The sequence below is a fragment of the Halochromatium roseum genome (assembly GCF_016653315.1).
Taxonomy (GTDB): domain Bacteria; phylum Pseudomonadota; class Gammaproteobacteria; order Chromatiales; family Chromatiaceae; genus Lamprobacter; species Lamprobacter roseus.
The window spans coordinates 113,159-168,458 of sequence record NZ_NHSH01000061.1 but is presented as its reverse complement, the minus strand read 5'-3'; the positions used below and the strand labels follow the sequence as shown (position 1 = coordinate 168,458).

The 55,300-nt window shown below is 54.4% G+C and carries 59 protein-coding genes (2 of these 59 cut by a window edge); 33 read left to right on the top strand and 26 right to left on the bottom strand.

The annotated features are described in order from the left end of the window. On the top strand, positions 1-420 hold the 3' portion of the coding sequence (locus CCR96_RS14350; protein WP_201220795.1) for a polysaccharide deacetylase family protein. Its footprint begins 468 nt before the window's first position; 420 of the gene's 888 nt are visible here — the last part of the coding sequence; its start codon lies beyond the left edge, outside the window; it ends in the stop codon at positions 418-420. 4 nt (positions 421-424) lie between these two features. Here the strand turns inward: CCR96_RS14350 and CCR96_RS14345 are convergent, their stop codons facing one another. Then, a complete protein-coding gene (locus CCR96_RS14345) occupies positions 425-1,012 on the bottom strand; it encodes an acyltransferase (RefSeq protein WP_201220794.1) in 588 nt (195 codons plus the stop codon). Between CCR96_RS14345 and CCR96_RS14340 the strand changes: the two genes are divergently transcribed. The 7 genes from CCR96_RS14340 to CCR96_RS14310 all read left to right on the top strand — a co-directional run bounded on the left by CCR96_RS14340 (position 1,011) and on the right by CCR96_RS14310 (position 7,500). Continuing rightward, on the top strand, positions 1,011-2,318 hold the full coding sequence (locus CCR96_RS14340) for a right-handed parallel beta-helix repeat-containing protein (RefSeq protein WP_201220793.1): 1,308 nt from the start codon (positions 1,011-1,013) through the stop codon (positions 2,316-2,318). The two genes, CCR96_RS14345 and CCR96_RS14340, sit on opposite strands and share 2 nt — an antisense overlap. 107 nt (positions 2,319-2,425) lie before the next feature. Beyond that, positions 2,426-2,719 carry a hypothetical protein gene (locus tag CCR96_RS14335; RefSeq protein WP_201220792.1) on the top strand — a complete coding sequence of 98 codons (294 nt, stop codon included), beginning with the start codon at positions 2,426-2,428 and terminating at the stop codon, positions 2,717-2,719. Next, positions 2,719-3,423, top strand: a complete 705-nt coding sequence (locus tag CCR96_RS14330; RefSeq protein ID WP_201220791.1) for an SDR family NAD(P)-dependent oxidoreductase — start codon at positions 2,719-2,721, stop codon at positions 3,421-3,423. Before CCR96_RS14335 ends, CCR96_RS14330 begins: the two co-directional genes overlap by 1 nt. Beyond that, positions 3,423-4,769, top strand: a complete 1,347-nt coding sequence (locus CCR96_RS14325; RefSeq protein WP_201220790.1) for an ANL family adenylate-forming protein — start codon at positions 3,423-3,425, stop codon at positions 4,767-4,769. The genes CCR96_RS14330 and CCR96_RS14325 overlap by 1 nt, the downstream gene beginning before the upstream one ends. 96 nt (positions 4,770-4,865) lie before the next feature. Next, positions 4,866-5,933 (top strand): acyltransferase family protein, encoded by a 1,068-nt coding sequence (locus tag CCR96_RS14320; protein ID WP_201220789.1) that lies wholly within the window; start codon positions 4,866-4,868, stop codon positions 5,931-5,933. A gap of 10 nt (positions 5,934-5,943) precedes the next feature. Further along, positions 5,944-6,684: a sialate O-acetylesterase gene (locus tag CCR96_RS14315; RefSeq protein WP_201220788.1), complete on the top strand. Its 741-nt coding sequence runs from the start codon at positions 5,944-5,946 to the stop codon at positions 6,682-6,684. A 27-nt stretch (positions 6,685-6,711) separates the two neighbouring features. After that, complete coding sequence (locus tag CCR96_RS14310) at positions 6,712-7,500, top strand: alpha/beta hydrolase (protein ID WP_201220787.1); 789 nt, start codon at positions 6,712-6,714, stop codon at positions 7,498-7,500. A 38-nt stretch (positions 7,501-7,538) separates the two neighbouring features. On the opposite strand, the gene CCR96_RS14305 is transcribed toward CCR96_RS14310, so the two are convergent. The 5 genes from CCR96_RS14305 to CCR96_RS14285 all read right to left on the bottom strand — a co-directional run bounded on the left by CCR96_RS14305 (position 7,539) and on the right by CCR96_RS14285 (position 13,616). Beyond that, entirely contained in the window at positions 7,539-8,516 is a 978-nt protein-coding gene (locus tag CCR96_RS14305) for a KpsF/GutQ family sugar-phosphate isomerase (RefSeq protein ID WP_201220786.1), read from the bottom strand. After that, complete coding sequence (locus CCR96_RS14300) at positions 8,513-9,919, bottom strand: O-antigen ligase family protein (RefSeq protein WP_201220785.1); 1,407 nt, start codon at positions 9,917-9,919, stop codon at positions 8,513-8,515. Before CCR96_RS14300 ends, CCR96_RS14305 begins: the two co-directional genes overlap by 4 nt. 27 nt (positions 9,920-9,946) lie before the next feature. Further along, positions 9,947-10,804 carry a sulfotransferase family 2 domain-containing protein gene (locus tag CCR96_RS14295; RefSeq protein WP_201220784.1) on the bottom strand — a complete coding sequence of 286 codons (858 nt, stop codon included), beginning with the start codon at positions 10,802-10,804 and terminating at the stop codon, positions 9,947-9,949. Positions 10,805-10,867: 63 nt separating this feature from the next. After that, positions 10,868-12,490 (bottom strand): capsular polysaccharide export protein, LipB/KpsS family, encoded by a 1,623-nt coding sequence (locus CCR96_RS14290; protein ID WP_201220783.1) that lies wholly within the window; start codon positions 12,488-12,490, stop codon positions 10,868-10,870. Positions 12,491-12,494: 4 nt separating this feature from the next. After that, positions 12,495-13,616 carry a sulfotransferase gene (locus CCR96_RS14285; protein WP_201220782.1) on the bottom strand — a complete coding sequence of 374 codons (1,122 nt, stop codon included), beginning with the start codon at positions 13,614-13,616 and terminating at the stop codon, positions 12,495-12,497. Between the two features lie 133 nt (positions 13,617-13,749). Here CCR96_RS14285 and CCR96_RS14280 point away from each other — a divergent pair, with 133 nt between their 5' ends. The 6 genes from CCR96_RS14280 (at position 13,750) to CCR96_RS25585 (ending at position 19,320) form a co-directional block, all read left to right on the top strand. Further along, positions 13,750-14,565, top strand: coding sequence for a 3-deoxy-manno-octulosonate cytidylyltransferase (locus CCR96_RS14280; RefSeq protein WP_201220781.1), 816 nt, complete (start codon positions 13,750-13,752; stop codon positions 14,563-14,565). After that, positions 14,562-15,242, top strand: a complete 681-nt coding sequence (locus tag CCR96_RS14275; RefSeq protein WP_201220780.1) for a histidine phosphatase family protein — start codon at positions 14,562-14,564, stop codon at positions 15,240-15,242. Before CCR96_RS14280 ends, CCR96_RS14275 begins: the two co-directional genes overlap by 4 nt. Next, positions 15,239-16,075, top strand: a complete 837-nt coding sequence (kdsA, locus tag CCR96_RS14270; RefSeq protein WP_201220779.1) for a 3-deoxy-8-phosphooctulonate synthase — start codon at positions 15,239-15,241, stop codon at positions 16,073-16,075. Before CCR96_RS14275 ends, kdsA begins: the two co-directional genes overlap by 4 nt. A gap of 150 nt (positions 16,076-16,225) precedes the next feature. Beyond that, complete coding sequence (locus CCR96_RS14265) at positions 16,226-18,022, top strand: ABC transporter ATP-binding protein (protein ID WP_201220778.1); 1,797 nt, start codon at positions 16,226-16,228, stop codon at positions 18,020-18,022. A 124-nt stretch (positions 18,023-18,146) separates the two neighbouring features. Then, positions 18,147-18,998: a polysaccharide pyruvyl transferase family protein gene (locus CCR96_RS14260; protein WP_201220777.1), complete on the top strand. Its 852-nt coding sequence runs from the start codon at positions 18,147-18,149 to the stop codon at positions 18,996-18,998. Positions 18,999-19,143: 145 nt separating this feature from the next. Beyond that, positions 19,144-19,320 carry a hypothetical protein gene (locus CCR96_RS25585; protein ID WP_420827273.1) on the top strand — a complete coding sequence of 59 codons (177 nt, stop codon included), beginning with the start codon at positions 19,144-19,146 and terminating at the stop codon, positions 19,318-19,320. Positions 19,321-19,328: 8 nt separating this feature from the next. Here CCR96_RS25585 and CCR96_RS14255 read toward each other — a convergent pair whose 3' ends face one another. The 6 genes from CCR96_RS14255 to CCR96_RS14230 all read right to left on the bottom strand — a co-directional run bounded on the left by CCR96_RS14255 (position 19,329) and on the right by CCR96_RS14230 (position 25,893). Then, complete coding sequence (locus CCR96_RS14255) at positions 19,329-19,934, bottom strand: sulfotransferase family protein (RefSeq protein WP_201220776.1); 606 nt, start codon at positions 19,932-19,934, stop codon at positions 19,329-19,331. A 41-nt stretch (positions 19,935-19,975) separates the two neighbouring features. After that, a complete protein-coding gene (locus CCR96_RS14250) occupies positions 19,976-20,779 on the bottom strand; it encodes a hypothetical protein (RefSeq protein ID WP_201220775.1) in 804 nt (267 codons plus the stop codon). Positions 20,780-20,786: 7 nt separating this feature from the next. Then, positions 20,787-21,806, bottom strand: coding sequence for a polysaccharide pyruvyl transferase family protein (locus CCR96_RS14245; protein ID WP_201220774.1), 1,020 nt, complete (start codon positions 21,804-21,806; stop codon positions 20,787-20,789). Positions 21,807-22,082: 276 nt separating this feature from the next. Further along, positions 22,083-22,697 carry a sulfotransferase family protein gene (locus CCR96_RS14240; RefSeq protein ID WP_207191972.1) on the bottom strand — a complete coding sequence of 205 codons (615 nt, stop codon included), beginning with the start codon at positions 22,695-22,697 and terminating at the stop codon, positions 22,083-22,085. Positions 22,698-22,944: 247 nt separating this feature from the next. Further along, the gene (locus CCR96_RS14235) at positions 22,945-24,018 is read right to left on the bottom strand and encodes an acyltransferase family protein (protein WP_201220772.1); all 1,074 of its coding nucleotides are present in this window, start codon (positions 24,016-24,018) and stop codon (positions 22,945-22,947) included. Between the two features lie 402 nt (positions 24,019-24,420). Beyond that, positions 24,421-25,893, bottom strand: coding sequence for an MBL fold metallo-hydrolase RNA specificity domain-containing protein (locus tag CCR96_RS14230; protein WP_201220771.1), 1,473 nt, complete (start codon positions 25,891-25,893; stop codon positions 24,421-24,423). A 442-nt stretch (positions 25,894-26,335) separates the two neighbouring features. Here CCR96_RS14230 and CCR96_RS14225 point away from each other — a divergent pair, with 442 nt between their 5' ends. Both CCR96_RS14225 and CCR96_RS14220 read left to right on the top strand, forming a co-directional pair. After that, on the top strand, positions 26,336-27,433 hold the full coding sequence (locus CCR96_RS14225; RefSeq protein WP_201220770.1) for a glycosyltransferase family 4 protein: 1,098 nt from the start codon (positions 26,336-26,338) through the stop codon (positions 27,431-27,433). Between the two features lie 77 nt (positions 27,434-27,510). Beyond that, positions 27,511-28,464 (top strand): glycosyltransferase family 8 protein, encoded by a 954-nt coding sequence (locus CCR96_RS14220; protein WP_201220769.1) that lies wholly within the window; start codon positions 27,511-27,513, stop codon positions 28,462-28,464. A 5-nt stretch (positions 28,465-28,469) separates the two neighbouring features. Here the strand turns inward: CCR96_RS14220 and CCR96_RS14215 are convergent, their stop codons facing one another. The 7 genes from CCR96_RS14215 to CCR96_RS14185 form a co-directional block, all read right to left on the bottom strand. Further along, on the bottom strand, positions 28,470-29,735 hold the full coding sequence (locus tag CCR96_RS14215; RefSeq protein ID WP_201220768.1) for a hypothetical protein: 1,266 nt from the start codon (positions 29,733-29,735) through the stop codon (positions 28,470-28,472). A gap of 71 nt (positions 29,736-29,806) precedes the next feature. Beyond that, on the bottom strand, positions 29,807-31,525 hold the full coding sequence (locus tag CCR96_RS14210) for a DUF4214 domain-containing protein (protein ID WP_201220767.1): 1,719 nt from the start codon (positions 31,523-31,525) through the stop codon (positions 29,807-29,809). Between the two features lie 59 nt (positions 31,526-31,584). After that, positions 31,585-32,199: an acyltransferase gene (locus CCR96_RS14205; RefSeq protein ID WP_201220766.1), complete on the bottom strand. Its 615-nt coding sequence runs from the start codon at positions 32,197-32,199 to the stop codon at positions 31,585-31,587. A gap of 8 nt (positions 32,200-32,207) precedes the next feature. Next, positions 32,208-33,704 carry an oligosaccharide flippase family protein gene (locus CCR96_RS14200; protein ID WP_274601121.1) on the bottom strand — a complete coding sequence of 499 codons (1,497 nt, stop codon included), beginning with the start codon at positions 33,702-33,704 and terminating at the stop codon, positions 32,208-32,210. A 57-nt stretch (positions 33,705-33,761) separates the two neighbouring features. Beyond that, complete coding sequence (locus CCR96_RS14195) at positions 33,762-34,892, bottom strand: GNAT family N-acetyltransferase (protein ID WP_201220764.1); 1,131 nt, start codon at positions 34,890-34,892, stop codon at positions 33,762-33,764. Between the two features lie 252 nt (positions 34,893-35,144). Further along, positions 35,145-36,047 carry an RpnC/YadD family protein gene (locus tag CCR96_RS14190; RefSeq protein ID WP_201220763.1) on the bottom strand — a complete coding sequence of 301 codons (903 nt, stop codon included), beginning with the start codon at positions 36,045-36,047 and terminating at the stop codon, positions 35,145-35,147. A gap of 298 nt (positions 36,048-36,345) precedes the next feature. Further along, positions 36,346-36,723, bottom strand: coding sequence for an RpnC/YadD family protein (locus CCR96_RS14185; protein ID WP_201220762.1), 378 nt, complete (start codon positions 36,721-36,723; stop codon positions 36,346-36,348). Positions 36,724-36,926: 203 nt separating this feature from the next. Between CCR96_RS14185 and CCR96_RS14180 the strand changes: the two genes are divergently transcribed. The 6 genes from CCR96_RS14180 (at position 36,927) to CCR96_RS14155 (ending at position 40,221) form a co-directional block, all read left to right on the top strand. Further along, positions 36,927-37,205: a type II toxin-antitoxin system RelE/ParE family toxin gene (locus CCR96_RS14180; RefSeq protein ID WP_200239158.1), complete on the top strand. Its 279-nt coding sequence runs from the start codon at positions 36,927-36,929 to the stop codon at positions 37,203-37,205. A 14-nt stretch (positions 37,206-37,219) separates the two neighbouring features. Then, on the top strand, positions 37,220-37,552 hold the full coding sequence (locus tag CCR96_RS14175) for a HigA family addiction module antitoxin (RefSeq protein WP_200238535.1): 333 nt from the start codon (positions 37,220-37,222) through the stop codon (positions 37,550-37,552). Between the two features lie 560 nt (positions 37,553-38,112). Continuing rightward, a complete protein-coding gene (locus CCR96_RS14170) occupies positions 38,113-38,781 on the top strand; it encodes a Uma2 family endonuclease (protein ID WP_200238553.1) in 669 nt (222 codons plus the stop codon). Positions 38,782-38,802: 21 nt separating this feature from the next. After that, positions 38,803-39,120 (top strand): hypothetical protein, encoded by a 318-nt coding sequence (locus CCR96_RS14165; RefSeq protein WP_200238558.1) that lies wholly within the window; start codon positions 38,803-38,805, stop codon positions 39,118-39,120. Positions 39,121-39,169: 49 nt separating this feature from the next. Continuing rightward, positions 39,170-39,640: a helix-turn-helix domain-containing protein gene (locus CCR96_RS14160; RefSeq protein WP_200238563.1), complete on the top strand. Its 471-nt coding sequence runs from the start codon at positions 39,170-39,172 to the stop codon at positions 39,638-39,640. After that, the gene (locus CCR96_RS14155; protein ID WP_200238566.1) at positions 39,640-40,221 is read left to right on the top strand and encodes a PIN domain-containing protein; all 582 of its coding nucleotides are present in this window, start codon (positions 39,640-39,642) and stop codon (positions 40,219-40,221) included. Before CCR96_RS14160 ends, CCR96_RS14155 begins: the two co-directional genes overlap by 1 nt. 67 nt (positions 40,222-40,288) lie before the next feature. Here the strand turns inward: CCR96_RS14155 and CCR96_RS14150 are convergent, their stop codons facing one another. Next, the gene (locus tag CCR96_RS14150) at positions 40,289-40,519 is read right to left on the bottom strand and encodes a hypothetical protein (RefSeq protein ID WP_201220761.1); all 231 of its coding nucleotides are present in this window, start codon (positions 40,517-40,519) and stop codon (positions 40,289-40,291) included. Positions 40,520-40,697: 178 nt separating this feature from the next. Between CCR96_RS14150 and CCR96_RS14145 the strand changes: the two genes are divergently transcribed. The 6 genes from CCR96_RS14145 to CCR96_RS14125 all read left to right on the top strand — a co-directional run bounded on the left by CCR96_RS14145 (position 40,698) and on the right by CCR96_RS14125 (position 43,277). Further along, the gene (locus CCR96_RS14145; protein WP_200238574.1) at positions 40,698-40,937 is read left to right on the top strand and encodes a hypothetical protein; all 240 of its coding nucleotides are present in this window, start codon (positions 40,698-40,700) and stop codon (positions 40,935-40,937) included. Next, positions 40,934-41,320 carry a CCDC90 family protein gene (locus tag CCR96_RS14140; protein WP_201220760.1) on the top strand — a complete coding sequence of 129 codons (387 nt, stop codon included), beginning with the start codon at positions 40,934-40,936 and terminating at the stop codon, positions 41,318-41,320. Before CCR96_RS14145 ends, CCR96_RS14140 begins: the two co-directional genes overlap by 4 nt. Positions 41,321-41,409: 89 nt before the next feature. After that, complete coding sequence (locus CCR96_RS25350; RefSeq protein ID WP_338034925.1) at positions 41,410-41,538, top strand: MBL fold metallo-hydrolase RNA specificity domain-containing protein; 129 nt, start codon at positions 41,410-41,412, stop codon at positions 41,536-41,538. A 178-nt stretch (positions 41,539-41,716) separates the two neighbouring features. Further along, positions 41,717-41,962: a type II toxin-antitoxin system ParD family antitoxin gene (locus tag CCR96_RS14135; RefSeq protein WP_201220759.1), complete on the top strand. Its 246-nt coding sequence runs from the start codon at positions 41,717-41,719 to the stop codon at positions 41,960-41,962. Further along, complete coding sequence (locus CCR96_RS14130; protein ID WP_201220758.1) at positions 41,959-42,258, top strand: type II toxin-antitoxin system RelE/ParE family toxin; 300 nt, start codon at positions 41,959-41,961, stop codon at positions 42,256-42,258. The genes CCR96_RS14135 and CCR96_RS14130 overlap by 4 nt, the downstream gene beginning before the upstream one ends. A 122-nt stretch (positions 42,259-42,380) precedes the next feature. Next, positions 42,381-43,277, top strand: a complete 897-nt coding sequence (locus tag CCR96_RS14125) for a hypothetical protein (protein ID WP_201220757.1) — start codon at positions 42,381-42,383, stop codon at positions 43,275-43,277. Between the two features lie 1,090 nt (positions 43,278-44,367). Here CCR96_RS14125 and CCR96_RS14120 read toward each other — a convergent pair. The 5 genes from CCR96_RS14120 to CCR96_RS14100 form a co-directional block, all read right to left on the bottom strand. Beyond that, the gene (locus CCR96_RS14120) at positions 44,368-44,607 is read right to left on the bottom strand and encodes a hypothetical protein (protein WP_201220756.1); all 240 of its coding nucleotides are present in this window, start codon (positions 44,605-44,607) and stop codon (positions 44,368-44,370) included. Next, positions 44,604-44,798: a type II toxin-antitoxin system HicA family toxin gene (locus tag CCR96_RS14115; RefSeq protein ID WP_201220755.1), complete on the bottom strand. Its 195-nt coding sequence runs from the start codon at positions 44,796-44,798 to the stop codon at positions 44,604-44,606. The genes CCR96_RS14120 and CCR96_RS14115 overlap by 4 nt, the downstream gene beginning before the upstream one ends. Before the next feature lie 95 nt (positions 44,799-44,893). Beyond that, positions 44,894-46,771, bottom strand: coding sequence for an asparagine synthase (glutamine-hydrolyzing) (asnB, locus tag CCR96_RS14110; RefSeq protein WP_201220754.1), 1,878 nt, complete (start codon positions 46,769-46,771; stop codon positions 44,894-44,896). Between the two features lie 6 nt (positions 46,772-46,777). Continuing rightward, positions 46,778-48,277, bottom strand: coding sequence for an exosortase A (gene xrtA, locus CCR96_RS14105; protein WP_201220753.1), 1,500 nt, complete (start codon positions 48,275-48,277; stop codon positions 46,778-46,780). Then, positions 48,274-49,371, bottom strand: coding sequence for a GNAT family N-acetyltransferase (locus CCR96_RS14100; RefSeq protein ID WP_201220752.1), 1,098 nt, complete (start codon positions 49,369-49,371; stop codon positions 48,274-48,276). Before CCR96_RS14100 ends, xrtA begins: the two co-directional genes overlap by 4 nt. 46 nt (positions 49,372-49,417) lie before the next feature. On the opposite strand from CCR96_RS14100, the gene CCR96_RS25345 reads away from it, so the two are divergent. The 5 genes from CCR96_RS25345 (at position 49,418) to CCR96_RS14075 (ending at position 55,071) form a co-directional block, all read left to right on the top strand. Continuing rightward, complete coding sequence (locus CCR96_RS25345) at positions 49,418-50,179, top strand: ElyC/SanA/YdcF family protein (protein ID WP_201220751.1); 762 nt, start codon at positions 49,418-49,420, stop codon at positions 50,177-50,179. 20 nt (positions 50,180-50,199) lie between these two features. Next, positions 50,200-51,315: a glycosyltransferase family 4 protein gene (locus tag CCR96_RS14090; protein WP_201220750.1), complete on the top strand. Its 1,116-nt coding sequence runs from the start codon at positions 50,200-50,202 to the stop codon at positions 51,313-51,315. Between the two features lie 39 nt (positions 51,316-51,354). Then, on the top strand, positions 51,355-52,611 hold the full coding sequence (locus CCR96_RS14085) for a TIGR03087 family PEP-CTERM/XrtA system glycosyltransferase (protein ID WP_201220749.1): 1,257 nt from the start codon (positions 51,355-51,357) through the stop codon (positions 52,609-52,611). A gap of 51 nt (positions 52,612-52,662) precedes the next feature. After that, the gene (locus tag CCR96_RS14080; protein WP_201220748.1) at positions 52,663-53,538 is read left to right on the top strand and encodes an outer membrane lipoprotein-sorting protein; all 876 of its coding nucleotides are present in this window, start codon (positions 52,663-52,665) and stop codon (positions 53,536-53,538) included. 78 nt (positions 53,539-53,616) lie between these two features. Further along, positions 53,617-55,071: a hypothetical protein gene (locus CCR96_RS14075; RefSeq protein ID WP_201220747.1), complete on the top strand. Its 1,455-nt coding sequence runs from the start codon at positions 53,617-53,619 to the stop codon at positions 55,069-55,071. Positions 55,072-55,210: 139 nt separating this feature from the next. Here the strand turns inward: CCR96_RS14075 and lpdA are convergent, their stop codons facing one another. Beyond that, positions 55,211-55,300, bottom strand: partial view of a dihydrolipoyl dehydrogenase gene (gene lpdA / locus CCR96_RS14070; protein WP_201220746.1) — the end only. Its footprint extends 1,341 nt past the window's final position; the window shows 90 of its 1,431 coding nt (coding positions 1,342-1,431); its start codon lies beyond the right edge, outside the window; the stop codon is at positions 55,211-55,213.

Below are 55,300 nucleotides of genomic sequence, written 5' to 3'. Positions count from 1 at the left end.
GCAGAAAAGGACATGTTCGAAATTCCGGTCAGCGTTGGCTACAATTGGCGTGACTTCCACCGCGCGAACCGTTGGCACCGCCGGATCTCCTCGCCAAGGCTGAGCCCGCTCAAGCCCCTGGCACTGGCCTGGTTCACGCACTGGCTGAGAAAACTGTATCTCAGCCCAGAGCTGACAGCTGCCGAGGACATGCGGAGCCTCATCGACCAAATGCTAGAAAATGGGATGCGTGTTTTCCACATGTACTTCCATAGCTCTGGATTGGTTGATAATCCGAATTCCTTGGTATGCAATGAGAATGCATTTCATACCATCAGTCGGGCTTTGGCGGAGCTAGTTCGTCATCTACAATCCAAAGCGGATGTACGATTTTTAACTGCGAGTGAAACGGCTACATACTGGCGCGAGGCCAACCTCTGATTATCTACTTTAGATCCAACCGAGAACGTATTACTGATGCAGGGTTTCCCACTGCGATTGAGTAATCAGGGATTGCCTTAGTGACGACAGAGCCTGCACCGATAATACACTTTCTCCCGACGTCGGCCATAACGATGGCCCCGTTGCCAATCCAACTGTCTTCCCCTATTGATACCTTAATAAAAACGCCGCCCTGCTGCTGAATGGGGATTTGTAGATCAGAAAAATGATGCTGTTCGCGCCCGCTGACGATGTGGACGCCACTTGCGATAAGAGTGTTACAGCCGATTTCGCACATACCGATATTACTTTGTGGACCGATGTAGGTGCCGGAACCGATATTAGTATCCGCGTGAGAAAAAATGGTGCCGAAGCCGATAAAACAGTCAGGGTCGCATGCGGTCATCGTGAAACGGTAAAAGCCAATACGGATGTAACTGCCTAGTTTGCCTGGAAATAGGCTCAGGAATTGCGAAAAAGCAGCAAACATATCCTGTCGCAGACGCGCACCTATGATCCAATACAGCAGGAGCAAGGGAGATACTGAAACAACAGCCAAAAAGCGAACATAGGCCTTGAGTAAATTTTTCATGAGAAAGCCGACCAAACCTCAGTATTCAACGGATGAACATGTTGGATCTGAAAAGTACGCCATGAATAAGGCTAACATTAAAATCCCGATTCTGAAAATAGCAATCATTTCTAGCTTCCTTGTGCTGAGTATACAGATGGGGTTGGCTGTTTCACTTTTCTACTTATTACCTGACAATCTGCGATTGTCCATCACAGAAAAGATAGGGTTAAGATACCGATTTGAGAACTGGTGGTCAACATTTAACCAGCGGCAGAATCCGACACGTGAGATTGTCAGGGCGCCCAACTTTTCAGATAAGCCAAATCCATATATTGAAGGGGATTATCAGCCACGTGAATACAAAGAGACAGTTACTGTCGGTTCAACGGATGAGCTGGCAAAGGCTGTAAGCCGAGCAAACAGGGACGGCGGCAACATGAAAATAGTAGTTCTTGACGGAACCTATACGCTAAACGATACGCTTTACATCAAAAGCAATAATGTTGCAATAGTGTCGTTGTCTAAAAACCCCCAGAGTGTGATCATCCAAGGCGGAAGATTCAAAAATAGTGGCGTAGGGAATATATTAAGAATATCCGGCAGTCATTTTGTGCTTGATGGTGTGACATTACAAAACTGCAAATTGCATTTAATCCAAATTGCAGGAGAAGACAATGCGGATTACGTGGTGCTGCGCAACTCGATCTTTCAGGATGCCTATCAACAACTGGTCAAGGTAAGCTATGATTTAAATAAAAGTCCTGACATATCAGCTGATTGGGGTTTAGTAGAGGATTCGGAATTTAGATATTCGGAAGGTGTGGCGCCAAACTACTATACAGCTGCAATAGATTTGCATGCTGGAAACGGTTGGGTAATAAGAAAAAACACAATTAAAGATATTGCTAGCCCATCGGGTTCTGTGGCGCAATACGCTGTTCACATCTGGAATAATTCTCACAATAATCAAGTGATCGATAATGTATTTATTGACAATGATCGTTCAATAGGGTTTGGGATGGCAGCGAGAGCGCATCCGAACCTATATTACTCCAATCTGGGAGGAGAAATAGTTGGAAACAAGATTACGCATGCGGATAACGGGGATCGATTTGCAGATGTTGGGATTGGTATAGAAGGCAGCCCTAAAACCATCGTGCGGGATAACTGGATCTTTCACAAGCATAATTATCCGAACGCAATCGAATATCGCTTTCCGACTACATTCGACGTAGTCGTGGATTTTAATGTAGTAAACAAGAAAATCAAAGGTCGTAATGGTGGCCAGGCGATCGTTGAAAATAACAAGTTTGTCGACGATTAGTAGCAAGTATTGACGGGGTTATTTATTGAAAAGTGCGATCACACTCATGAGCCTACAATCCTACAACCTTCATGTGCGCTGTTTCATTACACGATAAGAGGTATCCGATGACGAACGACGACATCCAGAAGATTATATTCGACGCGCTTGCTATGGCGAACAATGGGCGCGAGGCTGATTCTCAGATTCCGCTATCGACGGAAACCCAGTTGTATGGAACGGGTGGACATTTGGATTCGATGGGGCTTGTCTCCTTCCTGGTCGACATCGAGGAGTCTTTGCAGGATAGTGGGATCTATATTTCACTGAGCGACGAGCGGGCCATGTCACAGCAGAACAGCCCGTTCCGAGACGTGCAAAGCCTATCAGGCTTCATCGTACAATTAATCGGCGAAAACTGATGGAAGTGCCTAAACATATATTGATCACTGGTGCAAGCCGAGGATTAGGTAGGGCGCTGGCAGAGCACTTTATTCATCGAGGAGATTTCGTCTACGGTTGTTCGCGATCTGACCAGACCCTTGATGCCGAAAATTATTGTCACTTCAAGGCCAATATTTCTTCGGAAAGTGACATCTCGGAGATGTTTAGCAAGCTGCGCAAGCAGACCAAGTACCTTGACGCACTTATCAATAACGCTGGTATCGCCAGTATGAACGCTTTCGCACTCACGCCGCTGGAATCGTTCACAAAGATATTTGCAACGAATGTGCAAGGAACCTTCCTTTGCTGCCAAAAGGCTCTCGGGCTGCTAAAAAAATCAGCAAATCCCAGGATCATCAATATGACAACTGTTGCTGTACCGTTCCAGTTGGAAGGTGAATCGATCTATGCATCGAGTAAGAGCGCAGTGGAAACCATGACACGTATTTTGGCAAAAGAATACGGAAGCTTCGGCATTACTTGTAATGCGATCGGCCCCTCTCCAATTGCGACTGATCTAATAAGAGGTGTTGCGATTGACAAGATTCAAAACCTTGTCAACCAACAGGCGATAAAAAAAATGGCGACAGCTGATGATGTGATCAATCTAGCGGATTTTTTCCTGCGTCCTGAAAGTGGCATGATCAGCGGCCAGATTGTTTATCTTGGGGGAGTGTCCTAATGATCGCTCATTTTCTAGACATTATGCGAAAGAATCCTGAGCATGAGGCACTCGTCTCATCCCAGTTTTCCGTAAATTATCGCGAATTACTAGAACGTTACGAACAGTACCGGTCGTGGATTGCACGGAACCGTATTCCTTCGGGCGCCGTGGTTTCCTTCGATGGGGATTACTCGCCGAATTCCGTTTCACTACTGCTAGCGCTTGCTAGCAATAAAAATATTGTAGTGCCTCTGTCCAATGACTCCCGGAACCACTTTTCTGAATTCCGGGAGATCGCCGCAACTGAGTATGATATCTCGCTCGACGGGAGCGAAGCCAAACTGCAACCCACTGGTCGCAACGCGGACCATCCGCTATATGAGCAATTAAGGGGGCGTGACAGTGCTGGGCTAGTGCTGTTTTCATCCGGTTCGACGGGCAAGAGTAAGGGAATTGTCCAAGACCTCGAAAAGCTAATGCAGAAATTCCGTATCCCTCGGAAGCCAATGCGGATGCTCATTTTCCTACAATTGGATCATATTGGCGGGATTAACTCATTGCTCTATTCGCTCGCGAATCAGGGCACAGTTATCGTGTCGGATAAACGGACTCCATCCAGCGTATGCAAGGCGATACAGGAATACAAAGCCGAACTATTGCCAACCTCGCCTACCTTTTTGAACTTACTGATGCTCTCTAGGGCACATGAAGAATATGATCTATCCTCCTTGAATCTCATTACCTACGGTACTGAGCCTATGCAGGAGAGCACCCTACAAAAGATTGCTAAGATCCTGCCCGATACCGAGTTGCACCAAACCTATGGATTGTCTGAGGTGGGGATTTTACGCTCCAAATCCCGCTCTACCGACTCTCTATGGCTCAAGGTAGGCGGGGAAGAATTTACGACCAAGGTCGTCAATAACACGCTATGGATCAAGTCGGATTCAGCGATGCTGGGCTATCTAAATGCACCGAACCCATTTGATGAGGAGGGATTTCTCGACACAGGTGACTTGGTCGACCAGGATGGTGAGTGGATCAAAATCCTTGGTAGAGCGAGTGAAATCATTAATGTAGGTGGTTACAAGGTTTACCCCGCAGAAGTCGAGAGTGTGCTTCTCGATATGCCGGATATCGATGATGTTGTGGTATTCGGGGAGGATCATCCGATTATTGGCAAGATAGTTGCCGCTAAATTCAAATTAGCGGCGTCTAAAACGCACAAACAATTGAAGGCCGAAATGCTCGGTTTTTGTAAAGACAAACTGCAGTCGTATAAGATACCTGGAAAAATCTATATCACGGATGACGAGACCTATAACGAACGCTACAAACGCATGCGTCGTAAAGAAAAGATTTAAGCCCTCAGCGGTAAAAGGTATGGGCTGAAAAGGCTGATTGAAGGCGCATGAAGGCTAAACGATAATTGCTTATTCTGGATGAAGGTCTGTTGAATTATGGCTAATGCAAAACATCAGGATTTCATCGACTTGATGAAAGTACTCGGCATGCTGCTAATTGTTGCTGGGCATATTATTGGTGATCCACAGAACGCTTACAACCTCATCGCACAACCAGCCTTCACTAAACAGATTGGTGTTGCTTTCTTTGTTTTCATCACTGGTTGGGGGCTGGCTAATAACCAACGACCAGCCGTTCGCGCTGTTTTTAACCGAATCTTCCCTTTTTATTTTTGGGGTATCTTTTTTGCTCTCCTTCTCAGTCTAATCAATTTATACATTAAAGGGGATGCGAATCTATCAAATTACATACCTTTCTTTTTTGGCGCAAATGTGTTTTTAAACTATTTTCCGGCTAATCCAACGACTTGGTACATCGGTGCCTACCTTCACATCCTATTGTTCTGGTTTCTATTCCTGAAAGGGAGGAGGGTAGGCCTGTCTCTTATTCTTGCGGCATTCATTGTAGAAAGTTGTGTGCGTAGCCTTTTGATATATCTTGACCAGAACTTTGTCGCCTATATGATTTTGCCAAATTGGATCACTGTATTCATGCTTGGAATGTATCTTCACAACAAGCAACAAAGCCGATCTTTACCTATCGCGTTTGGGCTCCTTTTTTTATGGGCTGTTTTCCTAGGAACCTGGGCTGCCTTGTCAAATTTAATACCCATGGGTGGCAGTTTCCCTTTTCAAACAATTAAAATTGATTCGCCTCTTGCGGTGCCAATTGAGTCGGTAATGATATCGATCATCTATATTGTCAACACATATTTCTTTTTTGAAATTGCTCGACGATTGCGCGGCCATCGAATCATATCGTATTTTGCGCGTGCTACGCTCATCATGGTTATTGTCCATATGCCAATTATTTATAGTATCCATGACCGGTTTTATACCTATTTTGATAATAGGCAAATCGCGCAGATTATATTGATAGGCTTAGTTTATGTTGCATCGGCAGTTATCGCTAACGTCTTACAGAAGTTTATTGACATCACAGCGTTAAGAGAGCTGTCGTGGAAATATCTCAGCAGTTTATATGCGCATACTTTTAAGAAGTAGTCCGAGTGTCATGACACTCGCAAGGCTGTGGTTGTCTATTCTTTTCTCAGTGCTTCTTTTGCCGGAAGCCTTGATGGCGAGCCAAGAAGGTAAGCATCTTTTTATTCTTTCTGGGCAATCGAACATGGAGGGTATGCATTATGAAAAGGATTTTATTCCACATGTCAAGAGGGCATTGGGCAAGCAAAGCATTATTGTCGTGTGGGATGCAAAGGGCGGTGAGCCGATTTCGCGCTGGTACAAAGATTGGTCTATGGTGTCCGGTAAAATTCGGCCGATTACGGGTGATTTATACAGCCGCTTGTTAGCAAAAGTCAGAAAGGTAACTGAAGGCAAGGAAATCAAGTCAGTGACCTTCATTTGGATGCAAGGTGAAACTGATGCCCTGAGCAGAGATGGGAGCGTTTATGGCTACAGCCTGATTGGTTTAGTCTCACAATTGCAGCAGGATCTCAAGCGCACTGATCTGAACGTGGTGATTGGTCGTATTAGCGATTACGGCATAACGAATAAGCGCTTGCCACATTGGACAAGGGTCCGCGAAGAGCAAGTTCGGTTTGCTAAATCTGCCCCATGCAGAGTCTGGGTCGATACGGATGATCTCAATGATGGCCTGAGCCGGAAGGGAATGCTCGTTCGCAATGACCTACATTATTCTGAACTTGGTTATGTCATATTAGGAAGACGGTTTGCAGAGAGTGCAATTAATTTGATCGAGAAACGGGCAAACCATCAGTGCGAGGCGCGCTGATAACAAATCTTTCACCTTAAAAGGATTATGATCAAAATAGATCACATAATACATAAAGTAAGACTGTTCCCAGTTTTTTCTGCTTTGTTCATCATTCTGTCAACCTACGGTTGCCAAGATGATGGACCGCGAGTATCACGTATTGAGGCCCGTCCAACCGAACCCAGTGTTACTATCAAACCTGGTGAGCAGGAACTCGGGCTTGGTGGTTGGCGTTGGGTGAATCGCGGCTTTCTCTGGCGGGATGGCACCTTATATATCCCAAAGGCCGCAACATCTGAAGAACCCCTACCTCTTCTTGTATGGTTGCATGGAGGGGGCGGTGAGTCCGACTCATTTAAGTTCTTTTTTCCGATCGCTGAAGAACTGAGTGTGGTGATTCTAGCTTTGGATGCACGCCACAACACTTGGGATGGAATCGACAGCCCGTTTGGCCCTGATGTTCTGTTTATTGATCTTGCACTGAAGCACACTTTTGCTAGGGTAAGAATCGATCCAAAGCGAATTGCCATTGGTGGTCTGTCAGACGGAGCTTCTTACGCCTTAGCAATTGGTCGGTCAAACGGTGACTTGTTTACTCACCTGATTGCCTTTTCGCCTTGGCGTTTATCCCCGCCTTCGCCTCCGATCGGCAGACCACTCATTTTTGTAGGGCATGGGATCAGGGATAATGTTTACCCCGTTCGGCTCTCTCGATTATTCACGGTTCCAGGGCTTAAGAAAGCGGGTTATGAGGTGATCTATCATGAGTTTGATGGGCCACATTGGGTCCCCGCGCCCGAGGCGAGGAGGATGATGGAGTGGTTGGTCCAATAAAACCCTTAACCATATATAACTACGTAGTTGCTTGTTCACTATCGCATCCGCACTGAAACCGCATCTTGAATATCGATGAGCCCGAGCGGTTTCCGATGTTTGTCGATGACGATAAGTTGGTCGATACGTTTTTCATTCATCATGGCCGTTGCTTCCTTCACCAAAGTTTCTGGTGGTATCGCTTTTGGGTTCCTTCCCATGTGCTTGTGCACTGGTTCGCTAAGGAATGATTGGCTAGTCCCGAGGCATCGCCGCAGATCGCCGTCGGTAAAGATTCCTTCAAGCTCGCCGTCATCGTTTACGACTACTGCTGCGCCTGGACGACCACGGGTATCGGTAATCTGATGCAGTACGTCACTACAGAGGGTGTCACTGGATACAACGCAGATCTCTTCATCTCGTCGCATAATTTCTGAAACACTGAGTAAAGAGCGCCCGAGCGAGCCTGCCGGGTGAAAGCCCGCGAACTCTTCTTCGGAGAGTCCTTTGATATCGAGTGCCGCCATGGCAAGCGCATCTCCAAGAGCAAGCATCGCGGTGGTGGAGGTGGTTGGGGCAAGTCCAAGCGGACCGGCCTCACGATGTTTGCCGAGGGCGAGCGTGACGGTCGAGTGGCGAGCAAGGGTTGAATCGCAATGTGCCGTTAGGCTGATTATTGGAGCTTCTACTCGCTTAAGAAACGGGAGGAGTTCGACAACCTCTTGTGTTTCTCCGGAGTTTGAAAGAAGCAGCGCAATATCATGTTTCGTGAAGCGCCCGAGATCACCGTGTACTGCTTCTGCCGGGTGGAGGTAGAAGGATGGAATGCCGATACTCGCAAAGGTTGCTGAGATTTTCATCCCGATAAAACCACTTTTCCCCATGCCGGAAACAACAACCCGGCCAACTTCTTCCACCTCAGAAAGTATGCGCACGGCTTTTTCGAACGAGTCCCCAAGTTGGTTCGCAATAATCGTCAAAGCCGTTGCTTCATCGTCGATAACCTCTTTTCCTATACGAAGAGTGTTGCTTGTCATCGTCTTCTCCTGGTGATACGGGAGGGTTCAAAACCACCCTGAGGTAAGTTTAGATTTTTAGCGCTGCCAGCTGGGTTACGAGACGCCTTGATACCCGCCCCATGCTCGGGGCCAATCGGGGTTGCAGGCCTTAAGTAGATTCGGTAAGCGCAGGCCGCAAAAAGAATCAACCAATAGAGAACTTCTGCCCTCATGCGGTCAATAAAAGTTGACGCAACCAGGAAGGAGATCAAGGCAGCTTGGAGAGCAGCCGCCAAATAATAGCGCTCAATATCCTTGATAGGTATTGCAGATTTCTTCACGGCTCGCAATTGAAGCCAACTGGCAGTCAGCATTGAAACAAAGAAGAAAAGACCAATATAGCCTGTCTGTGTCAATACTTCGAGCCAGGTAGAGTGCACTGCACGCCGCCTGCCACCGCCGGCAATGTAACCGGGTATGTAATCAATGGATTCTAAGAAGAAACCACGATAACCCTTACCGAACGGATAGTCGTAGGACATCCGGATTGCAGCCTTCCAAAAGAAGATTCTCGTAGCGCCGGTTTCCTCTTCGACAGTGGGTTGATGTTGTTCAAAAATTGTCATAAATCGATTAATGGCACTCTCGTCCAGCACCACCACCAAGGATAGCGCCCCGGCGATAGCGAGCCCCATCACCTTAGGCTTGATGGAACGATCTCCGCCTGGCGTTCGATATAAGGCATATAAATAGTACGCAGAACCCACCGCCATGCCCAGAAACGCCCCTCGACTGTTCATCAGAACCAGGCCATTGACCAGAAAGGCACCACACACGACCGAAGCAGCGCGTTCCAGGTGACTTCGTGCAGTCCAGAACTTGTGAAGCGCGAGTATCGCCGCCGGGAGTGTTGCTGCGGCGATACCATTAACTTCTGGTGAGTCGACGGTGCCTAGCGAATCAAGTCGGCCAGCGCTGGTTCGACCGAGGTGCCAGCCGTAGTAGCCTATGTAGGCGGCCGAGGCAATATACCCCCAGATGTAGGCGTTCAGTGCCTTGCTAGAGGTGCAGAGCGTGTAAGCCGCAAATACGATAACGACAGCCTTCACGTAATCGTCCAGCGCGATCAGGTGCAATGGCTGGCTTGATGCCCAGAAGTAGGTCAACGCGAACATCACAACCAGAAGGATCATCCACCGGAAAGCGGGAACCTGAAGTAGCCTTGTATCGCCCTTTTTCGAGGTGAAGATGGCCAGTGCAACCAGCAGTGTCGAGAAAATAAACGAGTAGCTAATATCTGGGATTAACGGGTACCACCACCGGCTGTTGTGATACATGAAGTAGATGATCTGATAGCCGATAAATGCCGCATAGGGTGCCGCAGAGATCGAGATGGCCATTGTGACCATCTGTGATAGATAAAAGACGAGAATGCTGATCAAAAACGCACTCCTCAGGAAGCGCTTCGATCAACCAAAGGCTGAGCGGATGCTTGCCCGACTCGTTCGCCAATTGGCGAAAACCAGGAAGTCATTAGAAGCCTTCACAACTCGCTGCTTGTAGTCATCGTGAAATTGTTCCTCATCAAGGCGCTGTGCAAGATCGAAAAAGGCTTCGTTATTGCTCAGCATCGCTGAGCGCAGGGCCTGCCTATCGCGATGAGAGAGTTTGTCACGATTGTCTGATCTCTTTAGGTTTGTTGCGGTTGGAGCGATAGAAGGCGTGTAGCCAAACAAGAAAAAGTCGTCTGCATAATAGTCAACCAGAGCGGCAAGCGATTCCTCGGAAAGTGAGGTATCAGGCGCAGCAGCGGTACTGTTTCTAGCGGTCGTGATATCGAAATCCGTGAGTGAAACCTTCTTGACGTACTGCCATGTGTTTTTGATCTCCTCGACTTGGCCGGTGAAGTTTGCCAGATACTGTCGCTTTGGAGCGAGGATTCGATGCTGGGGTTGGGCGTGATGTTCCATCTTTCTCACCGGAATGGTGAGCATGTGGCTGACCACCTCATCGATGCCCATCTCGGGCGTGAAACCGAGTTGCCGTAAGGCATCGAGCTCGAATCCCCGGCTTCGCGCCTTGATGAATTTATCTCGGTAAAAGGAGATGAACTTCTCTATTGGATGCCGGACGTAGGTAAATACAGGCAGGTCTGGGCGCGGCGCACTGGCGGGGCGCCAATGAGTCAGGCACTTGCCGATGATGCTGTGCTCGGTCACGTCATCAGGTGCCGTCGGGCATCTGCGCAGCAAGGCATGACTGATCGAACTGCTCGCAACTTTGGGTACCGAGAGGTAGACCAGAAACACGCCGGGGACAAACTTCACAAAACTGTGATTTGTCGGTCTCAAAATCATCGCAATGGGCTGCCTAGTTGCGGGTCAATCGTATCAGGATGCGGCGATCAGACGCCTCGGGCGCATGATTGCGGTGATCATTCGATTGCGCCAGCCGTTGGAATGGCCCAGCGAGATGAGCAGATCCGGGCGCACGGGTCGACGAATCCAGCGTACCAAGTCGCGCAGACTCCCGATGTGGGTCACTTGACTCGGCAGAGTCATGTCGTCTCGCTCAAATCCACCGAGAATCACTGTTCGACCACTCTGGGCCGACAGACCAGCCACGACAACCCGGCTATAGACAATGATGGCTGACTCAGTGTCAGGGTATGGGTCATCAGTGTGCTTGCTAGCGATAGAAGCTTGGGCAAAGGCTGCCAAATGCTCCCGGTTCCCGAAAGGATCAGTCTCATCATAGGAAAACAGTCCCTGCGACAGCAGCCTATTCAGAAATATCCAGAAATGTTCGCTGTCATAGGGTGGGGTCTGCTGCTGGAGCAGGTGGTCGCGGATCTGAGAGAGATCCCGCACATCCGAGGTGAAGGACTTTTCGCTATATACCGAATTTCCCAGCGTAATGACCGGGATATTCTGCATCAGGGCCTCCAAGCCGACGGTCGAGTTGATCACCAGAACCGTATCGACGGCTGTCAGCAGGCTGTGCAGCGTGTAGTGCCAGCTGCAATGCATCTGTGGATGATCACAGGCGGACTCGATCGCCAATCGACGTTTTTCGTCTTCCGGATGGGGCTTGACGATAACGTGGATGGGACACCCTTGAACGGCCGCTGACACACACGCAAGGAGGTCAAGCATGGATTTAACAAGCGGCGAATGCTGAACGATATTGGTATCGGAGTCGATCTGGCAGGGCAGCAGCACAACTCGCTCAGACTCATCGATCCCGAAATGACGGCGAATACTTGATCGGTCTGCCACCTCACCGACATTAACGATGGATTTGCCGCTATCGCCGAGCACCTTGAACGCGTCCTCCAGCAGCTGCCTGCGGCTTTCGGGAACTGAGTCGACGGGGGGGGCAAGTGGCCCCGCGAAGGCGCTCTCGTAGTTAACGCCCTGCTGATCGACAACGAGTGTCCCGGGTATCAGGCCGCGCTCGAGAAACAGGCAGGGGAGGTCGTGAGACTGCGCAGCTCGTGCCAGACACTTGGTCACAGCGAGTGTGCCATTCCAAGTGGCCACCAGTTGCGGCTTCAGGTCGGCAATCAATTGACTGTAGGCCTTCAGGAACTGCTTGACTTTCCAGTCCTTGTATTCTTCAGACAACCGGTCGGCTCCAGTCGGATGCGGATAGGGGTCCGCCGGAGTCCACAGCCAGTCTACCTTCAGGTCGAGATCGCCCAGATCGTCCTTCGGATCGAGTTCGGGATCTGGCAGGTCTCGATACGAGAGCAGCGTCTCATTGACGGTAAATGCCACGTACCCATCAAGTCCCAGCCGCATCTTCCCGGACGTGTCGGATGTCAGAAAATAGATCTCCGCCCCGCATTCGGCCTCGAGAAACCGCGCCACTGGCAGAATCAATTGCAGATTCTTGGCAGAGTGCCAAGTGAACATCAGTATACGGGGGCGGGGCTGGTCCAAGAAGTGGGATTCCTGATCGGGCAGCACTCCGCTGCATTGGGCGGTCGATGGGAGATCGGGCGTTTGCATAGATCTAGTTCAGTGGCTGAGCAGCTTCAATCGCGGGCACCGGCGGGACCTGACAGTCCCACGCCCGTTGTTGTAGGGTCTCATACGCAGGAGCGGCGACGGCCATTATCGCCTCGACCTGCGCCTCAGTCAGCTGCTTCTGCCATCCGAGTGGATCAAAATTCTGTTGGCGGTAGACGCTAAAGAACTCGGAAGATGAATCGCGGCTGAGTAGGGACTGCCTATTCGTGGGCGACCCGTTCAGAAACTCACCTGTCTGCTCTGTGAAGCTGATGCCGATGGCCTGCAGGAGCAAGGGCGTTGCTTGCTGCCTTGCTGCGTAAAAGGCCTCGTAGTCGAGGTAAATCGAAGTAATCGATTTTCCCATTTCGAGGTAGCGCTGGTTCTGCGCGACCCACATGGCAGCGAGTTGGCGTTCGATGGGCTCCTGCATCCAACCCTCGAGTGATGGCTCAACGGCCAAGGACCTCAACGAGGACTGATTGTGGGCGTGGAAAACCTTCAATTGCTTTGCCGTGGGCGGTTGCATTCTGCCGCTGGCAATACCCCGCAGGTGTGACGCAATGGCGCCGCAGGGGTGGCGAAACACAAACAGGCTCAGGTCAGGCGCAAGGCCCGCCAGTATGGAATCCAGGTTCACCGCAGAGCGGGTCTCCTTGATCAGGAGCAGGCTACCGCGGCCTCGCGGCTGATAGAGGGTCCGGTACAGCGGCGACAGCAGCTTCGGTAGCACATTGGTCGCCATCCACATCAGGTGATGCAGGCGCGGATTTGAAAGAACCAGATGATCTTTATCAAAGAAGGGAGGGCGGTCGGCTTCGTGATGGGCCGTGAGTGCCGTCTCGAGGACGGTGTGGCGCTCTACCTCGGTGATTCCGTGGTTTTGCTTGAGTTTCTGCCACAACTCAGGGGGCAGTTTCGCCCATAGCCTACCGAAGAACTCGTGTCGATAGATGACCTCAGGGCTCGAATTGATCAGATTCGAAAGCCAGGTTGTGCCTGAGCGTTGATAGCCAGCTAGGACCAGTAACCTCGTTAACTCAACCATAACAATGCATTTGGTGCGCCTTCGACCGCTGCAGTATGGGCGTTCCGGTATGAGCAGGCAAGCCCTGTTGCGCAGCATCGACTACGACGCACGGGGGCAGCGCGAAATGTGCATTGACCCCACATCCGGCGTCCGCTAACCTCTCACTCCGTCAGCCATGCTAGTGGTCATCCGGGTAGTCGGGTCTGCATTCTCATCGGTAGTTTTACACTTGGCTCACTCTGTCATCGTCATTCCGGCCCGCTTCGGTTCCAGTCGGCTGCCTGGCAAGCCACTGGCCAACATCAGTGGGCGCACCTTGCTGCAGCGGGTTTGTGACTGCGCATTGGCGGTCCGAGAGGGCGCGGTGCCAGTCTATGTCGCGACTGACGATGAGCGTATCGCAGCGCAAGCTCAACAGTACGGGGCCACCCCGTTGATGACGCCGAGCGAATGTCCATCAGGCACCGACCGGGTCCATGCCGCACTGGCCGCGCTCGCGCAGCCACCCAACTTCATCGTCAACATGCAAGGCGATGCACCCTTTACCAGCCCGGCGACGGTCTCCGCACTGCTCGATACCCTAGAGCAGGACAATACCGACGTCGTCACGGCCTACCAGCCCCTAACCTGGGACAAACTCGACCAATTACGTCGGGATAAGACAGACGCGCCCTTCAGTGGCACCACGGTCGTTGTCACGCCCAGCGGGCGTGCTCTGTGGTTTTCCAAGAACATCATCCCCGCCCTCCGCGATGAAGCGCGACGACGCGTCGAACACGCGCACCCCGGGGTGTTGAAACACGTCGGCATCTACGGCTATCGGCGTACGGCGCTCGAGCGAATCGTCGCCGCGCCACCATCCTTCTACGAACGCTGCGAAGGCCTCGAACAACTGCGTTTCCTCGAACTCGACATGATCGTACGGGCGGTCCCGGTGCCGGCATCGGACTACGCCTTCTCGCTTGGCGTCGATTCACCGGCCGATCTGGAGCGCGCGAACGCGATCATCGCCGCACACGGCGAACCACCTTGGGCGCCGCAATGATCACGCTGATCATCGCCCGGCACGGCAATACCTTTGATCACGGCGATACCCTGCTGCGCTGTGGCGCCCGCACTGATCTGCCCTTGTCGGCCAGCGGACAACGCCAGGCCCGAGCGCTCGGTCGCGAGCTGCAACAGCGTTTCCAACAGCTGGATGCCGTCTACGTCAGCCGCCTGCAGCGCACGCAGCAGACCGCGGCGCTGGCCCTAGAACACTTTGCGCAGTCCGTCGAGACCCACGTCAGCCCCGCGCTGGACGAAATTGACTACGGCCCCGACGAGGGGCAGCCGGAATCTACCGTCCTGGCCCGCCTCGGCCCAGCGGCGCTGGCGCGCTGGGACCAGCAGAACATCGTCCCACCAGGCTGGCACTGCGAACCCGACGCGATGATGCAGCGCTGGCGCGATTTTCTCACCCAGGTGACCATCCCCCAATATCGTGGCGCGCGCATTCTCGCTGTCACCAGCAATGGCACCGCGCGGTTTCTACCGGAGGTCGTCACGCGCCACGCGAGCTGCCTACCTGGCGAGGGCTTCAAGCTTGCCACCGGCGCCTATGCGCTGCTGCAGCATCAGCACGGGGAGTGGGCAATCGATAGCTGGAACCTCAGACCCGAGCGAGCTGACAAGAACACTTCCCTAACCGGCGCCGGCGCGCAACCCGAGGACAACCGATGACGATCAGGCTCGGCAATTTCCAGATCGGCAACACGCAGCCGCTCACCATCATCGGCGGCCTCAACGTGCTCGAGTCACAGGATCTGGCACTGGAGGTCGCCCAGGTATTCGTCGACACCTGCTCGCGCCTCGGCCTGCCCTACGTTTTCAAGGGGTCGTTCGACAAGGCGAACCGTTCATCGATCCGCTCCTACCGCGGATCGGGTCTCGAGGCGGGGCTGGAGATTCTGGCGGCGGTCAAGCAGCAGTTTGGGGTACCCGTCATCACCGATGTTCATGAACCGTTTCAGGCCGCCCCAGTCGCTGAAGTAGTCGACATCCTGCAATTACCCGCATTCCTGTCGCGCCAGACCGATCTCGTGACCGCACTGGCGGCCACCGGGCGACCGATCAATGTCAAGAAAGCCCAGTTTCTCGCCCCGGCCGAGATGGCGCACATTGCGCAGAAGTGCCGTGAAGCCGGCAACGATCAGGTCATGATCTGCGAACGCGGTACCCAGTTCGGCTACAACAATCTGGTCGTCGACATGCTCGGATTTCCGATCATCAAGCAGATGGGGCTACCGCTGATCTTCGACGTGACCCACGCGCTGCAGTTACCAGGCGGTCGCCCGGATTCGGCCGGAGGGCGGCGTCAGTCTGCGCTGGCCCTAGCCAAGTCGGGCGTCGCCCAAGGCATCGCGGGGCTCTTCCTCGAGACCCATCCCGATCCGGAACAGGCCAAATGCGACGGCCCCAGCGCACTGCCGCTGCGGATGCTGGATGCATTTCTCGGCCAGCTCGCGGAGTTGGACCGGCTGGTCAAGCAACAGCCGGAGCTTGCCATCCTCTGACGGCGCCTTCGACCTCCGGCTGCTCAGCGCAAGCGCGATCAAGGTCAGTTCTGCTCGCGCCGCAAGACTCGGAATAATTGGAAAGGGCAGCAGATTGATGTTGGCGAGCCAACGCAAACAATCACTTGCTTGAATCACGATGGAGCGGTAATGAGATCAACCGTTAGTAAACTGCTCAGGCTAACCAATCCCGGAAGCGGGAAAAGGCTTGTGCTGCTGATCCTGCTCATGATCATGGCGGCTTTCATGCAGGTGGCCGGTATCGCCTCCGTCATGCCCTTTCTAGCGCTGATCGGCGATCCGGATCTTATTCATTCGAATCCCGTACTGGCGTATGCCTACCAGTACCTAGAATTCGATTCAGAAAGAAGTTTTCTTTTTTTTCTCGGTATTGCTTCGTTTATCGCCTTTGTTCTCGGCACGGTACTCACCGTAACCACTCAGTGGGCGGTGACGATGTTCGGCGCCTGGCAGCAGTATTACCTATCCCGGCGGCTGATGCAGGACTACCTTCACCGGCCGTATGAATTTTATCTGACAAGAAACTCCAATGATCTTGCGAAAATAGTGCTCCAGGAATCGTCATTAGCAATCAATGGAGCATTGACACCTGCGATGCGCCTGCTGAGTCAAGCGCTGACAGCGATTGCGATCATCGCGTTCTTAGTTTTCATCTCGCCGATGCTGGCTTTTACCGTGGCTTCTGCGCTCGGGATCACTTACGGTTTGATCTACTTTATCTCTAAGCGCTGGTTAACAGCAGTAGGACGCGAGCGTGTCGCGGCGCAGCGCGAGCGGTTTGTCAGCGCTTCAGAAGCCTTTGTTGGCCAGAAGGAGATTCGTCTGCTGGGCCGCGAGAAGGACTATGTGGACCGCTTCGGAAAACCATCGAGGCGGCTTGCGAGCATTAACGCAAAAGCATCCCTGCTGTCGGATTTACCGGAGCATGCAATTGAGGCCATCGCATTTGGCGGTATCCTACTGCTCGTACTTTTTATGATGGCGGGCAACTCAAGCTTGGGTGGTATGCTTCCGATTCTCGGTGCTTACGGTTTGGCGGGTAAAAAAATCATCCCCGCTTTTCAAAAAGTGTTTTCCACCTTTGCCAGCGTGCGACTAAACATGCCGACCGTGGATAGCGTACTCGCTGATCTGAAGAAGATTGAAGCGGGAACAAGTGGTGCGCTGCCCTTTGAGAACGTAATCCCGCTGTCTCCCATCAGAACAGTGTCGGTATCGGGGGTGTATTACAGCTACCCTGGTACCGATAAATATGCACTCGAGAATTTGACGCTAGAGATTCCGGTCAATTCAACAGTAGGGTTCGTCGGACCGTCGGGGTCGGGTAAGAGCACGCTGATGGATGTCTTACTTGGTCTGTTGCCGCCCTGCAAAGGGGCGCTCAAGGTCGATGATATTGAGATCGATGCGAGCAATGTCAGGCGTTTGCAGGCGGCAATTGGCTACGTGCCGCAACACATATTTCTTGCCGACCAGAGTGTAGCGGCCAATATAGCCTTGGGTGTTTCCCCCTCAGAAGTTGACATCAATCGAGTGGAACGCGCAGCTAGGCTCTCGCATCTGCACGAATTCATAATATCTGATCTTCCGGATGGTTACGATACCCAGATTGGTGAGCGAGGAGTCCGTCTCTCTGGGGGGCAGCGCCAACGCATTGGTATTGCTCGTGCTCTGTATCGTGACCCCGCAATTCTTGTCTTTGACGAGGCGACAAGTGCTCTGGATAACGCTACTGAACGTGCACTGATGGAGTCGATAAACGAGTTGAGCGGTAGTAAGACCATCATCCTTGTAGCCCATAGGTTAAGTACGGTGCGGACCTGTAGCACCATCTATTTACTGTCGAAGGGTCGAATCGCAGAATGGGGTAGCTGGGATGAACTTAACAGCGAAGGAACACGATTTGCCAGTATGGCCAACGGCTAGAGTCCCTCAACTATCATCAACGTGTGCAGAAAGCTGGAGTAGTGCGCCAGACATGAATTATCTCTAAAATCTATGACTCAAAAAAATATCGACCTTAGCACTACCCGATAACTGAGGAAACGAAATGGACAAGTCAGCTATTGGGGCTATGATTAAAACATTTTATTGGCACGAGCGGATAAAGTCCCGCCCCCGTCTTGTTCTTGATCGTGTTATCCGCAAGCGTCCCTGGAACGATTTTAGGTACGGAAACGCTGGTGATATTTTTGCTATCAATATTTTAAATACCTTCTATCCCGGCCTTCCGGTTACGAATCTCACAAACGCACCAAGGATCTTATGTGTGGGTTCGATCGGCCACAATTTGCAACCCGGCGATGTTGCATGCGGCATCGGATGCAGAACGAGTGAACTGCCTAAAGTGCAGAAAGAGTCAGCATACATACATGCTTTAAGGGGGCCAATCAGTCTTGATATTTTTAGGAAGGCTGGTTACGACGTTTCGACTGTTAAATTCTTAGCGGACCCCGGGCTACTAATTGCCAAATATTCGTCTGAACGAAGCTCAATAGCAGGGCGGGTCATTTTCATCCCCCACTATCGGGAGCGTGATCGGTTTGCCCGGAACCTCCCGAAAGGCATTAGATATGTCGATATCGATAACCCGCCTCATCTCCTCGCTAAAGCGATAATGAAAGCAGAATGCGTCTATTCATCCTCCCTGCATGGGATAATATTCGCACATGCGCTTGGGCGGCCGTGCGTTTTTGTTAAGCCATCGACAAAGGAGCCGCTTTTAAAGTTCGAAGACTATTATTTGTCTATGGGGCTCTGTTTTCCTCGTCCGCTTGATTCGATTTTTGATGCTGATTATCTAGCTGCACCAACCTCACCGGTCGAACTCAGCGTCAAGTCATCAGAAATTGTATTCCCACCTTTCAGCTTTTTGGCGAATCGCGGCATTATTGAAGTGTAACCAAAAGTTTGGCCCCAGGACCTTACACCTGATCATATTCGGACGCGAGCGTGTGCCCCAAGATGGCCCGCTTACGGTATGAGGACTGAAAGGCGATCTATCTAGTCATCCGGCGCAAGCCACCACGCAACCCTCGGTGGATACCATGTTGCGGATGCTCGCTATCGCTGATGGCTTCCTTAACCCAAGGAGCGATGGCTTCCGGGGAGCAAAAACGCTCTGGATGGGACTACAGAACTACAATGGGATCCGGATTTCATGCTCGTGTTGGAGGCTCAGCACAGCGTCGGGGCGAGTTATGGGTAAAGTATGGCCCTTCTGATTATTCATTTATCTCACCCACTTCTTGAAGCCATCATAGATCTTCGATAAAGTTAATCCCTTTGAATATGCACCCTTATTTGCATGTGGGAATGGATCGCTGGGTATATCCTTTCCTAAGAAATTGCAGAGTTCGTTCCACCCACTCCCTTCTTCCCAATCAACAACAAGTAGATCACCTGGGCGGTTATGAAAGTAGCGCTCCACTTCGCTATTGTGTTTTTCATAACGTTCAATAAGTTGTGACTCTGAAACATTAGGGAATGGTAGTCCATACAAGGTACGACGTATTTCGTTTACCTCCTCCGATGCATCGGATTGTTTGTTAAGCATATTCTTGTAACTACGAATCCATTTTTCAGATTTTCTTTTTGTTAATACAAATTGACTGCCAGGAAAAGCCTCATCCAGTTGCTTGTACACAATTATCCATGGCCAGTCTTCAAAAGTATCCTTATTTTCTGCTAATGCTATTATTCTGGATAGATCACCTTTTCCTACGTCTTTTACCAGCTCAAGGTTTTGACTTTGGTGATCGAAACCCAATATTTGGAAGCACTTCCCTAAAGTTGTAGTCCCTGTCTTTGCCCAGCCGATACCAAAAATCTTGCTCATTTGTCTTCCTGTCTTTTTTGATTTATACACATAGCGCTGCGCTATCCACCGAAAAATTCCTGGCGGTGGCTGCGCCCGATCCACCTTAGCCCCAACAGATTTCTGAGGATCTGCTTCGGTCGCCTGATGGTCGACCCGTTCAGCAATGCCTGGTGCAAAATCGTAGACGTCCCGCTGTGCGATCCGGTATTTCCTACCCGGTACACTGCGCCACGGAAGGGTAGAGGAAGCAGAGGCGTGCCGCACGCGGCGAGTTTTTTGTCGATGCGATGATGGCTGCCAAAACTGTCCTTGATCCATTCCAAGTCGGCTTCTTCAAAGGTTTCGGGGATTTCATACAGATCGCGGCGCACGATTAGGCAGGTTCCGCATTTATGATTGAAGTCGTTATACTCAAAAAGATAACGGCCGCCATCATTCCAGAGCCATCCGCGTGTTACCACCCAGCCGTTGGCGGAAGGGTTTTGAGCCACATATTCCGTGATGCGGTTACTCACCAGATCATCGTCGTCGCAGATCATGGTATACCGGCTTTGCCGGGCATCCAGCATCCCGGCAAGAACCCGCCGGCCTTTGTCTGCACGAAAGGCGTCCAGAAAAGCCGCTTTACCTCCTTGTCCAAGTTCATGCAGATCGTTGGGCGGAAATGTAACGCGGCAGATCGAGAATTTATCCGGCAAGGGCGGAAGAACAGCTCCCACATTGGCGACTACGATACCGCGCCAGTCGGGATGCGTCTGGGCCGCAATGGAGCGGACGGTCTCTGACAACTTGCCAGTCAGTGCGTCCCAGTCACGTGCGTTATCTTGGTGACGTACCGGTACTATAAAGGTGAGAAGCGTCATGGGGTTACTAGAAATGCGTGCAGTTTTCGGCCTGCGACTGCGCCCAGGCGATACCGTCCTCGAGCGAACTAGCCAGGTAAGAAAAATCCGTTCCACCCGAGAAGGCCGCCAGGTACCCACGGACCTTACCATAGTTGTTGTCGAGAACGGCGTGGGGCCGCCCCAGCAGCAGGGAACATATGTGAACATGCAGCCGGTCCGTGACGATCGCGCGGGCGCGCGAAATCTGCGGAATACCACGCTTCATCAGGCGTTGGTTTGCAGCGGCGTTTAGCATCCGGAACCTGCGTTCGGCTGGCTTGCCTCCGGCCAGAGCGGACAGCCAACCCCATCGCTTGACACGGTCGACCGAACGGCGATTCTCCGTAATCCAATCCTCCTGCGGAATGTCCGGCCAAGCCCAGGCCGAACTTTCGCACGTCTTCCGGGCAGACTCGCGATCGTCGCGTAGCATCGCGAGGACGGGAATCGAGGTCTCCGGGCGCGAGAGTGGTCCGATCGCGAAGGCCATGTCGGGGCAGAGGTGTGCGGCGCAGTTGAAGTGCTTCTCGGCGAATTCCAGCGATTGCTCGTCGCGCACCAGCAGGACGAAGTCACCATGCCGATCGATCGCTCTGGCGGAGGCGTCGATCCGCTTTGCATCATTGAAATGGATGGACTGCGGAAACTGGATGATCCGACGGTCGGTCAGCTCAGTGAGCAAACTTTCGCGGAACCCCTGGTGGCCGGGCCAAATATCGCCAAAGGTTCCGCCGCCTTGAATGAAGACCGGACCGACTGGAACACGGCGGCGCAACTCTGCAGCCGAGAAATCCTTCCTTCGAGAGACGTAATCTGGCGTCTTGCCGGAGAAATATTTTCGCAGGTATGCGATCTCGCCCAGCCAGATTGCCGAGTCCCCGCAGTTCCTGATGTCCGGGAAACCCAATATCGCTAAAGGTTCATCCGGAGAAATATAATGCTTCAGGATGCCGTGGATCTGGCGTTCGAGGTCAGAGATCAGTTCGAGACGCGAGAGGTGAGCCATTGTTGCCTTCTACTGTGGAAGCGGCCTTCGGTGACATGCTCTGTCTGAGGCCGCACGCTGAGACCGCAGTGTTGCGGCGAAATGAACAATAAGACGGACTACCTTGACATTCGCTGCCATGATGAACATGGCAACTCGATGGCAAAACCGCGAATCAATCCGTTAGCACTGCGCACGGTACAGGTAGGTTGCACTTGATGTGGGGACCACTACGCTAATGCCTTACCTGGTGGGGTCTAGACCAGATGCGCAGAATCGGTTGAGATTCGCGAAAAATTAGATGTGCTTTTTTATTTTTTCTAAAATTCTAAAAAATGATTTCTTTTTAGGAGCAACATTCTTTTTGGGGAAAGGGACTGAGGGTGTTGGAAGGTTCAGGAAGGGACAAAGTTTTTCCCAACCATCGCCTTTTGTGACATCAAAAACTAAAATATCATCTTTTCTGCCTTCGAAGTACTGATTAACTTCATCGTAGTGCTTGGTATACTGATTTTCCCAACCATTTCTGTCTACATCTAACCAACTAATATCTTCATCTGGGTTTTTTTGTTTTCTCTCTTGGTTCCTTTTCACGTGTTTTTCTCTACTATTTAGCCAGCCTTCTAAATCCCTAGTGTTTAGTATAAATTTACTACCTGGGTACTGTTTGTCAAACTCTTTAACTATATCGACAGTGTGTACACCTTTAGCCCAATCAGAAAACGCATCATACTCTTCCAGGCTTTTGAGGATATTTTCTCCTGTCAGGTAGTTATTTTTAATGACGTCTTTGATGTTTATGCCTTGATCATCTTTAAGATGCACGCTTTTTAAGCCTAGAATTCTAAATGCTTCATGTAAAGATGAAGTTCCTGTTTTGTTTAACCCCACGCAAAATATTTTTTTAGTCATGTTCATTTTTTCCTGCTAAATGTGATGTAGTCGCAGTTTTTCGGTAAATCGAAGGGTGTCGAATATTTTCTTTTTTAAAGTCTGTGGAAAATAACCAAATTCAGTGTTTAAAAGTAACCATTTATTGGTAAAGCCGGGGGTTTTGAATTCATGAGTCGCTAACAGTCGAAATTTGACGCCAGCGCCGCCCCACGGATTTGGACCGCCAAATGGGTCTGGTCAGGAAGAGCCGAGGGGATTACTTGATTTATTTAACCTGAATCAAACTCACCTCGCCGCGCAATCTGCGTTTAACTTGTGCTCGAATTCCCTGCACTGGGTCATCAATGGCAGATTTAAGTAAGAAAGATAGAGCCGTGGATAGAAGGGCAGTGGCTAGGAAAAGTATCAAACCCTGCCAATGTAAACCGCGCGCTACAGCCCCACCTGAAACCACTACAATAAACAGAGCAACTCCCCAGTGGGACAGATAGATGGGGTAGCTGTAGTAGCCAAGCTTCGAATCAAATTTTTCGCTGATACCAGCCAAACCCTGTTTGGCAAGCACTACAGTGACTAGCGCACTAAGCGCGATGTTGACCAACCAGGATATCGGCGTGTAGAATCCGAGCCATGATGGGTAGAAAAGCGCAAGTATAGCTGTGAGGTAATTAATTCCAATAAGTGCAAAGCAGTTCCAGGCGTGCAGTACCCTCCTGAACCGTTTAAGCCAGCGGGCTATTGGCTTAATGTAGAAATAGATTGTTGCACCAATCGAAAATGGTAATGATCCGGCGGCGAGCGCTGAGTATCGGTAATCGTAAGGTAGAACCAGGGCATAGGTAGCAACAGTGTAGACAAGACTTACGACAAGCCAAATAAGACACAGCGTCCTGCTCTTCGATATGCCGATCGCAATAAGAAGGTAGAAAAGCAGTTCCACCGTTAGCGCCCAAGTTGCCGGTGCTAGCCGCGGTTTTACTTCCCCTGGAAAAAAATCCAAGTATATCAGAGATGCATTTTGCATCCATGACAGGAAGTTATTCGGCTGATAAATCGCGCTGCGAAAGCCAGCCGAAACCTCGTCCCCCACACTCGCAACCAGCAGGCTGCTGAGTAAGAGGATGCTCCAGTAAAGCGGGTACAGACGGAGAAATCGGTTAACGGCAAAGCCCCGGGCACCCTTCAATGTGTAGCCGTAGGTACCGTGCATGATCGTGGTCATGAGATAGCCGCTGAGCACAAAGAAGCCCTGAACGGCAAAATGCCCCACTATCGGTACAGTGAGAATATGGTGAGCGACAACGACCAATGCGAGGGCTGTGCGGTAGAGTCCGAACATAAAACATCCACCCCATCAAGATAACTGTTGGCCGATCCGATCTATGTTCGCTACCGTTGCATTTCTATTTCCATAAGCTGGGCACCGACTTGGAAGTATAGATGCGCCAAATCTGCGCATCAAGTCTAGAAATCACTCAACTGTTAGCAAAACGCTTCGGCGAACCCTTTGCGTCGATCCACCTGCATCTTGCACTCGCTGACGCCAAGACCTAGTCCTCTGGTTTAGACCGTGCCTTACAGCCCCTGTGCGCTCGAAGATATCTTTTTCGATTAACCAAGCGGAAGAAGCCGCACCGTCATGCATGTCGGACGATTGCAACATTGCTACTGTCTCGGGCTTTGATCGAGCAGCGCCGCGCTTTCGGCGCTCACAAGCGATCCGCCTGGCGCAGTTAGTGCATCAAGGCAAAACAACTTTGGTTCCTTCCAACACCTCACGCAGATTCCCGGCCAACGCCGTCTTCGCTCCCTCATCCCCATGCACCAAGCGGACCTCAGCCGGCGCTGTGGGAATGCCGGTGACAAACTCGATCAAATCCCGCTGATCCGCATGCGCTGAGTAGCCGCCGATGCTGTGGATCTGGGCGCGGATGTCGTAGCGCTCGCCGTCGAATATCACGTAGCCTCCGCCCGGGCCGTAGCGCTGGATGTCTCGCCCGGGCGTGCCCTTGGCCTGGTAGCCGACGAAGAGCACATCATGGCGCGGGTCGCCAAGCATCGCCTTGAGATAGTTCACCACCCTGCCGCCGGCGCACATGCCGCTGGCGGCGATAACCACCGCGGGCTGGCGGCTGTGGGCCAGGTAGTTGACCATGTGCATGTGGTCGGCGTGCTCGTCGACGGTGACCAACTGCTCGAAGGCGAGCGGGTGGCGGCCTTGTTGCAGCCGGTCTTGGGCCTCGTCGTCCCAAGCCTGGCGCAGGCGCCGATAGCCTTTGGTGAAATCGGCGGCCAGGGGTGAGTCGAGCACCACTTGCAGGCGCTGCCAGTGCGCGCGTGCTTGTGCGCCATCCTCACCATGGCGGTGGAACAGGCCTTCGAGCTCGTAAAGGAGTTCTTGAGTGCGCCCGATGCTGAAGGCCGGGATGAGGACGGTGCCACCATCAGCGAGCGCGTGTTCGATCACCGCACGCAGGCGCTGGACGCGCGTACTGCGGTCTTCGTGGCAGCGGTCGCCGTAGGTGCTTTCGAGCACCAAGATGTCGGCCCTCTCAGGCGGCTGCGGTGCGGGGAGCAGCGGTGTGTCCGGGGCGCCGAGATCGCCGGAGAAGACGATGCGTTGGCGCTGGTCTGGAACCTCGATCTCCACATAGGCCGAGCCGAGGATATGGCCGGCGCGCTGCAGGCGGATCAGGGGTCCGCCGTCGGTCGACTCGCCGGGCTCGCTGGCCCGCTCGAGCGCGACGACACCGCCCTGCCCGTCAAGCCGGTGCCATTGCCCGAACGGCAGCGCGATGATGCGACTTTGCAGCATCGCGAGCACGCGCTCGATCAGGCGCTGATCGCGGGTAAAGCCGACTTTGAGCGCGTCCTCGAGCACCAGCGGCAGCAATTCGGCAGAGGCGGGGCTGGTGGGGATCGGACCGTGGTAGCCAGCGGCAAGCAAGTACGGCAGCCGCCCGACGTGGTCGATGTGGACGTGGGTGATGATCAGCGCCTGGATCGGGGCGATGTCGAAGCCGATCTGCAGTTGGTTGGCACGCGCGCCATCGGTGCCGGCCTCGTCGCCTTGAAAGAGGCCGCAGTCGATCAGCAGCGACTGGTAGCCAGGGGCGCCCTGGGAGTCAGGGCCGACGGCAGCCGCGTATCGCAGCTCGTGACAGGAGCCCGTGACGCCGGTGGTGGCGCCGTGGTGATGGATTTCAGGGGTCATGCATGTCGCCTAATCAAGTGACTCACCGTTCCTTGCGCAAATGTCAGGGATTGGACCACACGCGGGGCAGCAGCTTGTTTCAGCGGCGCCAGAGTGACATAGAGCCAGGCTCGTGCGCCGTGGCTATCTCCAATCACATTCAATCAGCGGTCATCTTAACGCAAAACGTGATCTGAACAAGAGGGTGACCGGTGGCCGCGGGGCGGCACATGGGGCTGCTGACCGAGCCGTGCGGTTGGGGTCCTGCGGGGTTGGGGGGGTTGTTTCCGCCCGATGTACAAGACAAGCGAGCGTGAGTGCGTGGTAGTATCACGCATCGAACAACCGAAAACGGCTGTCGGTTCGCGAACTGAGATAACCATTTTTGAATTTTTAATTGCTGATGGGGGCCGAGAACGTCTTCGCGTATCGATGATACCGGCAGTGAAGATCCGGGGCAACAATGCGTTTTGTAACCAAAAAATTAAGCCGTGTTGCAATCATGCCGATCTGGCAACGTGGCAATCCGTATCTCGGTCTCCTTGCCGACTCGCTGCGGGCAAGAGGGCTCGACGTTTCGTATGATGCACTTCCGTGCGCACCCTTTGGCTTTACCCGTTACCGGCTTACCAATCGGGATATTGATGTTATTCACGTCCACTGGGTAGCTGCGCTTATCACTCGTCTGACCTGGTCTCGCTCGAGCAGCCTGTTTGCCCTTAAGCGCTCTCTGTTTCGACTGGATGTCATGCTGGCGCGGCTCCTTGGTTTGCGCATTGTGTGGACCATACACAATTATTACGCTCATCAGGGCTTTGATCGGGAGCGTGAAAGGCTGATAAGACGGGCGTTTTTACGTTTTGCACACAGGGTTATTGTCCACAGTGATCCAGCGTTGCAGAAACTGATGCAGATTTATGGCACTGCGCTTCCCGAAAAGGCGTCTGTGATTCCCCACGGAAATTACGATAGTGTTTATCCGCCGTCTTCGATGTCGAGTGCTGACCTAAGAGGGGCGAAGGCGATCGCTGCCGACGCGGTCGTGATCCTGTACTTCGGTGCGCTGCGACCTCAGAAGGGGTTGTCAACACTGAAAAAGGCGGTGGTGGAAGCGGGGGGGCTGCCAAACAACTGCTGGCTGATTCTTGCGGGGCATTGTGAACCGGAAGATCGGCGGGAGTACGAGGAAGCATTCTCTGGTTTGGACCGAGTGGTGCTTGATTTCCGGTATGTTCCGGACTCGGAGCTGATGGACTACATCACACTGGCCGATGTGGTGTTGATCCCTTTTTCAGAGACCTTGACGTCGGGTTCGGTGATTCTTGCGATGACGTGCAAAAAGGCATTGATCCTGCCCGAGTCCGCTTTGGTGCTGGGCGTGGTGCCGCCAAACGGAGCAGTTTATTTTTCTTCGGCTACGGATTTGGCGCAGCGGCTACAGACCCTCGATCGAGGGGAGCTGGCGGCAATGGGCGAACAGAACCGATTGGCCGCAGATGCTTTGGCTTGGGATAAGGTTGCGGGCAAGACAATCGAAACCTATGAGTTGGCCTTACGCTGACTAAAGAACGAACAAGCTCTCAGCCTGAGGGTAAATCTAGTTAAGGGAGGCCTGATGTCTCCCAAGGAGTGCGGAAAATGGAAAGCTGTGTAGCTTTCGTGTCCGACCAGCGGTATTTGCCACTGATGATGGCAACCGCCACCACTGCAGTGAACCGCAGTAGCATGCGGTTCCCAATAGCCTTGCTAGGATTCGGGGTGCCGCTTGCGGTGAAGCAGGATGTCTGTGCCTACTTTGCCAACTTGGGTGTGGATATTGAATTTATCGATCACTCTGGAGAGGCGCATGGTCTGGATTGGAGTGCGCTGCCTGTCAAGCTCAAGGATATGTCGACCGCCGCCTATGGCCGACTGATTCTGCCAGAACTCCTGTCGCATCACCGCAATATTTTGTACATGGATGGCGACATGCTGGTTGATGCGGATCTAGGCGAACTCATCGCCAACCCCCCTGTGCGGTTGGCTGCCGTAGAGGCCATTCATCATATCGATAAACAACCTCAGGTTTATGAGCTGAATCCATCGCTCAAAAGGCGCCGCTCCTACTTTAATTCCGGCCTGTTTTATATCAATGTCGATTTTTGGGCAACAGAGGGTGCTGGCAAACAGGTTGTTGAGCTCATAAAAAGCGAGCGTATCAAGACGCCGTTGCATGATCAGGACTATCTCAATATCTGTTTCGGCGATATCTACCAGAGGCTTGATCTCAGATGGAATTTCACTTGGCCGATGTCATACCTGGTTCCTGCGCTTAGGCCCTTTATTGTGCATTTTGCAGGTCGGCTGAAACCCTGGGATCAGGATGAATGCCGATGTCCCGAGGTCTTTTCCAAGGTCTACAAGCGGTTGTTCGCACAGATGCCCCGCTCGGTGACAGGCAGCATCCCGGAACTGGGCTTTCAGGAGTGGGAGCGCAAGCGCCTACGGCGCCTTCGGTATCTGTTGGCGTTCGGCAAGCCGAGTGGGTCGAGTTGGAACAAGCGGCACGCTAGCGTGTTAGAGGATTGGTGTGGAGAGGCATCCCGTGTCTAAAAGAGTCAATCACTCACCTGATACTGGTAGATGACGGGATTCCACGAATCCCCCTGCTGGTAATCGTTCTTCCCCATGAGATAGAGCTTGCTCGTCACCGAGTCGAAGTAGGCGCCGATGATCCAGGGTGCTTCGGGCGCGTGCGGTGCTAGGAACCCCCATTCGACTGGCTTTGGCTCGGATGGGTTCTGGGCGCCGAAGATGTCATCCTGATCCCAGATCCAGTAATAGTTGTCGTAATCATTTTTGATGCAGGTGTAATTACCCTTGTTGCCGCCGTATGGCGGTTCCCCGTAACTAATGCCACCCTCTTGGCCGGCGTTCAAGCCAATCGAAATGTAGCTGTCTTTCCAGAAAAAGCTCACCTCATAGCGAGACAAGCGATTGAAGATCGGGTTTGCGGGTCGGTTGCACCCTCCGGTCCCGTGTTCTCCTGGTGTCAGCGTGTGCGGATAGTACAGGTGTGGCGTTAGGGCGATGGTGTCGCCGCGCTTTTCAGGGACGGTTCCGTCCCATCCATGCAGGCCCGCGCCGGTCGACACACGGCTGATGATGTTCGTCCAGTGCTCGGGGTGCATGTAGAGCCGGCCACCGACCTTGTCGATCAGATCATCGGGTGTCCGCAGAATTTGACCTGCGGCCATTTGGCGATTGGTGACGTTGAAATAGCCCTGTTTATTGCTCCCGTCTGGGTCCATGACGGCAATGAACTTGGTGTTGCTTTTATTGGCATCGTAGTGTGCATTGATCGTGATGTAGAGCTTGTCGACAATGTCGTCGTAGTAGACATCGCTCAGGTGAGTGCGGCGCGTCTTTTCAGGCTCGACAGGGAAAAAGGGCACCACGAGTTCTGCAATTGGCATATCCGCGATATTCGTCGTTAGCGCTGGCGTTGGTTTGGAATATTTGCCGACGGCCTTTGTTTTGTTTCGGTTGTTCGTGAGCCAGATGCCGTCATCTGTGACCGCGAAACCGCCCTTCATGCCATTGATTTCTCCGATCTCGTCCCAGCGCCCCTTGCGATGGCGCCAGGCGCCCTCGAAGGTGAGTGTCGGCATGCGCGAGGTCGCCCCGGGCGCAATCCACGGCCCCTGAGCTGGCTCTGGAGAGTCAGACTCAACCTCGGCTAAGGCGACAGTAAGCAGCTGCTCATGAGCGAAGGCGCTGTCGTCATCAGAGATGAATGCGCCTTGGTCACTGCCCTGGCCGGCTTGCAGTGACATCGCGGCTACCACCAGCAAAGCGCTCAGGAGACGGGGATTGGTATACATAAGGGGTGTCGCTGCAATCGATACAAGGCTTGGGTTCTGGCGGAGATCACGCGTGGCGCAGCCTGAGGGATTCAGTCACTGACGTGGTATTGGTAGATGACGGGATTCCACTCGTCCTGCCCCTGCAGGTAATCATTCTTCCCCATGAGATAGAGCTTGCTCGTCACCGGGTCGAAGTAGGCGCCGATGATCCAGGGTGCTTCGGGGGCTAGTGGTGCTAGGAACCCCCATTCGACTGGCTTCGGGTCCCATGGGCTCTGGGCATTGAAGATGTCATCCTGATCCCAGATCCAGTAATAGTTGTCGTAATCGTTTTCGATGCAGGTGTAATTGCCCTTGTTGCCGCCGTAAGGCGGATGCCCGTAGGCGATGCCGCCTTGTTGTCCTGCATTCAAGCCAATCGAAATGTAGCTGTCCTTCCAGAAAAAGCTCACCTCATAGCGAGACAAGCGATTGAAGATCGGATTTGCAGGTTGGCTGCATCCTGAGGTCCCGTGCTCGCCCGGGGTCAGCGTGTGCGGATAGTAAAGGTGCGGCGTGAGGGCGATGGTGTCGCCTTGATTGTCAGGAACGCTACCATCCCATCCATGCAAGCCTGCGCCGCTTGACACACGGCTGATGATGTTCGTCCAATGCTCGGGGTGCATGTACAGACGACCGCCGACTTGATCGATTAAATGATCGGGCGTACGCAGAATTTGACCTGCGGCCATTTGGTGATTGGTGACGTCGAAATAGCCCTGTTTATTGCCGCCGTCTTGGTCCATGACGGCGATGAAGTTGGTATTGTTTGTGTCGGCGTCGTAGTATTCATTGATCGTGATATACAGCTTGTCGACAACCTCGTCGTAGTAGATATCGCTCAGGTGGGTGCCGTTCGTGCCTTCTGGCTCAACAGGGAAAAAGGGTACCAGGAGTTCCGCAATTGGCATCTCGGCGATTTCTGTCGTCAGCGCCGGTACCGGTCTGGTGTATTTCCCGACGGCCTTTGTTTTGTTTCGGTTGTTCGTGAGCCAGACGCCGTCATCTGTGACCGCGAAACCGCCCTTCATGCCGTTGATTTGCTCGATCTCGTTCCAATGCCCCTTGCGATGGCGCCAGGCGCCCTCGTAGGTCAGTGTCGGCATGCGTGAAGTTGCCATGGGGGCAATCCAAGGTCCCTCAGCAGGCTCTGGATAGGACTCCGTCTCAGGATAGTACGGCCTGGGTAATGCTCCACCATCCGGCAGGTAGCTTGCGACTGATTCTAGAGTCTGCTGCACGTATTCATTGGATTGCGTCATGCCAATAAAGAGGTCGACCGCGGCGCGACGTCCGCTGTCCAACTCGCCGAGCCACCACTGAAAACCGGCGACGTCAGGCTCTCGGCCGAGCACCGTCAAGTACGCGTGGGTGACCAACTCATCGTTAGAGAGGATTCCGTCCTGGTTCTGATCCGCCAGTTCCACAAGCTCTTCGGCGTCAATGAAGTGCCTGGTCAGGCTGTTTAGGTCATGACGCCCCTCGACCATCTCTGTGGTCCACCAAGCGAAGCCAGTATCATCTGGAAAACGTCCCAAGGCGCCGGAGTAGATGCGAAATAATTGTGCCGCTGAGGCGGGAATAATGGCTCCGTTGTCCAGTCCGATGTCGGCGTTCCAAAAGGCATTGTCGTCGTCAATCAAAAACGCGCCTTTGGCGCTGGCTTGTCCTGATTGATGCAGCAATGTGGCTGCCACCAGTACAAGGCTCAGAAAATAGCCTAGTCCTGAGTTGCGTCGATGAGAGTTGTTATCGGGTGTGATTAACATGATAGGCGGTCAGATTCTTGAGTTGTAGGCCGCTAATCGTTCTGATAGGTGCATGGAGTCTAGGTCAGTGTCTCAGGCTGCGCCTCTGGCTCAAGTTTGCGTACAAAACGAGCGGGGTTTCCAGCCATGATGACTTGGGCCTTGACGGGAGTTGTGATCACGCAGCCGGCACCTATCATGCTGCCCCGGCCAATGTTGGCAGCGACGATGGCGCCTTCGCCGATCCAAACGTTTGGTTCGATGGTGATGCGTTCCAGCCGTTCGGGTGAGTACGGGGTCCAGGTGCCGTCATCGTCCAGAATGTGCAGAGCGGTGCCACTTAGAATGCTTGCGCGGCTGCCGATGAGACAGTGTTGGCCGAGAATAGCTGATCCAATCAAGGCGTAACTGCCGATGTAGACATGGTCCGCTACCATCGTCGCTCGGTGTGAAAAGATGGTTCCAAAACCGATGTAGCTGTCTAGGGAACATTGTTCTAACGCGATTGAATAGAATCCGCGGCGTAAGAACACGCCGGGCAGGCCTGGGAGCAGGGCGACCACATGAGTACAGATGTTAAAGATGACCTCAACGTCTTTGGAGATCAGCTTTTCTTCAATCTTGCATAGCAGCGTTAGAGGGAGCATCAGCACTTGGGAAGACACGTTGAGCAGATTTTTCAGGCGTGTTCTCATAAGCAATTTCAATCAAGTGCTTTTTCGCGGGGTAAGCCGGACTTGGCCCGTGACGGGGTGGAGCTGATGTGTTTGTGTCGGCGCCAGAGATCTCGGATCAGCGCAGCTTCGGTCCGGCACAAGCTGATGCCTCCGGCGCCAAGTAAGAGTAAGTATACTAAACCAAATGTGGTGATCTGTGCGGCTAGCGCCGCCAGGGGCTGATCCAGGTTTTGCGACAGGCGTTCGGCGGATAGCGCGGCGATACTAGTGGCAATCGCAATGACAGCGAACGGCCACCAGGGCATGGCTTTTTTGAGGTGCAATGATGTGTGGCAGATGCCGGCGAGAATCAGGAGGTTCAGGCAGCCGGCGAGACCGCGGAATAATGCGACCTCGGCGGCGGTGCCACTGGCAGCGAGCGCTAGTGCTGCAGCGACGATGAGCAGGCTGAGCACATCGAGTGCGAAGAGCAGACGTACCCGTGCGTGCGCGACCAGTAGTCGCTCATAGACGACTGCATGGCAAAAGTACAGCAATAGCAGGCTCATGCTGGCCAGGATTGGGGCGGCTTGTGTCCATTGCGGTCCGAGTAGTACTTGCACGATCGATTTGGCGAAGCAGGCGATGAAGACTGCGGCCGGAACGATTAAGGCGGCGACGGCGCTGAGGCTGATGCGGAGGTGGCGCGCGAGCGCATCAGGGGCTTCCCGCGAGAGACGGAACATGGCCAGCAAGGGCTCGGTTCCTGGAATGACGACGTTGTGCGCGGGCAACATGGCGATGTCTCTAGCCATGTGGTATTGGCCGAGGGTGGCGGCGGGAAAGAGCTTGGAGACGAAGAGCGTATCGACTTGTGATCTTGTGTAGCCGATGACGCCTTTGAACAGCATCCAGCTTGAGAACGCCCATTGCTGTCGCGCGTGCAGGAGGGTTAAGCGCGGGCGATGCGGGGCGATGCGGTAGGAGCCGGCAGCGAACAGCAGACTGGCGAACAGGTCGCCAACGATCATGGCCCAGTAATTCTGCCAATGCCAGGCGAGGGCGATGACCAAGAAGAAGGCGGCGGCGCGTTGGATGACGGACAACCAAAAGATTCCCCGATACCGGAGGTCTTGTTTGAGCAGGTTGATGCGCGCGCTGGCCAGGGCGTTGATGGGAAGCACGAAGGCGCCGATGCGCAGCGCATTCTCGAGTGCTGGCTGCTCGAGGAAGGTGGCGATTGCGGGTGCGGTGAGCTGAAGCAGTAGCCAGAGCGCCCACTTCATGCACTGATCGAGGGTCCATGCGGTGTCGAGGTCGTCGCGCGAGACTTCGGCCTTGCGGATGATGTACTCGTCCGAGCCGGTGCTGGAGAGTACATCGAAGAAGTAGACGATGATGGACACCAACGCTACTAGGCCGAAGTCTGTTGGTGTGAGTAGGCGGGCAAGCACCAGGGTGCTGATCAGGCCCAAGCTGCGGTGTATCAGCTTGATCGCGACCAGTAGGGCCGAACTGCCCAGGACTCTTTGCGCCGATATCATGGGTTTGGGCTGGCTCGCTGCTACGGCCGCATGAAGCTGGGGATGCCGTGCATGGGTTTAGAGGCTGATCCAGGGGCGCAGACGTGAACCGAGAGCAATGGTGAGGGGCAGGGGCAGGTGTCGCCACAGCGCTTCGGCGCTGCGTCTGATGCGTCCGGCCGGTGCGGTGGTGGCCTGTGTTGGTTGCGGCTCTTGGCGGTCTTGGATCGCTGTGTGATCAGTCTGCTTTTCTATGCGGTGCCAGTCGAGTGGGACGGGACGCGCTCCCCATTGGGTTTTGAAGCGGTAAGTGCCTTCGCCGAAGCTGGAGCGACCAAAGTCAAAGCGTCGGGCTCCGCGTTCAATCACCGCCTCGAGCAACGCCCAGTACAGCAGCATGTTGGGTGCCAGATGATTGGAGTCCCGCAGCGTTGAGGCCCAAGGGATGGCTGCGCGCGGGCCAGCGAGTAGCACAATGCCAGCTCCTACAACTGCACCATTGAGTTCGACGAGCCCGACCAGGCAGTCCTCGCCATAGTGCTGAGCGATGGCGTGAAACCAGCGTCGGCTGTGGGTGGGCGAGCCAAGGTCGCGCATGTTGCGGGCGAAGATGGGGTAGAAGGCATCGATGCGCTCTGGGCCGCTGCCCACGCCTGAGATCAGGCCGTTCTTGCGGGCCTTGTTGATCTGGCTGCGGTGCTTGCTCTTGAAGCCTGCAAGCAGGGTGTCGGCGCGCTCTGGCAGGTCCAGCAGCAGGCGGACTTTTTGTCCCGGCTCGAGCTTTTTGGTCGCAGCGTCGTCGAGCGGGGTGTCGTCGCCGCGCGTTCCGCGTAGTTCAAGCGGCCCGGTTTCGTCAGCAAGCAGACCTGTTGTGAGTGCGGTGGTGATATCGGCAGAGTCCGCGAGTGGCTCTCCGCGATCGCAGTAGGGCAGCGCGCAGAGGGTGCCGCGCCGCAATGGATGCGGCATCCGCGCGGCGGGGAGAACCCCGATGATGTCACCTGTGTGGTTTTCCGCCAGGTAGTAGGTCGTTGCTAATCCGTAACCCTGCTCAAGCGCCTGCTTCCAGGCCCAGCGATGGTAGGGTGTGGAGCGCGAATGCGCAGTCACGTATTCGTCCCAGCGCGCGGCGTCGGTTGCCGCAGCTGGCCGTACGACTCGTACGACTGCGGCGCGGTTGCTGCTGGGTGAGGAGGCGGAATTAGTCACCGGGAGAAAGAATCTAGGTATCAGAGGCGTGGGATCAGCATGCTGCGCTAAAGTACAGCAAGGTTAGGCGTTATGCGACTTAATCGATGATGCTCGTTATCGAGCGATGGCGCGAGAGGTGGAGGCGTGTGGCGCTGCTGCTCTCTGTACCAGGAGTCAAGTGCTTTGCAGACGGGCGCGGCTTCCGCAGGGCGGGCCAGGTAGCTATCAATCGCAATGTTGCCAGCGTCCGATATGCATGACGGTGCGGCTTCATGCGGTTGGTTCATCGCAAAAGATGTCTTCGAGCGCTTGGGCCTCTAAGGCGCGGTTGAACCAGAGGGCTAGGGTCTCGGCGTCGGCAGTTTCAAGACGCTGGTGGATCGACTCGGAGGGCTCGCCGAAGCGTTTTGTTAATAGCTGCCGTAGTAAACGTGCTTCACCGCGTGCTTCACCAATGGCTTCACCCTGGCGCAGAAAGCGCTCGGCAAAGCCGCTGATTGCGGCGGCTTCCGGCGCGTGCTCTTGTTGGTAGATCATGCGTTCTTCCTCGCTCAAGTGCGCATAGATGTCGACGAAGTCGAGATATTTGAGTTGCCGCTCGGGGTCGGGTTCCAGTTCTAGCAGGCCGCGCACGGCGTCGGCGTAAACCGCTACCCGCTCGCTGCGCGGGTGGCGCATGTTTGGCAGATTGAGGCGGGCGATGAGATTGGGGCTGCCAAAATGATCGCGCGCCTGTTGCTGGCGAAAGGCGTAGGCGAGACAGGCGAAGGCCAGGTAGGCGCGCCGCTCGCTGCCAAGGCGGAGTTCGGTGGCGTAATGTCCGCCGCGCAGGAAAATCACCACGGGCACGATGCGCTCGGTGCCCAGCAGTTCGGCGACGTCCAGACAATAGTGAGCCAGCCGGTGGATCGAGAAGCGTCGGGTTTTGGTCTCTTCCTCGAACAGAAACAGCAGGGCTTCGCGCCGTCTGTCTGGCCACTCGACCAGCAGGGGTGTATCCAGTTCGCGGAACCGATCGCCGAGACGCTCCTTGAGCTGTTCTTCGCGCACTGGCAGATAGCGCACGCCGGGCGCGCTGAGGCCCTCGGCCTCATCGGGTGCAAACAACTCGATGGCTTGGCGTGGGTAGTCGATGATCAGATTTTTGAAGTTTTGGTCGTGACTGCTCGGCATGGTCAACCACCAGAACGGGTATCCGGCTCTCGTGCACTGTTCTTATGATGGTACAGGATTCGCGACGGGCAAGCGCCAAACTGGCCTTCGTTGGCTACCAGACCAGGGTAAGCCCGGGCGAGACCTCCAGCGCTACGCATCCGCGCCCAGATTCATCGGATCGGCGGGTACTTAGCCCAATATCAGCGCGTCTTTTTCGAGCGCTGATGGCCAGTTTGCGGCGTCATTGCTGGGTTACGCCTACCTGATTGATCGTTTCCGCCTGCCGGTGCTGCAGAGTGGGGCGCGGCGCTTCCGGTCAATCGTAAAAGATGTCCTCGAGCGCACGGGCCTCTAAGGCGCGGTCGAACCAGATGGCTAACGTCTCGGCGTCGGCGGTTTCAAGACGCCTCTCGATCAACTCGGAGGGCTTGCCGAAGCGTTTTGTTAATAGCTGCCGTAGTAAACGTGCTTCGCCGCGTGCTTCGCCGCGGGTTTCACCGCGGGCTTCACCAATGGCCTCACCCTGGCGCAGAAAGCGCTCGGCAAAGCCGCTGATTGCGGCGGCTTCTGGCGCGTGCTCTTGTTGGTAGATCATGCGTTCTTCCTCGCTCAGGTGCGCATAGATGTCGACTTCCAGCACCCCGCGCACGGCCTCGGCGTAAACCGCTACCCGCTCGCTGCGCGGGTGGCGCATGTTCGGGAGATAAAGCGGGCCGCTGCGCTCTGCGATCGCCGCCTCCAGCTGCCAAGGCGCTTTGCCGGGGCCGGCCTAGCTGATCTCGGCGGCGGGCATGCCTGCTTGCCGTTGAGCCATGTGCATTGCCCTTCGCTGCCTGCAAAGGGCCTGCCTGCCCATAGACTTTGACCAACGTAACCTTTTGCGTTACGCTCCACGACATGATTCAGTCGTTTCGCTGCCGTGATACCGAAGCCTTTTTCTACGGCAAACGCATCGCGCGATTCGTCCCTTTCGAGTCGGTCGCGATGCGTAAGCTGCAGCAGCTTCATGCAGCGCCAAATTTGGCGTTTTTGCGTCGTCCGCCCGGCAATCGTCTCGAGGCACTCACGGGTGATCGCGCCGGGCAGTACAGCATCCGCATTAACGATCAATGGCGCCTGTGTTTCTGTTGGGAAGACAACGCGCCATGGCAGGTCGAAATCGTCGATTACCATTAAATAGAGCAACCGATATGAACCGTGAAGTCGCACTGGTGCATCCTGGAGAAATCCTGCTCAAGGACTGGCTGGAACCACTCGGTATCAGTCAATATGCCTTGGCTCAAGCCATCGGTGTGCCCCGACGCCGCATCAACGAAATTGTCCGTGGGCAAAGGGCGATCACCGCCGATACCGCCACACGCTTAGGCGCCTTTTTCGATGTCGACGCACACGGCTGGCTCGCCCTGCAAGCGCATTACGACGCAGAACTCGCCCGTGAACGTCTGCAAGGGGAACTCTCGCGAATTCCCCGCTACGATCGGCTCACTTCCGCGCGCCGCACCCAAGAGCACGCACAGGCCTAGACCTGCCGGTCCTGTCATCGAAGATTGGTCTTACCGCATGACTCTCGACATCCACCACAGGCGTCACTGGCTCCTGTCACGAGCTGCGTTATCCCGCGCCCGATTCCCAGAGCGCTAACGGCTACCAGTCGCTGCTCATCGACCACGTCGGGCGGCTACCCTATCTGCTTGCCGCCGGCTACCAGTGTGCAAGGACGGCGCTGGCCGGGAAACTGGGTGAGGTGTTGGAAGGAACCGAGGTTGTTGTGCCTTGAGGCATTGGCTGCGCGGGTGGCGCATGTTCGGGAGATTTAGGCGGGCGATGAGATTGGGGCTGCCAAAATGATCGCGCGCCTGTTGCTGGCGAAAGGCATAGGCGAGATACGCGAAGGCCAGGTAGGAGCGCCGCTCGCTACCCAGGCGTAGTTCGGTGGCGTCATGCCCGCCGCGCCTGAACCCCGACGCCAACGGACTTACAGCGGGGTCACGAATCGAAAGTCGTTTGCAATTGAGTCACTTCATCCGTTCCCCTTAAACTCCCTGTCAGCCTCTTCCTATTTTCGCAGCCGCGGACTCTGACCATGCCGACTCCCCAGCCTGCCCTTGCGTCCTCAGGGTTCTTTCCCCCACCGCTGTCTCCACAGGGTGGGGAAGTCCCAGGCTTCAGTGGGCTCAACCTGCGCCTCCCACGGCAGTGCTCGCGCGATAACGACTGGCTCGTCGCGCTTTGCGAGGCCAACCGGGAACTGCGTATCGAACGCTCGTCACAGGGAGACATCGTCATCATGCCACCAACCGGCGCCGAAACGGGCGCACGCAATGCCGAGTTAACCCGCCTGTTCGGGAACTGGGCCGCCACCGATCGGCGAGGTCGCGTGTTTGACTCCTCCACCGGCTTTTTGCTACCCAACGGCGCCATGCGCTCGCCCGATCTGGCTTGGGTCCGCAACGCCCGACTGGCCAAGCTCAGCGCAGAGCAAAAGCGTGCGTTTCTGCCATTGGCTCCAGATGTTGTCATCGAGCTCGCCTCCGCCAGCGATCATCCGGAAGCACTCCATGCCAAGATGCGAGAATGGCGCGATAACGGCGTCGGGCTTGGCTGGTTGATCTTGCCTCAAGACCGACACCTTTGGCAGTACGCCCCTGATTCAGATCCGATCTGCTTGCAAGACCCAACCGAGCTGCGCGAGGGCGAGCTGTTACCCGGGCTGGCGTTATCCATGGCTGGGATTTGGGAAGCCGGATTTTGAGACCTCCGCCTGATCCTCTAGATGAATCGGCTTGCCGCACAGGCCAAGGCACTGCTGGAGGCCGGTCCCAAGAGCGAGCGCCCAGACGCCCGGTTCACGCTGTGGGCGGCGGGCATCACCAATGATGGTGATCCTTGTCGAGCGGCTCTGGCACCGGCTGCGCGTGCTGCAGTTTTAGTTGCCAAAAGCATCGGGCATTGCGATGTCAAGCTCGGCCCACTGACCTATCTGGTCGGTGGCAATGGCGCGGGGAACAGTAACGCAAAAGATGTCCTCGAGCGCGCGGGCCTCTGCCCGCCCCGCATCCGTGCTCATCCTGCTGTGGTTTGTTGCATTTAATGCATTTATAGCTATGATGCCGCTTAGGTCTTACCAAGAAGAGTGGCCCATGACAACCATAGAACGCGTGCATAAGGTCGCGTCTCCCGTCCTGACTGCAGCAGACAAGGATCTTGCACGAGCGGCGCAGCGCTGCATCATGGGCGCGCTAGATCATTCTCGGGCCGCAGCGCTGGTTCTGACGACGGAGAACGGTGAGCACCCACAGGTTGAGGTGCCGCCCGCCGCCCTGAGGCTCATCGGTCAGTTGCTCGGTGCAATAAGCCAGGACAAGTCGGTCGTGTTGATGCCGGCCGAGAGTGAGCTCACCACGGTTGAAGCCGCTCATTTTCTGAATGTTTCGCGTCCCTTCGTGATCAAGGAGATGGAGGCCGGTCGTCTCCCCTACCGAAAAGTCGGCACCCACCGCCGCGTCACCTTGAACAACTTGATGATCTACGAGAGGGCGATGCGCCAGCAGCAAGAGCAAGCGCTCGAGCGCATGGCCGATAACGCGAGAGAACTCGGGCTGGATTATTGATGGCTAGGCATGCGCGATACACGGCAGTCTTGGATGCATGTGTGCTGTATTCCATTGCTGTGACCGATGCCTTGATGAGCCTAGCGACGGCCGGACTCTTCGCTGCGAAGTGGACTGTTAAGATTGAGGACGAGTGGATTCGCGCACTGGAGACGCGACGGCCAGATTTGGCGGGGAAGTTGGATGTGCGACGGGACAGTATGCGTGCCGCAGTTCCTGATTGGGAGATACCGTCGGCCCAATGGCAGCGCTTGAACTTGATCGTCGAGTTGCCGGATCCGGATGACGCTCATGTGCTGGCTGCAGCTGTCGCTGGCCAAACTGATTGCATTGTAACCGATAACTTACGCGACTTTCCCGCCGACATTCTGAATGCTTTCGAGATCGAGGCGATTGATCCGGACACCTTTATCGTCCACCAGTTGGACCTTCATCCCATTGCGGCGATCTCCGCATTTAAACGTATGCGAGCGCGACGCAAAAAGCCGGAGACGACGCCGGATGAGTTTGCGAATGCGCTTGAAAATGCGGGGTTGGCCAGTACAGCTGAGCGGTTGCGCGAAGCGGCTGAGTTGATTTGAGGGTATCGAACAACTGAATGTTGGCGCCGCGCGGCTCACACTAGCCCCTCGGGGGTAGAAATGCCGGTCAATCGCAAAAGATGTCCTCAAGCGCTTGGGCTTCTAAGGCGCGGTCGAACCAGATGGCTAGCGTCTCGGCGTCGGCGGTTTCAAGACGCCTCTCGATCAACTCGGAGGGCTTGCCGAAGCGTTTTGTTAATAGCTGTCGGAGTAAACGGGCTTCGCCCTGGCGCAGAAAGCGCTCGGCAAACCCGCTGATTGCGGCGGCTTCTGGCGCGTGCTCTTGTTGGTAGATCATGCTTTAGTCCCTCGGCCTCATTGGGGGCGAACAACTTGATGGCTTGGCGCGGGTAGTCGAGAATCAGACCCCAGGACGCGCCCCCGCTCTCGTGTCGGGAGCCCGTTATACTTGCGGAAAAGGCTCCGTCTAACTCGGGGGCGCGCTAGCATGAAGCACCAAACAGAGAATACGGGTAATGACCATGGTTTACGCCGAACTGATCGAGAAACTGGAGAGGCTGCCGGACGAAAAGCGGGCAGAGGTTTTCGATTTCGTTGATTATCTGGCCGCCCGATTTACCAGCCACCGAGCCCCGATCGTGGATCACTGGACTGATCAGGAGTTTGCCGACATGGCAATGCAGCAGGCATTGCGTGGCATGGATGATGATTCGGTTATTTACGGCGACACCGATCTCCGCGAGCGTTGGCAATGAAACGCGCTGGGCAAATCGCCTTGACGCCCTTTCCCAACACCGATCTCTCCGGCTCCAAGCGACGCCCCGTCTTATTGATCCGTCAGGCATCCATCCGCTTCGATGACTGGCTCGTTTGCATGGTGTCCTCGCAACTGCATCAGGCCGAGACTGGTTTCGACGACACCCTGGAATTGGTGGACAAACTCAAGACTGCGGGCTTTGCGCCCGAGCAGGCAGAAGCGGTCGTGCGCGCCATCGGGACGGCACAGGATGAGCACGTGACGAAAGCCAACCTAGAGCAAGCCCTAGCTCCAATCCGCACCGATCTAACACTGTTGAAGTGGATGATGGGCGCTGTGCTGGCGGGGATCGTTTCGCTGATCATCAAGGCCCTGCTCTGACCAGCGCCAAACTGGCATTCGTTGACTACCCGGCCTAGGGCAGGCCCGGGCGAGACATTCAGCGCTACGGCCCGTGCGGAGGCTATGTCATGCTCGACGGCGAGTGCTACGCCATCCGCGCCCAGATCCACAGTATCGGTGGGTACTCAGCCCATGCCGACCAGTGGGATTTTATCGAGTTTGTCACCGGCATTCCCAGGGTGCCGTCTACACGATGATGTCAGTCTGCGCCAACCCGGTGATCAGCTTCGACAGCGCCTTGGTGTTGGCGCGGCGCGAGACAGGGCGGCTGGGCGAGCAGGCGCGTGAGCGGGCGGTATATGAAGCGATGTAGTTTGTTTAGTAGCTTGACAATATTTAGCAAAGATTGCCAACATCGTCCCCGGAGGTGATCTTATGGCAACCATGAACATTTCTTTGCCGGATGCGATGAAGGCCTGGGTCGATCAATGCTCGCGCTCAGGTCGCTACAGCAATGTCAGCGATTACGTTCGGGATCTGATACGTCGCGATCAGGAGCGTGCTGCAAAGATTGTCGAGCTACAAGGCCTCATTGACGAGGCACTGGCTGCTGGTGAAGGGCGGCGATCCATGGAGGCGGTCGAAGCCGAGGCGCTCGCAAGGCTTGCGAATATCAAGTGAATCCGTATGTTCTCAGTGAACTGGCCGAGGAGGACTTGATCCAGATTTACGTGACAGGTGCGATGGACTTTGGGCTTGAGCAAGCCAAGCGCTACCACCGAAAACTGTATCAGGCCTTTGTTTTTTTAGCCGACAACCCGTTTGCCGGGCCAGAGCGCTCAGAGCTACGTCCTGCATGCCGCATTCACCCGGTCGGTTCGCATATCCTGATTTACACCATTCGGCCAAACGACATCTACATCCTGCGCGTGCGGCATGGACATGAAGATTGGCTGCGCGAGGCGGTTCGCTTGTGACGCCTAAAAGCGCGGCGCCGAGTCCCTGTTCTTCGACGACCACCGCCGGCTTGATTAGGCGTTAACAAAAAAAGTGGCAAGATAGGGTTTTTTTAACAAAAACCTTGGCCGTTGAAGAAAAAATGGGCAGCCTCGGCTACCAATCGTTCTGCGAACGCTTCCAGCTCACGGCATTTCCGCTCTCAAGACCCGCGCGGGTTGCGCCTGTATCGCGGGTGACGCAGACAGCGGATGCCCTGCTGGTGCCCGCGCAGGTTGCGCCCCGACATGATGAGCCACTCGAGCAGCTGCTGTTCGCGCTCAAGCATGAAGGCGTCAACCTGCAGGTGCTGGCGCAGGCGCTCAAGCGCCTATCTGGCAGCGACATCCAGCGCCGGGTTCAGACCACGCCCTCGAGTCGCTATGTCCGCGTCCTGGGGTTTTTGTGGGAGGCCTTCAACGGCCGCGAGCTTGAAGGCAATCTTGCGATCGCCGGTCCAACCGTTGATCTGTTCGATGCCAAGCGCTACCTCACCGCGCCCGGTCAGCGCAATGCACGCTGGAAGGTCAATTTCAACGGGTTGGGGTCGCTGCGTTACGCGGTCACGGTGGAGCGCACGCCAGCCATTGAACGCTTGCTCGCGCTTAACATTCTCGACCGCGCAAATGCCTTTGTGACGGGACTTGGGCAGCAGGCGACCGATCGGGCGCTGGCCTGGGCTTATCTGCATGAGACCGAAAATTCGTTCGCGATCGAGCGAGAGAGACCATCGCAGGATAAGGCCGAGGCCTTTGTGGCGCTGTTGAAACAGGCACACCAGCCGCGACCAATGGACGAGGATTATCTGGTCGAGCTGCAAAACGCCGCCATCACCAATCCACTGGATCGAGCCGCTGCCTATCGCCACGAACAAAACTGGCTACGAGGACCTTTGCGCGGCGTGAGAAAGACCTGCGCGAAGAGACCGAATTTCTCGCCCGCTTCGACCAGGTGTATCGCCAAATCGATGAACGCTTCGATGTGCGCGGCAATGCCTTGACGACTTTGGTGATTGCCGCTCTGCAAAACAACGGCAAGGTCTCGAAGAACCGACGCAAGCAATTCCTGCTCACCGTTCCAGCCCCAGTATTTGATGCCATTGAGCAGGAGTGCGAGCACGCACTCAAATAAATTTTGGTCAACCCCCAGGCCGGGGGCACGACCGGGCGAGACATCCAGCGCTGCAGAGTGGGGCGCGCTTGCTCAATCGCAAAAGATGTCTTCGAGCGCTCAGCCCATGCCGACCAGTGGGAAAGCGCGAGCGTTTTGTTAACAGCTGCTTTAGTAAACGGGTTTCACCGCTTGCTTCACCAATAGCTTCACCCTAGAGCGGCTTATTGGCTCCCAGTTCTTGGCAACAGCAAACGTGGTTTGCGATAAACGACTTCGCGCCCCGATTTAGATTCGTACTCCTTAAGTGTCTCGTGGATTCGCTTGAGGTCATGTCCATATTTCGCAGCGTGCTCCATGCGATAGCGGCGAATTTCAGCAACAATTGGATCTTCTCTCATATCTCCGCTCCTAGTTCTTCTGGTGAACACAAAATTGGAGAAACGAAGCCATGTGCTTCAATTATGGACGAAATTAATGCTTTTGTGTGTGCGTTGTTAATGTGTTTGAAATTCCATGTGAGGAGGAAATTGACACCTGACGCCGCCGCGATGCCTATAATGAATATCTCGTATTTGAATCTGTGATCATGCCACCAGCTTTCGGTTATTGCTTGTCGAGCAGTGATCACAAGATCTCGACTCGGGCGTGCCGTAAAGTAGCTAATGACGGATGATTCAATGTAGACAGATTCAGCCATAGCGAGATTTTATTACTTCATGTTCTTGCAGCTAACCACCAGAACGGGTCTCCGGCTCTCGTGCACTGTTAATTATGGTACAGGATTCGCGACGGGCCAGCGCCAAACTGGCCTTCGTCGGCTCCCAGGCCAAGGGCATCCTTGGGCGAGACATCCAAGGCTACGGCCCGTGCGGAGGCGATGTCATGCTCGACGGCGAGCGCTACGCCATCCGCTCGACTAGCAGCGGAATGCTCTCGGCTATTCCAAAGCGAAGTGGGCGGTGGTCTACGGCAGCTTGTTAGGCTATTTCTGCCAATTTTTGAGCGATGCCTCTACCATAGGTCGATGGTGGCAAGGGCTTTCCTTCTTTTTTCCATAAATCCAACCATTCATCTACTATTTCACAAAGCTCCGAATAAACTTCTCTTTCATTTTCCCCATGACAGCATGGACCAATAACACCAGGGCATTCACCAATGAAACATTGATCTTCATCCGACCACTCAACAATTTTTAAATATTTTGCACTTTCTTTCATTGTTTTGCTTCTCGAATCTTTTGTTTCACTTCTTTTTCTTGGTAAAGCTTTGCATCATCACCAAGATGACCGGAGATTGTAATTCGTACTCCGGAGCCATGTTCTAAATTACGATGGCTTCCTTTTCCTCCACGATTTATGAACCCCGCTTTCTGCAGATCGTTCAGTAATGCTCGAATTTTACGAGGCATGATTTATTATGTGGATTAGCATGGAATCTGCCTAGTTGGCCCAGACTGCGCGTCGAGCCGTTCACAGCCCATGCGCCGCAGAAGCGTAGCAAAATTCAGGTCATGTATTCTTGCCACCAGAGTTGAAACATGAGCAGGCTCCATAGGATCGCGCCGTGATCGTGGGTGCGGGCTTGGTGCTGGGTCCACAATTCGCGGATGCGTTCGATGTTGAAGTAGCGGGGGAGACCGTCTTGGGCGTTGAGGAGTTTGTCTTCGGCGAGGCCGCGTAAATCCTGGCGAAACCAGTCTGCGAGTGGCGGGGAAAAGCCCATCTTGCGGCGGTCGAGGATGGCCTCGGGTAGATCTGGCTTGAAGACGGCTTTGAGGATGCGTTTTTTCTCGCCCTCATGGAACTTGAGCGCTGACGGCAGCTGGCCGGCAAATTCGATGAGTTGGTAGTCCAGCAGCGGCGCGCGGACCTCTAGGGAGTGGGCCATGCTCATGCGGTCGACCTTGACGAGGATGTCGCCCGGCAGGAAGGTCTTGATGTCGGTGTAGAGGATGCGTGAGAGGTGGTCTGGCCCATCGCAGCGCCGGTAGGCGTCGATGACCTGGGTACTCGGGTGGTAGTCGGAAAGACGTTGTTGGGTGTCTTCGCTGGCAATGCGCTGCCATTGCGCATCGGTGATCTGCGCATTGGAGAGATAAAAGCCCATGGCCGGTTCCGTGGCCAAGGCTGACAAGAGCGTGCCTGCGCGACGGAGCAGTCTGACAGGGGTACGGTGCAGGAGCGAGGCGACGGCTGGTAGCAGCTTGTGCCGTATCAGGGTCGGTATGCGCTCGCGCCAGCGGTTTTCGATGGCGTCGATGGCGTATTTTTCATAGCCGGCGAAGACTTCATCACCACCATCACCGGCCAGCGCGACGCTGACTTGTTGGCGGGCCAGTTTTGAGACGAAATAGGTGGGGACTAAAGACGCGTCGGCGAAGGGTTCGTCGAAGTAGCGGGCAATCTCATGCAGGTTCTCGGCGACCTGCTGGTTGACGACGTATTCATGGTGATCCGTCGCGTATGCTTGAGCGACGATCTGGGCAAATTCGGTCTCGTTGAAGCGTTTTTCGTCGAAACCGATCGAGCAGGTGGTGACCGGACGCTGGCTCTGTTGGGCCATGGTGGCGACGATGCCGCTGGAGTCGATCCCACCAGAGAGGAAGGCGCCGAGCGGCACGTCGGCGACCATGCGCCGTCGGGTGGCGGCATTGATCTGCTCGCGCAACTGGCTGGTTGCTTGGTCTGCGTCGATGCCGTTGGTTGCGAAGGAAAGATCCCAGTACGGTGCTTTGCGATGGCCGCTGGCCGTGATTTCCAGCCAGTGACCCGGTTCGAGCTTGAATACCCCTTCGAAGATGGTTTTTGGGTCTGGGACATATTGGAAGGCGAAGTAATCGCGCAGCGCATCGAGGCGTATGCTGCGCTTGACCAGATCCGCTGCGAGCAAGGCCTTGAGTTCTGAGGCGAAGGCGATGTCGCCGTCAATGAGGCTGTAGTAGAGTGGTTTCTTGCCGATGCGATCACGTGCCAGGAATAAGCGCTCTTCTTCGCGATCCCAGAGCGCGAAGGCGAACATGCCGTTTAGGTCAGCAAGACAGTCTTTTCCTTTTTGGGCGTAGAGCGCGAGAATGACTTCCGTATCCGTCTGGGTGCGGAATGGGTATCCGTCTTTTTCCAGTGCTTCGCGCAATTCGAGGAAGTTGTAGATCTCGCCGTTAAAGACTAGTACGTAGCGGCCACAGTGGGAATGCATCGGCTGATTGCCGGCCGCGGAGAGGTCGATGATCGAGAGGCGGCGGTGATGTAATCCTACCGGGCCTTGGAGGTAGCTGCCCTGTGCATCGGGGCCGCGGTGGCGGATGGCCTCACCCATCCGTGTTAGGGTGTCGTGGTCACCGAGGGGGCGATGGAATTGGGTGAAACCTGCAATACCGCACATGTTGAATCACTTAAACACTTGTGTCTCGAGAATAGTCTTAAAGTGCTCAAGCCTTTCTCTTGCGGCAGTGGCACTCTCTCCAACGCCTGTTGCAAGGGTGATCATTGAGGCATCACGGCGGCCGCTGAGCAAGTGGCTAAACAGCTGTTTAATCTTCGCCTCGGCGGATCTACTTGCGGCATGATTGCCGACACGATACCAACTCCAGACCAAGATTTTTTCGTTATGCTTTCTGAGTTCGGTTTCTTGGACGCTTTGGCTACCGTGGTGGCTGGCTCTGCTGGCGACGATTTTCCAATCTCCATAGTAGGGATCTGAGAGTCGGTTAAGCGAGGAGGCCGCTTCAGCGCCGTCGCGTTGATAACGGAAGAAACCGATGTCGACTCGCACGGCATCGGTGTCAGTACCTGTTTGTGCATTGGTGTCATTGCCGTAGATGACTTCCACGTGCTTGTCTGGATTATTGAAAATAGGCATCCAGTCAAAGCCGATGGTCTCTCGTTCGCCCCAGTCCCCGAGTTGGCTGGGGATTTCCACGTACTGTGGGACGAAATTTTCGGTTGGCGGTGCCACGAGAGAAGCCGTGACCAGTTTGGTCGAGACTAGCAGGGCGGTAAATAAGACGACGACTTGCCAACTGATGTTGATGGAGCGACTAGGGGCCGGTGTCGGCTTGTCGTCAGAAGACGGGGGTTCTGGCTGCGGATCTCGCCAGAAGCTGCCGATATAAAACATGAGAAAAATAACAATACCGAAAAACACCCATCCATATAGCAAATGGTCTGCTCCGACGGCATATTTCATGCCGCTGAGATGTCCGATCATCACGATCATGTAAGCTCGCAAGCCGTTGGCGATGATGGGAACCGCGATAGCGAATAGGAAGAAGATGATTCGTTTGTAGAAGCTGTTGTAACTGAGGTAGGCGTAGATGGTACCGAGGGCGAGTGATGCGATGAGATAGCGGACGCCGCTGCACTCTTCGACCACAGACCAGTTGCCTGAGGGCAGGGTGAAATAAAGTCCATCTTGATAAACCGGGACGCCGGATAGTCGTATTAACTCGACGGTAAAGTAGGCGGTAAAGTCCATCAGCGGGGGAATCAGTTCCTGCCCAAGAGGAACCGCGAAGATGAGGTAACCGATGGGGAACAGGGCTGCACTGAGGACGCGCGGGCCCAGCAGCGCCCATATTGAGAGCGGGATCAGCGTGATCAGGGCCAGCTGTTGAACGACCTTGACGTCAACCAGGGCACCTAATATCCAAATGCCGATCACGGGCAGTGTGAAACCCAGTGCTATGGGGACGCTGCACAAGGGGGCTTGATTGATCTGATACCTATTTTGCCAGATGAGCCACAGCGAAATCGGAAAAACGATGAAACCATGTGTGAAGGTTTCATTGGTTGCCCAGACTTGGGCCATTGAGAATGTGGTGCCAAAGAAGACCGCTGGGATCAGCAGGATTAGGCCAATCAGCAGGGTGGTATTGTCGAGCTTAGTCATCGGCTGTCTGTCCCGTATGTAATGAGACGATCTTTTAGCGTTCGTGCCAGGTTTTCTAGAAAAAAGCGTGGCCGCGGTCTTTGAATGAGTAGACTATCTAGATTCTGTGTGAGAGCGCCGAGTTGTTGTTTGTACTGGCTATGGCCTCCCATGAAATCGTATACCTGTATTCCTTTGGCGATAAAATATTCTATCGCTCGTTGATGGGCAACAAGCCCTGGCTTGAGTTTGGGGTTGTTGTCATAATTGAGCCCTTGTAGGTAGAAGTAGGCTGTCCTGTCGTCAACTAGAAAGTAGAGTATACCAATAAGACGGTCGCCGGCAGTGATACTCAACACCGCAGTTTTTCCCGACGCATGAGTAGAGCGAATGAGGTGCTCATGAAAGCGGACAAAATCAGCGTTGTTGAATCCGCTGTCACTCCATCGCGTCCTGTGAAGGGTCCCGGCCAAATGAAATAAGGTGATCGCACGCTCCTCGGTAGCCGCGATTTCGAGGGAGATGTTACCATGCTGCATCCTGTAGTCACGCACCGATCTTCGGATCTGGTAGCGCGTGTTGGGAGACAGGCTGGGCATGTACTTGGCTGGATCACGACTGAAGGGCGACAAGCTGACAGCATAGGCGGGCGCGGTCATCAGGATTCGGCTATGGTGAAAGCAGCGCTGCACTTGGTTGGTGCGGTTGCGGGGCATCATGGAGATGATGAACTCGTCCCAGTCTGCAAGCGACGCCAATGTTTGCAGGCAGGCGCTGACTGCGGCGACTCTATGTTGATCAGAAACGAGAAAGTCGTTGTACTCTATCCAGATTTGATCTTGGCTTTCGATGCCGGTTTGGTGAAGCCGCAGTTGCCGGGCACCGATCAGCTTGCGCCGCTTGACGTAGGAACGGGTCAATAGGCCGACGCAGACGGCTTGCTGGCCAAAATAGCCTGTGATCTGCAGGCATTGCGGATTGTAGGTCTCGAGCCAAGTAGAAATCCAGGGCCAAGTGAGAAAAAACGGGGCATCATGGACCGTTGCCTGAACCGAGGACCAAGTACCCTCCAATTGTTCAGGGTTTTGGAGGTCCGTGATTTTTGCAGTATACAAGGTCGGCGGCCTCGGTCGGGTAAGCGGTTACGCGGGAGGTTCTTGAGTGGATATCATAAAGGGTATTGTAGTCACCCTTTGCTCCCCGTTGGTCATCGCTGGCCTGTTTTTTTTGTTAGGGCTTTGGTTTAGTTTGGCACAGCGTGCACTCGCTTGGAAGATCAGCTATGGGATTGCCGCTGGTGTATTACTCATCTTTTCCCAGCCGTATGTCACTGACCTGCTGCTGTACCCGCTCGAGCATCTGAATCGCATTGAGCCTGACTTGGAAAATGCTAATTCGCTGATTTATCCATTAGCCTGCTATTACTCAGACAAGGGAGATGTGCCGGAGATCAGTCGATGGGCGGAGTGTTCGTTGCAGAGATTAACCGCTGCGGCGCAACTTTATCATCAGTATCGGGGTAAGATCTTGGTCACCGGTGGGAGAAGCAAATCTCATGAAAATGTGAGTTATGCGGAAAAGGCAACAGCGCTTTTGGTTTCGCTCGGTGTGAAGAAGCGGGATATCATTTTGTTGAAGCGCGGTAGCACCACCGCTGGTGAGATTACTGCTGCAATGGCGTTTTTGAAAGATCGGCCAACACTGATTATTTCGTCTGCTACCCATGTGCGACGGATTAGGCTGCTGGTGGACAATTGCAAAAATGTTTCTTTCTTCCCTGTCGATTTTCTCAGTTTAGGGAATCTGACGCCAAGGCTTGAAATTCCCTCGATCTATGCGCTCGAGGCATCGCGTCGCGCTTTTTATGAATATATCGCGCTTGCCAAAGATTATTACCTGCGCAGACAACGTGCTGCGTCTTAGAAAGAGAGTGTCGTAAGCCAATGAAGGTTCTCCATGTTACTTTCGATATGCGGATTGGTGGCACAGAGATGGTCATCAAGAACATTATAGAGGGTTTTGCGGAGGCTGAACCGGACGTTGATTTTTCTTTGTTCTGTATTGAGCATCCGCTGGGACCATGGGGGCAGGAACTGGCTAGCAAAGGTATAGAGATCGAAAGCTATTGTCGACGTCCGGGTTTCGACTGGACCCTGATACGGCGTATTCGTAGCGTTGTTAAGGCACGTGGTATTGACATCCTCCATTGTCATCAATACACCCCTTGGGTTTATGGGCTGATGGCATCACTGGGCACCCGAGCTAAGGTTATTTTTACTGAGCACGGTCGGTTTTACCCGGATAGACGCCGCTGGAAACGCATGCTGCTGAATCCAGGTTTTGCACGCTTGACCTCTGCGATCACTGCCATCTCAGGTTCGACTAAGCAGGCGCTAGTTGATTATGAGGCGATCAAAGCTGATGATATTGTTGTGGTATACAATGGTATCGCACAGCTGTACTCTGATAATGACAAGATCCGCGATATTCGCGCAGGCTATGGTTTAGATGAGCATCATTTTCTGTTTGGAACCGTTTCCCGTTTTGATCCGATTAAGAATCAGACGATGATGATCAAGGCCTTTTCTCGGGTCGTTGCTGAGCATGACGGCGCGCGGTTGCTTTTAGTTGGGGATGGAGATGAGCGAGTGCGTTTGGAAACGCTTGTTCATGAATTGGGTCTGGATAAACGTGTTTTTTTTACTGGCTATATGACTGAGCCTGGCAATCATATCGCGGCCATGGATACCTTCCTGCTTTCTTCTCTGAGTGAGGGGACCTCGATGACTCTGTTGGAAGCAATGAGCCTTGGCAAGCCTTGTGTCGTGACTGATGCTGGCGGTAATGCTGAAGTTGTTGCGCATGGTGAGAATGGGATAGTGACACCAAATGATGATGAGATGGCGTTTGCGGATGCGATGACGAGCGTTATGGAGCAATCGGACCTACGTCAGCAGTTTTCGCGTGGAGCCCTAGTGCGCTTTAACCGGCAGTTTTCGGTGGATCATATGGTTAAGGCCTACGCTGCGCTCTACGACGATGTTGTCTCCGGGCGATAAAGACATTGTTAGTCTGAGATCAGAAAATGATCTTGAGTGATGACTGGTTGGAGAGTGGTGAAGCATTTGAATATTGTTTATTTGGCGCACAGAGTCCCTTACCCTCCTAATAAGGGTGAAAAGCTACGTACCTATCATCAAATCAAGGGCTTTATTGCCCATGGCGCTGCTGTCACTGTTCTCTGTTCGGTTGAGACTGACCTTGACATTGCTTATTGCCAACAACTTGAACGGATGCATCCTGCATGTCAGGTACGTTATCATCGTACAAGTTTGAAGCTTATTCGTTATTTGCGTTCTTTTGTTGCTAACTGTGCAATTAGTGAGTCGTATTTTTTCTCCGGTAAGTTACTGAAAGAGTTGCACAATGTCCTTACAAAGACATCAGTTGATGCTGTTATCTGTACTGCGTCAAGTATGGCGCCTTATATTGAGAAGAGTCGCCGCTATTTGTCATCAAAGACGCTAACGATTATGGATTTTATGGATCTTGATTCTTATAAATGGCAACAGTACGCTGAGAATGCTGGGTTAGTCATGCGGTTTGTCTATCAGCGCGAAGCTAAGAAGGTCGCTGCGCTCGAGCAGGTTGTAGCAGAGCGCTTCGATTCAGCACTGTTGGTGGCGGAGCCTGAGACTCAGTTGTTTCGAGACTCTCAACCTCAAGCAACATGTAGGATCTTGACGGTTGGTAATGGAATCGATGGCGAAGAGTTTTTGCCTGCGGCATCCCCGATAGAAATTGAGCCACCGCGATTGTTGTTTGCGGGTGTGATGGACTATGCGCCAAATGTTGATGCGGTGCTGTGGTTTTATGAACATGTTTGGGCTGCAGTGAGAAGGCGTTGGCCTGGGGCGACGTTCACTATCGCGGGTATGAATCCAGCGCCAACGATTCAAGCCTTGGCTGGTGAAGAAGGCATCAGGGTGACTGGGTTTGTTGATGACATTTTGCCGTATTTTCACCAGTCGACTTTGTTTGTTGCGCCATTTCGAATCGCACGCGGCCTGCAAAACAAAATACTGCAGGCAATGGCCTGTGGTTTGCCTGTGATCTCAACGACAGTTGGTGCAGAGGGCATCGAAGCCGATGATGGAGTCCATATTCTCATCGCGGATTCTGCTGACCTCTTCTTGAAAACGATTGAAGTGTTGACGTCCGACCATCTCAGGTACGCAGCGGTACGACGAGAAGCGCTTGCAACCATCAATCGGGTTTATTCTTGGAGTCAACAATTGGCCCCCCTACGCGAATTAGTTGGTGCACCGCAATTGTCGGATGAATTTGACCAGTAAATGCTAGCCCGCGTTTCGCGGTACCCTTAGGTCTCAAGGCTTGTCAGCCTGATGCCGCTTGAATTGGAGGAACCTCCTGTGTTTGCCTTTGCTGCTCCCGATTTGTCTACCTGCAACAAGCCGCGCTTGTTGATTCTCTGGTTGCTTTTTGCCGTTGTGCTGTTGCTGTTGCCTGTCACGCTGAGCGCTGACGAAGCGCGTGGGCATGATCTGGCTGAACGGGTCTATAACCGTCCGGATGGCGATGATGTGACGACCCGCGGCAGTATGGTGCTGACAGAACGCGGTGGCTCACCACGCACGCGCAGTCTGATTATTTATCGGCAGGAGTCGGGGAGCGGAACGGTGTCGACGCTGATACGCTTCACTGATCCACCTGACATTGCTGATACGGGCCTGCTGACCCTCGACCGCGCGGCGGGTGATACCGAGCAATGGGTATATTTGCCGGCGCTCAAACGCTCGCGGCGTATCTCAGCTGATCGCCAGGGTGGGCGTTTTGTCGGCTCGGACTTTTTCTACGAGGACTTGCGGGACCGCAAAGTGTCGATGGATCGCCACACTTGGCTGCGTTCTGAGAACCTTCAGGGCGTGCAAACCGAGGTGCTTGAGAGTATTCCGGTTAGCGCGAGTAACTCGGTGTATGGCAAGCGGGTGAGTTGGATTCATCCGACGGCGCTGGTGCCGTTGCAGATCGAGTATTACGAGCCCGGAGCCAGCAAGCCGTTCAAGCGACTCACTGTGGAGCGGTTGGAGCGCATTCAAGGTTACTGGACAGTGACCTCAAGTGTGATGACCGACCTGCAGCAAAACCATGAGACGCGGCTAACGAATGCCGTGACGCGATACGACCGGGGCCTGCCATCATCGCTATTCACGAAGCGTGCGCTGGAAGATCCTAGCCTTGAAGCTCGCTCCCGGCCTTGAGGGCTTTGCGGAAGCGATCGATGCTGAGTACTTGGGTCAACGTAGGCCGATGGTTGGCCGGTTCGGGGAGAACGCTGCATGTCCACGCTTAGGCTTTTCATCAGGCTCATTGCCGGGGTAAGCATGGTGCTTGGGAGCTACGCCAGCGGGGCGCAGGACGGTGATGTCATCGTGCTGGGGCAGGGGACGGATGCCGATCAGCTCCCGGCGGCGGCCGAGCCGCTGGCCGAGCCAACATCCGGCTCAAGCGCTGGCGCTGATGCGTTGGGCTCTAGTGACTTCGAGATCGGGCTAGACCGACTTTGGCTTGAAACCGCGGCCTTCACCGGCTCTAGCAGCGAGGCGGCTGGAACCCTGTACGCTCAAGGCCAGGTCTCGGCGCGGTGGAGACCGAGCGAGACTTGGGAGTGGCAGGCCGCGGGGCGACTGGATTCGACCTTGCAAACCGGCGCGCGTCACTCGGAGGGTACCCGACTCGACTATGGCGAGACCTTCGTCCGCTATCGGGATGACCGTCGCAGCATCACAGCGGGTGCTCAGACTGTGCTCTGGGGTCGAGTTGACGAGATTGCACCGACCGATCGACTCTCGGTGCAGGACATCACCCGCTTTATCCTCGACGAATTGGGCGAGCGCCGCCGTGCGGTGCCGATGCTGCGGTGGGAAGAATTCGGCGATGGCACCAAGCTGGATGTCATTCTGATTCCTGAATTTCGCGCTGCCGTACTGCCGGAGCAGGAGAGCGTCTGGTATCCGGTCGATCAGGAGCGCGGGATGGTGCTGGGGATTCCGACCGGTCCGTTGCTTCAGGGGCTGCTTGCGGCTGGGAGTGTGGGGGATGATGCCCGACCCGGCGGTGCTGGCGGGGGTGTCCGCTTTAGTCAGACCTTGAGTGGTCTCGATTACGCCCTGACCCTGCAGCGGGTCCGACATTCGTTGCCCTACTACGCGTTGGACCCGCAGGTGCGTGCGGCCTTGCTCGCCGGTGCCAGTCCACAGCTAGCGGTCGCTCAGGGGCAGGGGCGCCCAACCTTTGAGGGCCAGCATCCTTACACCACAGTGGTTGGCGGTGACCTCGGTCTGGTGCTGGGGTCGGCTACCTTGCGCTTGGAGGCGGCTTGGCTGAGCGACGTGCCAGTGACTACGGAAGCGCTGCAGATGGAGACCGTGAACGGCGTGGATTGGGTGGCTGGGGTCGAACTCTACCCTGGTGATGCGGATACCCGTTTGAATCTCCAGCTGATGGGGCACCACCTGATGAATCCACCCAGGGTGTTGGACCAGGTGGATGTGATTTCCTTGAACGGGCAGCTCGAAACCGAATGGGGCCAAGGCCGCTGGCGCGCGCGTCTGAACATGGTCGCCGACCTGAATTACGACAACCTCTATCTCAATCCGGAGGTTGTTTGGACCGGTATCCGTTCGCTAGAAATCTATGCTGGGTTGCACTATTTTGCGGGCGAGAACGGCACCTTTGGCGACTATTTCTCTGATAACACGAATGTCGCTCTTGGTTGGCGGATGAGCTTTTAGGCGATTGCCGTAAAACCGCCTAGCAGCCTGCGAAGAGCCCCCTAAGAAACTGTCGATCAACTTCTTACCGATTTGAGGGTCAGGGTTAGGCGATTATCGGGAAGTAGAAACAGCCACTAAGTCTCAGCGATCGCTCTGATTAACGCCGCTTTGGCGGGATGAGATCGGTGATGCTGCCATGGGCCATCTCGGCGGCGAGGCCGATGGTCTCGTTCAAGGTCGGATGCGG

What these genes read in the sequence shown, in the direction of transcription:
- CCR96_RS14145 (WP_200238574.1), top strand. Translation starts at nt 40,698, where the DNA reads ATGACCATGGTTTACGCCGAACTGATCGAGAAACTGGAGAGGCTGCCG.
- CCR96_RS14245 (WP_201220774.1), bottom strand. Translation starts at nt 21,806, where the DNA reads ATGGCTCACCTCTCGCGTCTCGAACTGATCTCTGACCTCGAACGCCAG.
- CCR96_RS14080 (WP_201220748.1), top strand. Translation starts at nt 52,663, where the DNA reads ATGCCGCTTGAATTGGAGGAACCTCCTGTGTTTGCCTTTGCTGCTCCC.
- CCR96_RS14220 (WP_201220769.1), top strand. Translation starts at nt 27,511, where the DNA reads ATGGAAAGCTGTGTAGCTTTCGTGTCCGACCAGCGGTATTTGCCACTG.
- CCR96_RS14125 (WP_201220757.1), top strand. Translation starts at nt 42,381, where the DNA reads ATGGGCAGCCTCGGCTACCAATCGTTCTGCGAACGCTTCCAGCTCACG.
- CCR96_RS14305 (WP_201220786.1), bottom strand. Translation starts at nt 8,516, where the DNA reads ATGACAAGCAACACTCTTCGTATAGGAAAAGAGGTTATCGACGATGAA.
- CCR96_RS14215 (WP_201220768.1), bottom strand. Translation starts at nt 29,735, where the DNA reads ATGTATACCAATCCCCGTCTCCTGAGCGCTTTGCTGGTGGTAGCCGCG.
- CCR96_RS14235 (WP_201220772.1), bottom strand. Translation starts at nt 24,018, where the DNA reads ATGTTCGGACTCTACCGCACAGCCCTCGCATTGGTCGTTGTCGCTCAC.
- CCR96_RS14085 (WP_201220749.1), top strand. Translation starts at nt 51,355, where the DNA reads ATGACTGGTTGGAGAGTGGTGAAGCATTTGAATATTGTTTATTTGGCG.
- CCR96_RS14205 (WP_201220766.1), bottom strand. Translation starts at nt 32,199, where the DNA reads ATGAGAACACGCCTGAAAAATCTGCTCAACGTGTCTTCCCAAGTGCTG.
- CCR96_RS14290 (WP_201220783.1), bottom strand. Translation starts at nt 12,490, where the DNA reads ATGCAAACGCCCGATCTCCCATCGACCGCCCAATGCAGCGGAGTGCTG.
- xrtA (WP_201220753.1), bottom strand. Translation starts at nt 48,277, where the DNA reads ATGACTAAGCTCGACAATACCACCCTGCTGATTGGCCTAATCCTGCTG.
- CCR96_RS14275 (WP_201220780.1), top strand. Translation starts at nt 14,562, where the DNA reads ATGATCACGCTGATCATCGCCCGGCACGGCAATACCTTTGATCACGGC.
- CCR96_RS14345 (WP_201220794.1), bottom strand. Translation starts at nt 1,012, where the DNA reads ATGAAAAATTTACTCAAGGCCTATGTTCGCTTTTTGGCTGTTGTTTCA.
- CCR96_RS14310 (WP_201220787.1), top strand. Translation starts at nt 6,712, where the DNA reads ATGATCAAAATAGATCACATAATACATAAAGTAAGACTGTTCCCAGTT.
- CCR96_RS14285 (WP_201220782.1), bottom strand. Translation starts at nt 13,616, where the DNA reads ATGCTGCGCAACAGGGCTTGCCTGCTCATACCGGAACGCCCATACTGC.
- CCR96_RS14320 (WP_201220789.1), top strand. Translation starts at nt 4,866, where the DNA reads ATGGCTAATGCAAAACATCAGGATTTCATCGACTTGATGAAAGTACTC.
- CCR96_RS14190 (WP_201220763.1), bottom strand. Translation starts at nt 36,047, where the DNA reads ATGCCGAGCAGTCACGACCAAAACTTCAAAAATCTGATCATCGACTAC.
- CCR96_RS14090 (WP_201220750.1), top strand. Translation starts at nt 50,200, where the DNA reads ATGAAGGTTCTCCATGTTACTTTCGATATGCGGATTGGTGGCACAGAG.
- CCR96_RS14260 (WP_201220777.1), top strand. Translation starts at nt 18,147, where the DNA reads ATGGACAAGTCAGCTATTGGGGCTATGATTAAAACATTTTATTGGCAC.
- CCR96_RS25585 (WP_420827273.1), top strand. Translation starts at nt 19,144, where the DNA reads ATGTTGCGGATGCTCGCTATCGCTGATGGCTTCCTTAACCCAAGGAGC.
- CCR96_RS14180 (WP_200239158.1), top strand. Translation starts at nt 36,927, where the DNA reads ATGATTCAGTCGTTTCGCTGCCGTGATACCGAAGCCTTTTTCTACGGC.
- CCR96_RS14165 (WP_200238558.1), top strand. Translation starts at nt 38,803, where the DNA reads ATGAATCGGCTTGCCGCACAGGCCAAGGCACTGCTGGAGGCCGGTCCC.
- CCR96_RS14210 (WP_201220767.1), bottom strand. Translation starts at nt 31,525, where the DNA reads ATGTTAATCACACCCGATAACAACTCTCATCGACGCAACTCAGGACTA.
- CCR96_RS25350 (WP_338034925.1), top strand. Translation starts at nt 41,410, where the DNA reads ATGCTCGACGGCGAGTGCTACGCCATCCGCGCCCAGATCCACAGTATC.
- CCR96_RS14315 (WP_201220788.1), top strand. Translation starts at nt 5,944, where the DNA reads ATGACACTCGCAAGGCTGTGGTTGTCTATTCTTTTCTCAGTGCTTCTT.
- CCR96_RS14240 (WP_207191972.1), bottom strand. Translation starts at nt 22,697, where the DNA reads ATGACTAAAAAAATATTTTGCGTGGGGTTAAACAAAACAGGAACTTCA.
- CCR96_RS14325 (WP_201220790.1), top strand. Translation starts at nt 3,423, where the DNA reads ATGATCGCTCATTTTCTAGACATTATGCGAAAGAATCCTGAGCATGAG.
- CCR96_RS14335 (WP_201220792.1), top strand. Translation starts at nt 2,426, where the DNA reads ATGACGAACGACGACATCCAGAAGATTATATTCGACGCGCTTGCTATG.
- CCR96_RS14330 (WP_201220791.1), top strand. Translation starts at nt 2,719, where the DNA reads ATGGAAGTGCCTAAACATATATTGATCACTGGTGCAAGCCGAGGATTA.
- asnB (WP_201220754.1), bottom strand. Translation starts at nt 46,771, where the DNA reads ATGTGCGGTATTGCAGGTTTCACCCAATTCCATCGCCCCCTCGGTGAC.
- CCR96_RS14255 (WP_201220776.1), bottom strand. Translation starts at nt 19,934, where the DNA reads ATGAGCAAGATTTTTGGTATCGGCTGGGCAAAGACAGGGACTACAACT.
- CCR96_RS14170 (WP_200238553.1), top strand. Translation starts at nt 38,113, where the DNA reads ATGCCGACTCCCCAGCCTGCCCTTGCGTCCTCAGGGTTCTTTCCCCCA.
- CCR96_RS14075 (WP_201220747.1), top strand. Translation starts at nt 53,617, where the DNA reads ATGTCCACGCTTAGGCTTTTCATCAGGCTCATTGCCGGGGTAAGCATG.
- CCR96_RS14200 (WP_274601121.1), bottom strand. Translation starts at nt 33,704, where the DNA reads ATGATATCGGCGCAAAGAGTCCTGGGCAGTTCGGCCCTACTGGTCGCG.
- CCR96_RS14175 (WP_200238535.1), top strand. Translation starts at nt 37,220, where the DNA reads ATGAACCGTGAAGTCGCACTGGTGCATCCTGGAGAAATCCTGCTCAAG.
- CCR96_RS14340 (WP_201220793.1), top strand. Translation starts at nt 1,011, where the DNA reads ATGAGAAAGCCGACCAAACCTCAGTATTCAACGGATGAACATGTTGGA.
- CCR96_RS14140 (WP_201220760.1), top strand. Translation starts at nt 40,934, where the DNA reads ATGAAACGCGCTGGGCAAATCGCCTTGACGCCCTTTCCCAACACCGAT.
- CCR96_RS14150 (WP_201220761.1), bottom strand. Translation starts at nt 40,519, where the DNA reads ATGATCTACCAACAAGAGCACGCGCCAGAAGCCGCCGCAATCAGCGGG.
- CCR96_RS14120 (WP_201220756.1), bottom strand. Translation starts at nt 44,607, where the DNA reads ATGAAAGAAAGTGCAAAATATTTAAAAATTGTTGAGTGGTCGGATGAA.
- CCR96_RS14230 (WP_201220771.1), bottom strand. Translation starts at nt 25,893, where the DNA reads ATGACCCCTGAAATCCATCACCACGGCGCCACCACCGGCGTCACGGGC.
- CCR96_RS14225 (WP_201220770.1), top strand. Translation starts at nt 26,336, where the DNA reads ATGCGTTTTGTAACCAAAAAATTAAGCCGTGTTGCAATCATGCCGATC.
- CCR96_RS14160 (WP_200238563.1), top strand. Translation starts at nt 39,170, where the DNA reads ATGACAACCATAGAACGCGTGCATAAGGTCGCGTCTCCCGTCCTGACT.
- kdsA (WP_201220779.1), top strand. Translation starts at nt 15,239, where the DNA reads ATGACGATCAGGCTCGGCAATTTCCAGATCGGCAACACGCAGCCGCTC.
- CCR96_RS14115 (WP_201220755.1), bottom strand. Translation starts at nt 44,798, where the DNA reads ATGCCTCGTAAAATTCGAGCATTACTGAACGATCTGCAGAAAGCGGGG.
- CCR96_RS14155 (WP_200238566.1), top strand. Translation starts at nt 39,640, where the DNA reads ATGGCTAGGCATGCGCGATACACGGCAGTCTTGGATGCATGTGTGCTG.
- CCR96_RS14250 (WP_201220775.1), bottom strand. Translation starts at nt 20,779, where the DNA reads ATGACGCTTCTCACCTTTATAGTACCGGTACGTCACCAAGATAACGCA.
- CCR96_RS14135 (WP_201220759.1), top strand. Translation starts at nt 41,717, where the DNA reads ATGGCAACCATGAACATTTCTTTGCCGGATGCGATGAAGGCCTGGGTC.
- CCR96_RS14185 (WP_201220762.1), bottom strand. Translation starts at nt 36,723, where the DNA reads ATGCGCCACCCGCGCAGCGAGCGGGTAGCGGTTTACGCCGAGGCCGTG.
- CCR96_RS14265 (WP_201220778.1), top strand. Translation starts at nt 16,226, where the DNA reads ATGAGATCAACCGTTAGTAAACTGCTCAGGCTAACCAATCCCGGAAGC.